Here is a 56,424-nt window from a genome sequence, read left to right on the forward strand (position 1 = left end):
CCGGCGAGCCGCGTAGCGCCACGGTGGCGGCATTGACCGACGCGGTCGTCTACGAGCTGGCCGGCGAGCAACTGCGCCCGCTGCTGCACGACCGCGCCGAACTGGCAGAGAGGCTTTCGGAGCTGATGGCGGAACGGGCGGAACACAATGCCGAGAAACGCGCGACCGCGTTGCGCCCGATGCCGATGCCGCCGGTCCCCCACCGGCGGGACCTGCTGGACCGGCTGCGGGACTTCTTCGGACTTCCGGCGCCATGATCCGCACCGGTCCGATCCCCGCTGAACGGAATCGCCGGACGTGGCCGGCTTCACAGTGATTCCGGGCCTGATGTAAGCCGGTTTACATCGTCGGAGCAAGGGTTTGGGTAGGTTTGTGTCATCGCGAAGGACGCGATCGGCACTGAAGCCGAACCCCACCGCAAACCCGATGAAAAGGAGTTCAGTCCATGATCCGCATCACCACCGCCCCCGCTCTGGTCGCCCTGTCCATCGTCATCGGTTCCCTTTCCGCCGGCCCGGCCCTGGCCCAGCAGCGCGGCGGCGTCGAGATCGGCGGCAACGCCACCGTCATCGGTTTGGCGAACAACGCGGTCAACGCCGCCACCGGCTTCCTGGCGAAGGCGGACCAGAACATCGGCTCGGTCAAGGGCGACGTGAACGTCAAGGGCAACGCCACCGTCATCGGCCTCGCCAACAACGCGGTGAACGCCTCGACCGGCTTCCTGTCCAGCGCCTGCCAGACGGTCGGCGGGATCAGCTCCGAAAGCGACTGCTGAGGATGCGGCACGGCCCCGCGGCGCAGGGACCGCCGCGGGGCGGGATCAGGCCTCCGCCTCGTCCTCGTCGTAGAAGTCGGCAAGCTCGCGCAGGCCGTCGAGATCGCGGATCGTGATCGATCCCGCCGAGACAGTGATCAGCCCGTCGCGCTGCCATTCGTTCAGGTGCTTGTTGGTGCTTTCCCGGGTGATGCCGACAAGGGTCCCCAATTGCTGCTGGGAGAGTTTGACGTCGATCCGGGTTCCTCCGCCCCGCTCCTCCACCCCGAAAGCCGTCGCCAGGCGGACGAGGCAGCGGGCGAGCCGGATCGGCACTTCCAGGAACAGGGTGTCCTCCAGCTGGGTGCTGGTTCGGCGCAGCCGGTCGCACAGGACGTTGAACATGCGCAGGCAGACGGTGGGATGGCTCTCCAGCCACGGCAGGAAGTGGCGCCGCTCCAGCACCAGCAGGCTGGTATCCTCGATCGCCACCGCCTCGGCCGTCCTGTGCTTGCCGTCGAGCAAGGCGATCTCGCCGAAATACTCGCCCTTCCGGACGATGTTCAGCGTCACCTCCTTGCCTTCGGCCGAGTAGCTGCAGATCCGAACGCGGCCCGACAGCACGGCCATCATGCTGGAACCGGGATCGCCCTGGCGGAAGATGATGGCCCGCGGCCGGTGCTGCGCGACGGTGGCATAGGCCGCCAGCTGCGACAGTTCGCCGGGATCGACATGCTTCAGCAAGGAGTGCTCCGCCAGGACGGCAAGCTTCTCCTCCAGTCCCATAGTGGCCATCGGCGATGCTCTCCAGACTATGTCTCGTCATGGACCGGGGCACACCAAGGATTGTACCCATCCATGATTTGGGGAACATTATGGTCACGCCGGTCCGGGACTGTCCACTTCTCCCTGGATGGTGGAAAGCTAAACGAAATAGCGATTGCCCCCTCCAGTCTTTCAGATAGAGACTAATCCCTCTCAAGTCTTCGGACAGCATCGATCAGGAAAGGAGTCCCGCCATGCCCAAGATCCGCCTTCGCCGCCGTGGGCCGGCCCGCCGTGGCTGGGCCGGGCGCGCCGGGTGGCTGGCGGGCGGGTGCCTGATGCTCGCGGGATGCCTGTCGGACCCGGCGATCGCCCCCGTCGTGGTGGAGCCGAAGACGCCGACCACAAAGACGATCAGCAGCTTCACCAGCAGCCTGCAATGCATGGACACCCTGCTGTGGCAGCACGGCAAGAGCGACATCTACATCATGACCTCCGGCATTCCCGACGCCACCGGAAAGGTCGCGGCGGGCACCAAGGAGATGCTGATCACCGCGATCTCGCGCATGTCGGCCCGCAGCAACGCGTTCCGCTTCGTCGATTTCGAGCCCAACCCGAACAGCGACGTCACGGCCCTGTCCGCCCTGATCGGCGTCCAGCCCGACTTCGTGGTGCCCAGCTATTATATCCGGGGCGCCATCACCCAGCTGGACGAGAACGTGCTGAGCGAGCTGCAGGGCGGCTCCGTGTCCCTGCCCTTCCTCGACATCGGGGCATCGCGCGACCGGATCGTCTCGGTCGTTTCGGTGGACCTGAACGTCGGCGAGGTGGTGACCCGCCAGATCCTGCCGGGCATGTCGGCCAGCAACTCGATCGCCGTGGTGCGGTCAGGCATCAGCGGCGATGCCGGCGGACGGATCGACAAGGCCGGCTTCGCTTTCAACGTGGCCTTCAACAAGTCGGAAGGCTTCCACCAGGCCGTCCGGACGCTGGTCGACCTGAGCGTGGTCGAGACGCTGGGCAAGCTGACCCGGGTGCCCTATTGGCAGTGCCTTGGCCTCGACCAGACCAACCCGACTTTCCGGGCCCAGGCCCGCGAATGGTTCGACACCACCCCGCCCGACGAGCAGGTCCGCTTCGCGCAGCAGATCCTGTCCAGCGGCGGCTATTACGAGGGACCGATCACCGGCATCTACGACATCGAGACCAAGGAGGCGGCCGCGCGCTACCAGACCGACAACGACCTGATCGCCACCGGCAGGATCGATTTCGACCTGTACTACTCAATGCTGGGCAAGCCCGGAGTGACCGCCCGCGCGCCCGGACGCACCGGCGCCATCGCCAATGCCGGCGGTCCCGGTATTCCGCTGATCCCGACGGATGCGAGCGGCGAACGACGCCTGGACCTGTTCCTCAACACGGATCGCGGCCCGGCGCCCCAATTCAAGCAGGGAGAGGCCCTGGTGGTGAGGGCGCAGGCGACCACCGACGCGTTCCTCTATTGCTATTACCAGGACAGCGACGGGACGGTGGCGCGGGTCTTTCCCAACCGCTTCCAGCCCGACGCTTTCGTGACGGCGAACCAGCAGGTCGAGATCCCGCCCGGTTACGAGAAGCCTTTCAACATCCGCCTGGATAGCGTCGGCGAAAGCGAGGCGGTCGCGTGCTTCGCCTCGGCCCGGGAGGTCGGCCTGTCCCTGCCCGACGCGATGAAGATAGAGGATCTGAGGCCGATTCCGCAGGCGACCCTTCAGAGTGTCGCCCAGGCTTTCGACGAAATCCCCGGCGGGAACATTCGGACCAAGCGCCTGAACCTGCGTGTCGTCCCGGCCAACACGGTCGACTTCTGAACGGTCGCGGCCCTATGCCACCGCCAAGCTGGACGGCGGGGCCGACCGCAGCTCCGACAAGTGGACGCGGCCGGACAATGTGTCCAGCACGCCGTCGGCGAGCGCCAGGGCCGCCCGGGTTTCCGACCGGGCATCGACGCCGAACAGGTTGATCAGCCCCGGGATGCCATGCTCCGCCTGCCCTTGGATGCGGAAATCGTCCGGCCGCGGGTCTTCCGTATCCTGGTCATCGTTATCGCGGCCGACCAAGTCCCGCGGCTCGGACAGGACGTCCATCCAGCTTTCGCCCAGAAAGCCGGAGAAGAACAGCGCCGCCGACTTGGCCCCGCGGCAGCCCGGCACCACGAGCCGGTCGAAAGGCGCCGTGCCTTCCAGCTTGTACCGTTTCGACCCCGGTCCGGACAGTTCGGGCGGAACATGGTTCCGCATGCCCTCGACCCGGGCGGCGATCTGGACCGCCTCGTAATCCTCGGTCGCATTGATCAAGCTGTCGCAGCGAACCGTCTCCAGCTCGCCCGGCATCCCGCCGAGATCCACCTCGAATCCACGCCTCATGGGATAGGCCGCGACCAGCCGGCAATCCTCGGTGACGAAGGCGCCGGCGTTCTCCGCCTCGATCCGCAGGGCAAGGCGAAGTGCGTCGCCATCGACGATGCCCGCATCGGGAGCAAACAGCCCGCCGATGCATCTCAATCCCCGCTCGTGGGCGGTGACATCGGCCACCGACAGCAACTCCACCGAGGGATCGCGCTGTTTCATGTCTTCAAGCAGCGCCATCTCGACGTCATCGCGCGCGATCAGCAGCTGCCCCGTGCGCCGGAACGGGACTTCCTGGCGAGCACAGTAGGATACCAGCGCCTTCGCGCCGAGGGCGGAGAAGCGGGCGCGGAGGGTCCGGGGGCGATCCACGACCGGGGCCTCGACCGGCTCCGGCCAGCCGCCGGCAGCCAGGGCATGCCCGCCGTCATCCTGCTGGCGGTCGCGCCGGGCAATCAGCATCACCTCCCGCCCGTCGAGGGCAAGACGCCGGGCAACGGCGGCCCCCAAGGTTCCGCTCCCGATCACGACACATTCTATCCTGTCGGCAGACATAAAAAACCTCTCGCCTTGAATAACCCTCGCGTATGCCGAAAGACGCTGTCAGCGGCAGTTGCTGCGGACAAATCGCGGCGAAGTTCTTTTCGCTTCTCGAAATCTACGTCTCTAACACCGTGGCCCAATGTGAGGGCTTTCGTTAATAACTTTAAGTCGCCTTTTGTTCATAGAACGATATGGCATCAAAGTATTGACCGCGAGCATGCCGCACCTTCGTTCGGCCGATACCGGGCCTTCCGGGTCGATCCATCGTCGGATGCCCGGAAAGGCCTGCGGGAACAGGTTGGAGAGTAGCCAGATGGCCCGGAACAAGATGGCCCGGAACAAGATGGAGGGTGGCGTGTTTCGCTCCTCGCCGTCGGAACCGGAAGTCGCGGTGCCGGAGGCATCCGGAGCCATGGCGGCATCCATTTCGGAATCAGGGACGGTACAGGCGGTTGCTCCCATTCCGCCTGGTGCGGATCATCAGAACGGAGCATGCTCGTGAACGGAAAAAAGGTTCGCCTCGCGATCGTCGGCGTCGGCAACTGTGCCTCATCGCTTGTGCAGGGCCTGGAATACTACAAGAACGCCGCCGAAGACGATCAGGTGCCCGGCCTGATGCACGTCACGCTGGGCGGCTACCATATCCGCGACATCGAGGTGGTGGCCGCCTTCGACGTGTCCGACGCCAAGGTCGGGCGCGACCTGGCCGAAGCGATCAACGCCCCGCCGAACAACACCGTCCGGTTCGCGGAGGTGCCCAAGTCCGGCGTTACGGTCGAGCGCGGGCCGACCCTGGACGGTCTCGGCAAGTACCTGGGTCAGGTCGTCACGGAGTCGGAGCGGCCGGTCGTCGACGTAGCGGAGGTGCTGCGCCGCAGCGGCGCCGAGATCCTGGTCTCCTACCTGCCGGTCGGGTCCGAGCGCGCGACCGAGTTCTATGCGGAGCAGGCGCTGGAAGCTGGCTGCGCGCTGGTCAACTGCATCCCCTCCTTCATCGCGTCGCATGACGCGTGGCGCCGGCGGTTCGAGGAGAAGCGCCTGCCGATCATCGGCGACGACATCAAGTCCCAAGTCGGCGCCACCATCGTCCACCGCGTGCTGACAAACCTCTTCCGCGAGCGTGGGGTCCGCCTGGACCGTACCTACCAGCTCAATTTCGGCGGCAACGCCGATTTCGAGAACATGCTGGAGCGCGAGCGGTTGGAATCGAAGAAGATCTCAAAGACGAACGCGGTGACCAGCCAGCTCGACGTGCCGCTGTCCAACGAGAACGCCCATGTCGGTCCGAGTGACTACGTGCCGTGGCTGGCCGACCGCAAATGGTGCTACATCCGGATGGAAGGCACGACCTTCGGCAATGTCCCGCTGAACTGCGAGCTGAAGCTTGAAGTCTGGGATTCCCCCAACTCGGCCGGCGTGGTGATCGACGCCGTGCGCTGCGCCAAGCTGGCGCTGGACCGCGGCATCGGCGGGGCGCTGATCGGCCCGAGCAGCTATTTCATGAAGACGCCGCCGCAGCAATTCACCGATGCCGAGGCCCGCACGCGCACCCTGCGCTTCATCGACGGCGAAGCCTGACGGCACGTGGGCCAGGACGTTCCGACCATCCACCTCGTGCGGCACGGCGAGCATGACCTTCCCCCGGGTTTGCTCGCCGGCCGCACGCCCGGCATTGCGCTGTCGGGGCGCGGAATCGACCAGGCCCGGCGCACGGCGGAGCGGCTGGCCCATGCCGGCGGCATCGCCGCGGTCTATTCCAGCCCGCTGGAGCGTACCACCCGGACGGCCGGCATCATCGCCGATCGCCTGGGGCTTGCCGCCGGGATCTCCGAAGCCCTGATCGAGATCGACTTCGGCGACTGGACCGGTCGCCCGTTCGCCGAACTGGACGCACGGGAGGACTGGCGCCGCTGGAATCATTTCCGAAGCGGAACGCGCCCGCCCGGCGGCGAGACCATGGCGGAGGTGCAGGCGCGGACCCTGAGGTTCATCGAGAAGCTGGTCCACGGCGGGCTGCAAGGTTCCGCCGTGCTGGTCAGCCATTGCGACGTGATCCGGGCCGTCCTGGCCCATTGTCTCGGCATGCCGCTGGACCTTCTCCTGCGGCTGGAGGTAGCGACAGCCTCCGTCAGCACCATCGAGATCGGCCCCTGGGGGCCCCGCATCCTGCGGATCAACGAGGAACCATGATGAGCGAGCAGGACGAAATCCGGCGCCGGATCGATGATCTGGGCCAGTGGTTTCACAATATCGAGTTGAAGGGCGTGCGCACCGCGCCGAACCATTTCCTGGGTGACTATCCCAACGTCAAGTGGCAACGCTTCGCCCATGCGGTGCCGGAAGATCTGCGCGGCATGACCGTGCTGGATATCGGCTGCAACGGCGGTTTCTACTCGATCGAGATGAAGCGCCGCGGAGCCGACCGGGTGGTTGCCATCGACAGCGAGCCGATGTATCTGGGCCAAGCCCGTTTCGCGGCCGAAATGAGCGGCGTCGAGATCGAGTTCCGCGAGATGTCGGTCTATGACCTGGGCCGGCTCGGGGAACGCTTCGACCTCGTGATCTTCATGGGCGTACTCTATCACCTGCGCCATCCGCTGCTGGCGCTGGACCTGATCCATGAGCATGCGGCGCGTGACCTGCTGCTGTTCCAGTCGATGATGCGCGGCAGCCAGGAGGTCGAGCCCCTGGACGAGAATTACCCCATCACCGAGACCGGCATCTTCGGCAAGCCCGGCTACCCGAAGATGCATTTCGTCGAACGTCGCTATTCCAATGACGACAGCAACTGGTGGATCCCGAACCGGGCCTGCGTCGAGGCCATGCTGCGCGACAGCGGTTTCGACATCCAGCAGAGGGCGGAGGAGGAGGTCTATCTCTGCCGCCGCACCGAACGCCGGGCGCCCGGGGTGGCCGCCGTTTATCCAGCGAGGGGACAGCAATGATCGAAGCGGCGATGATCTGGAACGAGCCCAACAACAAGTCCCACTGGGATCCCGAGCTTGACCCGGACTGGATCGCCTTCGGCCGGATGGCGTCGCTGGCGGGCCAGGCGATCAAGGCTGAAGCCCCCGGCCTGCTGCGTGTCCTGGGCGGCATCTCGCCGATCGACCCGGTGTTCATCTCCAAGCTCCGGTCGCGCGGGGTGCTCGACCATGTGGACGTGGTGGCGGTCCACGGCTTTCCGCTGGACTGGAACCTGTGGCCGATCCACGAATGGCCCGAACGGCTGAAGGAGATCCAGGCGGTCACCGACCTGCCGGTCTGGGTCAGCGAGGTCGGCGTTTCGACGTTCGGCGCGGAGGAAGTCCAGGAATTCGGCCTTCAGCGCACCGCCGACCTGCTGATCGGCCGGGTGCCGCGCATCCATTGGTACAGCCTGTACGACCTGCCCCGCTCGTGGGAGGCGACGACCCGCCATCGCGAAGCGGAAGGGTCGTCGTATTATCGGCACTTCTACATGGGCCTGCTGCGCGAGGACGGCTCGCCGAAGCTGGCGATGAGCCACTTCAACCGCTACACGCCCGACATGGGCATCTGCCAGTGGTTCCATTACGAGGACCACCGCCTGGACGACGCCGTCCGGTGGCTGCGCGACCTGGGCGTCCGGCACCTGCGCACGGGCCTGAGCTGGGCCGACAGCTTCCGCCCGAACGCCCTGGACTGGTTCGACCGCCAGATGAAGGCGCTGGAGGAGTTCGACGTGACGGTGACCTTCTGCTTCACCCCGGAACACCGCGGGCTGGCTCCCCACCACACCAGCCCGCCCCAGGTGCCGGAGGAGTTCGCGGAATTCTGCGCCACGATGGTCCGGCGGTACGCGGCTTGAGGCGGCACCCGTAGCTCGCCTTTAGAGCTGTGCCCGATCAGGTCGATCCGGCCGGAGCAGCCGGGACGATGCGTTGGGCCATGACCCAACCTACGATCGACGGTCCGCATCACCTCCGCCCTGCATCAAACCGTAGGTTGGGCCGTGGCTCAACGCATCGCGGCGAATGGAACGTCAGGCTGCATGGACCGGAGCGGTTCAACCCGGTCGGAAACAGCTCTAGTGAATGCATGTGACTGTTTAAATGCTGTAAAGATCTTCCAGTCCGAACATTCAGTCGTCCTCAATGCTCGGCGTCGGCGCCCGGCGGCCAGCCCATGCGGGGTGTGCCGCGGGCCAGCAGATGGGAGACGCGGGGGTCGGCGGAGCCCCGGTGGAAAGCGCGGACACGGTCCAGCATCTCCCGGTCGGCCATGGTGGTGCGGCGCTGGTGGCGGAGGTCGTCCAGCCAGGAGCGGAGCAGGAACGCCTCGACCCAGCGACACGGGTTGGCGGCGTCCTGGTACAGGGTCCAGCGCACGGCACCGTCACGCCGCCGCAGCCGGCGCAGGTTTCTCATTGCGGCGGCAAAGGCCGCGGCGTCGGCGGGATCGACCTCGTACTCGACCGTCACGGCGACGGAGCCGGGGCCGGCATCCAGGCCGGGTGCCAGGGTCGGGCGCGGCAGTGCCGTGATCGGGGACATGTCTGGCGCGATGTTGGCCGGCAGGCGGAAGCGCAGCGCCAGGATCAGGCTTAGCGCCAGCGCAAGGCCGGCGGCGGTGAGCGCCTGCCCCGTGCCGATCTCCTCGGCGGCATGGCCCCAGCCCCAGCTTCCCAGCGCCAGGCCGCCGAACAGCGACATCTGGTATATCGACAGTACCCGCGCCTTGACCCAGTTGGCGGCCGAGAGCTGGACCATCACGTTGAAGCTGGACAGCGTCAACATCCAGGCCGCCCCGCCCAGCACCAGGGCCGGTATCACCGCGTAGAGGCTCGGGAAAAGCCCCAGCACCAGGGTTGCGACGGCGAAGGACACCGTCCCGATCGCGACCAGCATCTGGCCGCTGGTTCGTCGGCGCAGCACGCCGATGTTCAGCGCGCCGATGATGGCGCCGACGCCCAGGCTGCCGAGCAGGATACCGTAGGTGAACGGCCCTCCTCCGAGATCCTCGCGCGCGACCAGAGGCAGCAGCGCCCAGGCGGCCCCGGCCGTGGCGGTGAAGGCGAAGCAGCGTAGCATCACCGTCAGCACGGTGGGCGAGCCTCCGACATAGCGCAAGCCGCTGGCCATCGCGGGCAACAGGCCCTCGCGCGGCAGCTCGTCCCCCGGACGCTTCGGGCGCCACGCCAGCAGCACCCCGATGATGAAGATGTTGGAAACCGCGTTGAGGATGAATGACGCCTGGACGCCCAGCGTCGCCACCACCAGCCCGCCGATCGCCGGCCCGACCGATCGGGCGATGTTGAAGCCGATGCTGTTCAGCGCCACGGCGGCCGGCAGCTCCGACCGGGGCACCAGGTCGCCTACCGAAGCCTGATAGGCAGGCTGGCGCAACGCCGATCCGGTGTCCATCAAGAACACCAGGGCGAGCAGCAGCCACGGCGTCACGGCCCCCGCGCCTTCCAGCACGGCGATCAGGGTGGCTCCCGACAGGACGATGACCTGGCCGGTCATGAACACCAGCCGCCTGTCCCACAGGTCGGCCAGCGCGCCGCCGAAAAGCGAGAACATCAGCACCGGCAAGGCGGTCGCCGACTGGACCAGCGCCACCATGGCGGCGCTGTCCGCGATCGATGTCATCAGCCAGGCGGCGCCGACCGACTGGATCCAGACGCCGAGGTTGGACATCAGGGTGGCGAACCAGATCGCCCTGAACATCGGATAGCGGAATGGCGCCAGCGCCGAAGGCAGTTTCGGCACGCTCACGGCGGCCGCGGTCGTCTTGGTGTCTTCTTCTCGTGCCGGCATGAATCAGCGTAGTCGGATTGGCGGGAGGAGGAGGAGCACCCGTTTCAACAGGTAAGGGAGAGAACCGGCCCACGGGCGAGCGAGCCCGGAGCAGAACAAAAGACATATGACCGGCGGCGGTATTGCCCTTTACGGACCGGTCATACCGGTCTACTGTCTCCCTGTCACAACGCAGTCGGTTGGCAATCATGTCATTCGAAATCGAAAGGAGATTCCTGGTCTGTCAGGATATCGATCGGCTCTGCCGGGACGGGGACAGAATAATCCAGGGATATTTTACTTTCGACCGGGAGTCACGTATCCGTATCCGCATCCGGAATGACCGCGCTTTCCTGACCATAAAGGGTCCGCGACAGGGAATGACCCGGTCCGAGTTCGAAACCAATATTCCATTGCCTATCGCGGCGGCCATGCTGTCGCGACTGCCGCCTGAATCGCTGATCGAAAAGGTCAGGTACACGTTGCCTTACGCCGGCTTGGCGTGGGAGATCGACGTGTTCGGCGGCCTGAATGCCGGGCTGGTCGTAGCCGAAGTGGAGCTTTCCCACCCGGAGCAGGAAATCACCCTGCCCCACTGGGTCGGCCGCGAGATCACCTACGACGCACGTTATGGAAACTCCAGCCTTTCCGTCGAACCCGTTTCCAGTTGGACGCAAGCTGCCTGAGCCTCCTGCGCAGGTACTTTCAAACGGCTTTGCGCACCAGGAACGGTTCCTCGACGGCGGATAGCCTGTCAGCGCTCTTGGGAAGCTTCTCGGCGATCCCGAGCGCCGTTTCGCGCCGCCGCATCTCTTCCCAGATATCGTCAGGGGTGATCCCCATGTCCGCCCACAGGACCGCCAAATTGTAGATCAGGTCGGCGCTCTCCGCGACCACGCCGTCATGGTTGTCCTGGACGGCTTCGATCACGATCTCGACCGCTTCCTCCCCGACTTTCTGAGCCATCTTCGCCCGGCCGGCCTGGTGGAGCTTGGCCGTGCGCGACTTCTTCGGGTCGAGTTCCCGATGCTCAAGGATGGATTGGTATAGACGTCTCAATGAGTCGTGCATGATGTATGTACCATTGGCCGGCAGGGCGAGATTGCGGCTCACTATGCCTGAGTCGCTCCCATCCTGGAATTATAATGACAGATCTTACAGGTGGTAAGCTGACGCAGTCTTGTCAGCAGCTTTCTATCCCTCTTTCGGACAGAATGCTTCGGCCAAAGTAACGATCAGGCGAAATCCCGGAAACCGTCGGCCTTGGCCCGATCGTAGCCCTGGCTGGCGCGCAGGAGCTGGCGCGTATAGTCCTGCGCGGCCTCGCCGCGCCGCAGGTCGGCAACGGACATCTCCTCCACCACGCGGCCCCGGTTCATCACGGCCAGCCGGTCGCACATGTATGCGACCACCGCAAGATTGTGGCTGACCAGGATGTAGGTCAGGGCGCGCTCGGCCCGGAGCCGCTTCAACAGGTTGAGGATTTCTGCCTGGACGGAGACGTCCAGGGCCGACGTCGGCTCGTCCAGCAGCAGCACGCGCGGCTCCAGGATCAGGGCGCGCGCGATGGCGACCCGCTGGCGCTGCCCGCCCGAAAGCTGGTGGGGAAAGCGGAAGCGGAAACCGGAGCCGAGCCCCACTTCGCCCAGGACGCGCTCGATGCGCCGGTCGGCATCGCCCAGCCCGTGGATCGCGACGGGTTCCGCCAGGATGCGGTCGATGGTGTGGCGCGGGTGGAGCGAGCCATAGGGGTCCTGGAAGACCATCTGGCAGCGCTTGAAGAAGGCCTTGTCCCGGCGTTGCCGCTGCGGTTGCTCGTCGACCGACACGATCCCCGTCCAGTCCGGGTTCAGCCCGCTGACCGCGCGCAAAACGGTTGATTTGCCCGATCCGGACTCGCCGACCAGACCGAAGCTTTCGCCCTCGCCGACCCGGAAGGTGACGCCCTGGACCGCGTGGATGGCGCTTTCGCCGTGGCCGAAGGTGACGTTCAGATCCTCGACCTCGATCATCGGCCGCTCCCGGTTCCGTTGCCCGTTCGGTTGTCCGCCCAGGCGGGATCGCGGGTCAGGACCGGCAGTTCGGACCGCGTCTCGTCCAGCCTGGGCAGGCTGTCCAGCAGGCCGCGGGTGTAGGGGTGCTTCGCGTCGTGCAGTTCGTCGGCCCGGCAGGTCTCGACCACCCGGCCGGCATACATGATCAGGATCCGATCGCAGAACGATGCGACGAGGTTGAGGTCGTGGCTGATGAAGATCAGCCCCATCCCCCGCCTGCCGCACAGTTCGTCCATGATCGCCAGTACCTGCATCTGGACCGTCACGTCCAGGGCCGACGTCGGCTCGTCCGCGATCAGCAGGTCGGGGTCTGGGATCAGCATCATCGCGATCATGATGCGCTGGCCCATCCCGCCGGAGACCTCGTGCGGGTACAGGCCGAATACCCGCTCAGGGTCGCGGATGCGGACGGAGTCCAGCATTTCCAGCGCGCGGCGCCTGGCTTCGCGCCGGCCGGCGCCGCTGTGGACCTGGTAGGCCTCCGCGATCTGGCGGCCCACCGTCATCACCGGGTTGAGCGAGAACTTGGGGTCCTGCATGACCATGGAGATGCGACGGCCCCGGATGCCGCGCAGCGTGCGCTCGGACGCGGTGCGCAGGTCGGTGCCGTCGAACTCGATCCGGTCGGCGGTCACCTCGCCCGGCGGCGGCACCAGCCGCAGGACGGCTCGACCCGTCATGGACTTGCCCGAGCCGGACTCGCCGACGATGCCCAGCTTCTCCCGGCCGACGGTGAAGGAGACGCCGCGGACGGCCTCGGTGAAGCCGTCGCGCGCCGGGAAGCGGACGCGCAGATTCTCGACGGTGAGGAGTGGGGGTGTCAGGGAAGTCATCCGTTCTTGGGGTCCAGCACGTCGCGCAGCCCGTCGCCCAGCAGGTTGAAGCCCAGGCTGACGACGAAGATCGCGAGTCCCGGCAAGGTGGCGACCCACCACTGTTCCAGAAGGTACTGCCGTCCGGTCGAGATCATGGCGCCCCATTCCGGCAGCGGCGGCTGGGCGCCCAGCCCCAGGAAGCCCAGCCCAGCGGCGGTCAGGATGATCCCGGCCATGTCGAGCGTCACCCGGACGATCAGGGAGGAGGTGCAGAGCGGGATCACGTGCCCCGCGATGATCCGCACGGGCGAGGCGCCCTGAAGGCGGACCGCGCTGATGAAGTCGCTGTGGCGGATCGTCATGGTCTCGGCCCTGGCGATGCGTGCATAGGGCGGCCAGGAGGTGATCGCGATGGCGATCACCGCGTTCTCGATCCCGGGTCCCAGCGCCGCGACGAAGGCCAGCGCCAGGATCAGCTTGGGGAAGGCCAGGAAGATGTCGGTGACCCGCATCAGCACGATGTCGGTCCAGCCTCCCAGATAGCCGGACACGGTGCCGATCAGCAGCCCGACCACCGGGGCGGTGACAGCCACCAGGAGCACGATGTAGAGCGTCAGCCGCGAGCCGTGAACGACGCGCGAGAAGATATCCCGGCCGAACTGGTCGGTGCCGAACCAGTGGTCGGCGCCGGGCGGCTGCAGCCGGTTCGCGAGGTCCTGGTCGTAGGGCGACTGGGTCGCGATCAGCGGCGCGAACAGGGCGACGAGGATCAGGGCCGCGATGATGAAGAAGCCTACCATCGCCAGCCGGTTCCGCGAGAAGGCCAGCCAGCCGGCATAAAGCCGGCCCAGCCGGGCCTGCCCGCGCGAGCGCGGCGTGTCGGTCAGCAGCCAGTCGCGCAGGCTCCCCTTCGTCGGCGCGGCGGTCATCGCCTGGCCCTCGGGTCGAGCAGCCGGTACAGCAGGTCCGACAGCAGGTTCAATCCGATGAAGACGGCCCCCACCACCAGCGTGCCGCCCAGCACGGCGTTCATGTCGGCGCTCAAGAGGCTGTTGGTGATGTATTGGCCGAGGCCCGGCCAGGCGAACACCGTCTCGGTCAGGACGGACCCTTCCAGCAGGGTTGCGTAGGACAGCGCCACCACCGTGATGAGCGGCACGGCGATGTTGCCCAGCGCATGGCGCCAGATCACGCGGGTTTCCGACAGGCCCTTGACCCGGGCGGTCGTGATGTACTCCTGCCGGAGCTGGTCGAGCATGAAGCTGCGGGTCATGCGGCTGATATAGGCGATGCTGAAATAGCCCAGGATCGAGGCCGGAAGGACGAGATGGGACAGCGCGTTCCAGAAGATCTCGGTCTCGCCGGCCAGCAGCGCGTCCACGGTCAGGATGCCGGTCACCGGATCGACCAGCCCGTCGTAGAACACGTCGATCCGGCCAGGCCCCGGCGCCCAGTCAAGCTTGGCGTAGAACAGCAGCAGCCCGACCAGCCCCAGCCAGAACACCGGCACCGAATAGCCCACCAGCCCCAGCACGCGCACGAGATGGTCGGGCCAGCGGCCGCGATGGACGGCGGCCATCACGCCGGCGGGAATGCCCAGCACCACGCCGAAGATGACGGCCGCGGTGGCCAGTTCCAGGGTGGCGGGGAAGACCCGGGCTACATCCTCCAGCACCGGACGCGAGGTCAGCACCGAGGTGCCGAGGTCGCCGCGCGCCACGTCGGCGACGTACAGGCCGAACTGCTGCCATAACGGCAGGTCCAGGCCCAGTTCCTGCCGCATCCGCTCGTAGGTCTCGGCGTTGGCGCGGTCGCCGACGGCGGCCAGCACCGGGTCGATCGGCACGACGCGGCCGATCAGGAAGGTGACGAGGAGCAGTCCGAGCAGCGTGAGCGTCACCGAGACCAGCAGCCCGGCGATCCGCCGCAGCGGCCCCGCCGGGCTCCGGCGTCGACGGGCGGCGGTGTCGCCGCCCGCTTTGATGATATCGGTCAAAGCACGCTACTTCTTGGTCGCGAGCCGGTACAGGTTGGTGTCGAAGCTGGGTCCCCAGACGAGCCCTTCCACGTTGGCGCGAACCGCCGGGACTTCGACCTGCTGGAACATCACGACGAAGGGGCCGTCCTCCATCACCGTCTTCTGCAGTTCCCGGTATGTGGCCGCGCGCTTGCCGGCGTCCCGCTCCAGCACGGCCGATGCGGTCTTCTTCGTAAGCTCGGGAATGTCCCAGGCATTCCGCCAGGCGAGCGTCTTGGACGTGCCGTCGTCCGCGTTGTTCGGGTTGGACGCGAAGGTCTCGGCGTTGGTGTGCGGGTCCTGGTAGTCGGGACCCCACTGGCCGATATAAATGTCCTGGTTACGCGCCCGGTACTTGGTCAGCGCCTGCTTGCCGTCCATGGGCAGCAGCTCGATCTTCACGCCGGCCGCGGCGGCGCTGGCCTGGATGGTCTGCGCGATGTCCATGGTCGGCGAGGTGTTGCGCACGTCCATGGTGACGGTGAATCCGTTGGGATAGCCGGCGGCGGCCAGCAGTTCGCGCGCCTTCGCCGGGTCGTACTTGAACGGCTTGTCCTCCACGGCGCCCAGGAAGCCCTTGGGCAGGAACGCCTGATGGATGGTGCCCAGGCCGTTCATGATGCTGCCGCGCATGGCGTCGTAATCGACCAGGTAGCGCATCGCCTTGCGGACCTCGGGCTTGGCGAGGATCTCGTTCTTCTGGTTGAGGCTGATATACCAGAGCGTGCCCTTGGGCGCCTCGACCAGCCGGACGTCCTTGGACGCGCGGAGCGGTTCGAACTGCTCGGGCTTGAGGTTGCGCGCGACGTCCACGTCGCCCTTCTCCAGCAGGAGCCGCTGGGTGGCGGGCTCGGGGATGTGGCGGATGATCACCCGCTTCATGGCGGGACCGCCCTGCCAGTAATCCGGGTAGGCGTCCAGCATCAGCATCTCGCTGGCCTTCCACTGGCGCAGCTTGAACGGGCCGGAGCCGGCGGAATTGGTCTTCAGCCAGCTGGTCCCGAAATCGCCGTCCTTCTCGTTTTGCTGGACCAGCTTGGCATCGACGATCGAGGCGACGCCGGCGGTCAGGCAGTACAGGACGAAGGTCGGGGCATAGGCCTGGTCGGTCTCCATCACCAGCGTGCGGGCGTCGGTGGCCCGGACCTTCTGGTCCACGTTGTCCTTGGTAAAGCCGAACTGGGTCAGGATGAAGGCCGGCGACTTGTTCAGCTTGACCGCGCGGCGCAACGAATAGGCCGCATCCTCGGCGGTCAGGGCATTGCCGGAGTGGAACTTGACGCCGTCGCGGATCTTGAAGGTATAGGTCATTCCGTCGTCCGAGACCTCCCAGCTTTCCGCCAGCCCGGGCAGGATCTTGCTGACGTCGTTCACGTCGTAGGAGATCAGCCGCTCATAGACCTGGGCGCCGTACTCGGCGCCCGACAGTTCGAAGATCTCGGCCGGATCGAGGCTGATGATGTCGTCGAACTGCCAGGCCATGACCAGCGCATCCTTCGGCGTGTCCGCCAGGGCCGGCGCTGCGGTCCCGACGCCGGTTCCCACGACCGCGAGCGCCACGAAGGCGGCTCCCATCAGACTCCGGGCGAACTTGTCCATGAAACGGCCTCTCTCCTGTCCTGGCATCTTGTTGATTCATTTGCCCTGTCCGCTCCCGGCGGAAGGCAGCGATGCATCTGCGAAGGATTGACCGTCCGGTCAGGTCCTGTCAAGCGACGCGCCCGGAGAAGCGGCGCGTAGGAATTGCTGACCTCCGGCTTTTGGGGGTCGCGCCGGCCGCGTCCACGGGGCAGGATGCGCCCGCCTTGCCCCTCCTGGAAAGCACCCCATCCATCATGCTGCCGATCGTCCGTTCCATCTCCTCCCTGCTGACCGCCGTGGCCCTGCTGATGCTGGGCAGCGGGATGCTCAGCACGCTGGTCGGCGTCCGGCTGACGGCGACCGGGGTCGGGCCGGTCGCGATCGGGTTCGTGATGGCGGCCTATTACGCCGGGCTGACGGCGGGGTCGCTGTTCGGCTACCGGGTCATCGCCAAGGTCGGGCATATCCGGGCCTTCGCGGCGTTCGCGTCGGTGTTCTCCGCCGCGACCCTCGGGCATGCGCTCTATCTCAGCCTGCCGCTGTGGGCGGTGCTGAGGCTGGCCGAGGGCTTCTGCATGGCCGGCCTGTTCATGTGCATCGAGAGCTGGCTGAACGACCGGGCGACCAGCCGGACGCGCGGGCAGATGCTGTCGCTCTACATGATCACGCTGTACGGCGCCATGGCGGTCGGGCAGCAGCTGCTCAACCTGGACGACCCGACGGGCATGCTGCGGTTCATCGCGATCTCGATGCTGACCTCGCTGGCGCTGGTGCCGGTGGCGCTGACCCGCAAGGCGCCTCCCCTGCTGCCCGACATCGCCTCGTTCGGCATTCGGCGGCTGTACGAGGCGTCGCCGCTGGGGATCTTCGGGACCTTCGTCAGCGGGATCGTGACCGGCGCCATCTACGGCTTGGCCCCGGTCTACGGCACCCAGCAAGGCTTCGGGACCGCCGGCACCGCGCTGTTCATGACCGTGATCATCCTGGGCGGCGTGGCGCTGCAATGGCCGCTGGGCAAGCTGTCCGACGTGTTCGACCGCCGCTCCGTGATCATCGCCCTGTCGGCGGCCACGGCGGCGGCCAGCGTGGGCATGATCACGGCGTCGGAAATGGGCGGCGACCTGATGCTGATGCTGGTTGCGGCCCTGTTCGGCGGGCTGTCCTTCACGCTGTATCCCGTCTGCGTCGCCCATACCAACGACCATATCGACAAGGCGGAGCTCGTGCAGGCCAGCGGCGGCCTGATCCTGTCCTATTCGGTCGGGGCCACGCTGGGGCCGCTGGCCGGCTCCGCGGTCATGTCGGTGCTGGGCGGGCCGGGCCTGTTCGCCTTCACGGGTGCCGGCGCCGCGGCGGCCGTGGTGTTCGGCCTCTACCGGACCGTCAAGCGCGCCGCTCCGCCGTCGGAGGCGCAGGGGCCGTTCCGCAGCCTGCCGCGGACCACGCCGGTGGCGGCACCCCTGGACCCGCGCGGCGAGGACGAACCGCAGTTCTCCCTGGACCTGCCGGAGAGCCCGCCGGGCGGGCGGCATGCCGCGGAATGAGGCAGTCCCGGCCTCCGCAGGCACGCTTGCCATTGGTTCCGCGGCCGACTGGAGATATGGTGTAGGCAAATCGGTTGACCATCCAGTCGGGGCAATCCGGCCCCGGCGCAGAGCAATGATTGGAGTATGATTCATGGCGGGCAGCGCGCTCACCTTCTTCAAGGGACAGTGGCTCGAAGGCAATCCGGGGATCATCGGTCCGATGAGCCACTGCATGTGGCTGTCTTCGGTGGTGTTCGACGGCGCCCGCGCGTTCGAGGGCGTGGCGCCCGACCTGGACCGCCACTGCGAGCGGCTGATCGCCTCAGGCCACGCCCTGGGACTGGCGCCCATGCTGACGGCCGGCGAGATCCAGGAACTGGCGATCGACGGCATCGGCCGCTTCCAGCCCGGCACCGCGCTCTATATCCGCCCGATGTTCTTCGCCGAGGAAGGGTGGGTGATGCCCGACCCGGCGAGCACGGCCTTCGCGCTGACCATCCATGAGTCGCCGATGCCCCCGGTGGCCGGGTTCACCGCCTGCCTGTCGACCAAGCGGCGCCCCCTGCCCGGCACCGCCCCGACCGACGCCAAGGCCTCCGCCCTCTACCCCAACGCCGGCCTGGCGCTTCGCGAGGCGCAGGGCCGCGGCTTCGACAACGCGATCCTGCTGGACCCGCTGGGCAACGTGGCGGAGTTCGCGACCGCCAACCTGTTCATCGCCAAGGACGGGGCCGCCCACACGCCGGTGTGCAACGGCACCTTCCTGAACGGCATCACGCGCCAGCGGGTGGCGCAGTTGCTGCGCGAGGCCGGCGTCCCGGTGTACGAGCGCACGATCACCTGGGCCGAGCTGATGGACGCGGACGAGGTGTTCTCCACCGGCAACTATTCGAAGGTCGTCCCGGTCACCCGGGTCGAGGACAGGCACTTCGAACCCGGGCCGGTGTTCAAGCGCGCCCGCGGCCTCTACTGGGACTTCGCGCACCGGTGATCGGCATCGACACGATCCCCTTGGTGCGCGACGGCCGGGACGGCGACGCGGAACAGCTGATCCGGCTGATGGGCGACGTGTTCGCCGAGTATCCCGGCTGCGTTCTCGACGTCGACGGGGAAGAGCCCGACCTGCGCGCCATCGCGACGGCCTATGCCGGGTACGGCGGTCGGTTCTGGGTCGCCGAGGCCCCTTCGGACGGCCGCATCGTCGGCATGGTCGGCGGCCGTCCGCTGGGCTTGGCCGGCGGACATTGGGAACTGAAGAAGCTCTATGTCGATCGGAGTGCCCGGGGTACCGGCCTGGGCACCCGCCTGGTTCGGCTGGTGGAAGCGGAGGCCGCGCGCCGCGGCGCGCCCGTGCTGGAACTGTGGAGCGACACCCGCTTCCATGACGCCCATCGCCTCTACGAGCGCCTGGGATACCGGCGCGGGACGGAGCTGCGCGAGCTGCACGACCTCAGCGACAGCGTCGAGTATCATTTTTCCAAGCCGGTCGCCGTGAGCAAGGAAACCCGGTCGCTGGTCCGCATCCTGGAGCACCACGGGATCACCGTGGTGCTGGACGTCGGCGCCAATGTGGGCCAGTACGCGACGCGGCTTCGGCACGGCGGCTATGACGGCAGGATCGTCTCGTTCGAGCCGCTGCCGGAGGCGAGGACCGCCCTCGCCCGGGCCGCCGCCGGAGACCCCTCGTGGCAGGTCGCGCCGCAGGCGGCACTCGGCGCCATGGAGGGAGCGGTCACGCTCAATGTCTCGGCAGAGTCGGACATGAGCTCGACCCTGCCGTTCCGACCGGAGATGGGCGAACTGCTCGACAGTGCCGCCTATACCGGGTCGGTCACGGTGCCGATCACGCGGCTCGACGAAGTTTTCGACACGTATGTGGCGCCCGGCGACCGCTGCTTCCTGAAGATCGATACCCAGGGCAGCGAATCGGCCGTCCTGGAGGGTGCGGCCGACCGGCTGGACCGGATATCCTGCATCCAGCTGGAGCTGTCGATCGTTCCGGTCTACCAGGGGGAACCGGGTTTTCTCGACATGATCGACAGGCTGGCCCGGCTTGGATTCCAGCCGGCGCTCTTCATTCCCGGCTATTTCAACCGGCGCACGGCACGAATGATCTCCATGGACGGAGTGTTTGTGAGTTTATCCCGGTAATTTTCATTTAAGCATCTGTAAATGACTCGTCGGCCATACCTGTAGGCACGACCCAGGACGCTCCGACGGCGCGTTCGACACGGTTCGGACAGCAGCGTTTCTGAGTTTTCTGAAAGTCACTTCATGACCACGATCCTGATCATCGACGACAGCCAACTTGCCCGCAACATGGTATCGGGCATGGTACGCGGCGCACGGCCGGAATGGCAGATCGTCACGGCCAAGAATGCGGACGACGCCCTGGAGAAGGTCGCCGAGGTCAAGCCCGACGTCGCGATCGTGGACTTCAACATGCCCGGCATGGACGGGTTGAACCTGTCCTGCGAGCTGCATAGCCGGTTTCCAGATCTGGACATCAGCATCCTGACCGCGAACGTCCAGGACAGCATCCGCCGCAAGGTGACCGACAAGGGGTTCCGCTTCGTCGAGAAGCCGATCACGCCGGACAAGATGCGCGACCTCCTGGCCTCGATCCCGTGAGCACCGTCATGCAGCTGACGGAAGCGGAAAGCGACGCGATCATCGAATTGTTCAATCTCGGCATGGGCAGGGCCGCCGGCGCGCTCGGCCAGATGGTCGATGCCGAGGTGGCTCTCTCCGTTCCAAGCCTGGACATCGTCCGCCGCACCGATGCCCCCGACCAGCTCGGCTGCCCCGCCGGGCAACGGATCTGCGCGGTCCGGCAGACGTTCGCCGGGCCGTTCGACGGCCAGGCCATGCTGATCTTCCCGGAAGGCAGCAGCCTGGAACTGGTCCGCCGCCTGCTGCCCGACAGCCCGCCGCTGGGCGACATGACCGACCTGGAGGAGGAAGCGCTGACCGAGGTCGGCAACGTCATCCTCAATCACTGCCTCGCCAGCTTCGCCAACCTGCTGCACTCGGAAATAAGGACCGAGATCCCGGTCTATCAGATCGGCCGGCCAGAAGAGATCATCGGGACGGCGGCCGGCACGACTGTCAGCTCCTATGTCCTGATCATCCGCGTGGATTTCGGCCTGTTCGCGAAGCGGATCGAGGGACACGTCCTGTTCCTGCAGGACATCGCTTCGATCCAGGCATTCCAGGCCGCCATCCGCGCCTTCGTGGCCAGCATGGACGCCTGAGGGTCGGAATCGAAGGCGCCATGTCGATCCCCCCGGGCTTGTCCGACCTGATCGTCCACAACAGCGATATCGGCCTCCTCGTCATCGACCGGGACGAGCGCGTGGTGGTCTGGAACCGGTGGCTGGCCGTCCATTCCGGAATTCCCGAAGCGACGGCGCTCGGCGCGCCGCTGACCGGACTGTGGCCGACGATCGTGGAGTCCCGTGCGCACCAAGCGATCCGGGAGGCGCTCGAACATGGCCGGGCCGGCTTCATTTCCCACGCCTTCAACCCCATGCCCTTCCCGCTCCATGGGCTGGCCGGCGACCGCTTCGGCGACCCGATCGACCAGCTGGTCCTGGTGCGGGCGCTGGATTCCGACGACGGCGAGCGGCGCTGCCTGATCCAGATAGAGAACATCTCCAGCGCGGTCCGCCGCGAGAAACACCTGCGCGGCCAGATCCGCGAGCTTCAGGAGACCAAGTCCCGTCTGGAGCAGCAGGGCCGCGACCTGGAGGAGATGGCCCGGCGGCTGCGCACGGCGCGCGACGATGCGGAACGCGCCAACCGCGCCAAATCGGAGTTCCTGGCCAACATGAGCCATGAACTGCGCACGCCGCTGAACGCCATCATCGGCTTCTCGGAAATGCTGGAGTCCGGCTATGGCGGCTCGCTCAGCGAGCGGCAGGCCAGCTACACGCGGGACATCCACGAGAGCGGACAGCACCTGCTGCAGATCATCAACAACGTGCTCGACATGTCGAAGGTCGAGGCCGGCCAGTACCAGCTTTTCGAAACCGCGGTGGACATCCGCGAGGTCGCCCGCACCGCGCTGTCGATCGTCGGCGGGCAGGCCCGCGACCGCGGCCTGTCGCTGGAGATGGACGTGGCCGCCGATCTGCCTATGGTGATGGCCGACGAGCGTACCCTGCGGCAGGTACTGCTGAACCTGCTGTCGAACGCCGTGAAGTTCACCCATCCCGGCGGCCGGATCACGCTGCGGGGCGGAATGAACGCCGAGGGCGACATCGAGGTGCATGTCGGCGACACGGGCATCGGCATCCCGCCGGATGCCCTGGACCTGGTGATGGAGCCGTTCCAGCAGGCCAACGGCAGCTTCAGCCGGGAATATGAAGGGACGGGGCTGGGACTGACCATCAGCAAGAACTTCATCGAGCTTCACAGCGGCCGGCTGACGATCGCCAGCGAGGTCGGCGTCGGCACGGTGGTGACCGTGCTGCTGCCGAAGTTCAGGGTGCTGAGCGACGCGGGGGAGTGAATGCCTGTGGCGGCGCAATGCCGAAGGCGCCCGCGTCTACTGGATGTTCACCACGGAGCGGACGCGCGAGAAAATGGGTCGTGCATATCCAAACCCGGACAAATCCCTCGCCCAAGCCGCTTGGACTCATCAAAACCTTGTGCCGCGCCACTATTATTCCGACCGAGACATTTGGTTCAAAGCGTTGGGCCGCGGCCCAACGCATCGCGAAACATGAAGTGAGGGATTCATTCGTTCCGGCCTTGGCCTTGCTGGGGTGCTGATTGAACTCCCTGCTTGTAATGATCCGGCCCATGGCTCAGCCACCCTTCGCCGATGGTGCTATGACACTTCATCATAGCCCGTCGTTAAAAGGTCTATGCACGGCTCCGGCCGGAAGCGGACGTCGGCGCCGATCAACTTCGCCTCCCCCCTGAACGGAAACGCGGTTTCCCCTGTTAAGGGTGGTAACCGCAACCAAGTGGAGGTCAGTTTGCTCCCCCCGCAGCCACTCCCGCCGCAGCCGCTCCCGCCAGGTGGCTCGCCGCTTCCCAACGAGGATCTGCCCAATCCGGGTCCCGCCGAAGTGCCGCCGGCTCCGCAGCCGGATTTGCCGCCGAGCCAAGTCCCTCCTTCGATGGGTTGAACCACCATGGCAGAAAAGAAAGTGAATTCGGTCGAGGCCAAGCAAGCGACGAAGGAGGGGGTTGGACGCTATGTCCTCACCATCTCCTTCGCGCTCGCGGCGATCGCGCTGGTGATCGCCTACTTCGTCGTCATCTGAAGAGAACCATAGGGGTGGGTCGCAGGCCCACCCTTACACGTTCATGTCGCGGGTGAACGGCAGGTTCCGGATGCGCCGTCCCGTGGCGGCGAACACGGCGTTGGCAACCGCAGGGCCGATCGGCGGCACACCCGGCTCGCCGACACCGGTAGGTGCCGCGGCCGATGGCACGATGTGGACCTCCACGGCCGGCATCTCCTCGATGCGGAGCACCCGGTAGTCGTGGAAGTTGGACTGCTCCACCCTGCCCTTGGCCAGCGTCACCTCCCCATACATCACGCCGCCCAGACCGAAGCCGATGCCCCCTTCCATCTGAGCCCGGATCACGTCGGGATTGATGGCGAGGCCGCAATCCACCGCGCAGACCACCCGGTCCACCTTGACCGAACCGTCCGGCTGCAGGGTGACTTCGGCCACCTGGGCGACATAGGTCGAGAAGGATTCATGGACCGCGACGCCGCGCGCCTTGCCCTGCGGCAGCGGCGTGCCCCATCCGGCCTTCTCCGCCGCCAAGTTCAGCACGCCCAGATGACGGGGATGCCTGGCCAGCAGCGCGCGGCGGAACTCGACGGGGTCTTTGCCGGCGGCGCTCGCCAGCTCGTCGATGAAGACCTCGGTGGAATAGGCCGTGTGGGTGCTGCCGACGGCCCGCCACCACAGAACCGGCACGCCGACCTCCGTCGTGTGCAGGTCCACCAGCATGTTGGGGATGTCGTAGGGCAGGTTCGAGGCGCCCTCGACCGAAGTCCCGTCCACGCCGTCCTTGATCAGCACCGGGGCGAAGGGCGTGCCGCCGATGATGGACTGGCCGACGATCCGGTGCTGCCAGGCGACGGGTTTTCCGCTCGCGTCCAGGCCGGCGGTCAGGGTGTGGTAGTACATGGGCCGGTACCGGCCGCCGCGGATATCGTCCTCCCGCGTCCAGACCAGCTTGACCGGCGTTCCCCGGTCCAGCGCCTTGGCGACATGGACCGCCTCGACGATGTAGTCCGAGGCGGCGTTGGCCCGGCGCCCGAAGCTGCCGCCGGCCACCAGCGTGTTGATCCTGACCTGCTCGGGCTTGAGCCCGGCCGCCGCCGCGGCGTTGCCCTGGTCGATGGTCTGGAACTGATCGCCCGCCCAGATCTCGCAGCCCGACGCATCCAGCCGGACGACGCAGTCAAGCGGCTCCATCGGGGCATGGGCCAGGTAGGGGAACTCGAAGGAGGCCGTCACCGTCTTCGCGGCGCCCGCGAGCGCCTTGGCGGCATCGCCTTCGACCCGGGCCGGAGCGCCCGGCTTCCCTGCCAGCGCCTTGTACTCCGCCATCAGTTCGGCCGTGCCGCGGATCTCGGCCCCGGACTCGTCCCACTCGATCGCCAGGGCCTCGCGGCCCTTGCCAGCGGCCCAGAAGTTGGTGGCGACCACTGCCACGCCTGAAGGGACCCGCACGACCTTCACCACGCCGGGAATCGCCAGCGCCTTCGCGTCGTCCACGGACTTGACGGTGGCGCCGAACACCGGCGGGCGGGCGATCACGGCGGTCACCATGCCGGGCAGAACCACGTCCAGCGCGAATTGCGCCGTCCCGTTCGACTTCGACCGGGTATCGACGCGGGGTACCGAGGTGCCGATCAGGGTGAAACTGGACGGGTCCTTCAGCGGCATATCGGCCGGTACCGGCAAGCCCGTCGCCTTGGCCGCCAGTTCGCCGAAGGTCGCCGACCTGCCGGAAGACGCGTGGGAGACGACGCCCTTCTCCACCGTGATCCCCGCGCGGTTCACCTTCCACTCCCGCGCGGCCGCCTCGACCAGCAGGGCCCGGGCGGTGGCGCCGGCCTTGCGAAGCTGTTCGTAGGAGTTGGCGATGGACGAACTGCCGCCGGTGCCCTGGACCGGGCCGAACGCCAGGTTGTTGTAGAGCGAGGCATCGGCCGGCGCCCCTTCGACACGGACCTGCGACCAGTCGGCATCGAGTTCCTCGGCGACGAGGGTGGCGAGACCGGTATAGACGCCCTGCCCCATCTCCAGATGCTTGGATAGCACGGTGACGGTGTTGTCGGTGCCGATGCGCACGAAAGCGTTGGGAACGAAGCCTCCGCCGGCTGCGGCCGCGGAAGCCACCTTCGGTCCGGCACTCCAATGGAAGCCGATGGTCAGGCCGGCCGCCGCGGCGGCGCTGCCCTGGAGAAATCGGCGCCGGCTCGGCTTCGGGTCCATCGCGAAATTCTTGAGCATGGATCAGCCCTCCATCATGCCGGAAGCGTCATGGATCGCGGCGCGGATGCGCACATAGGTCGCGCAGCGACAGACATTGCCGCTCATCGCCGCGTTGATGTCGTCGTCGCTCGGCTTGGGCGTCTGCTCCAGCAGGGCCACCGCCGACATGATCTGGCCGGACTGGCAATAGCCGCATTGCGGCACCTCGACCCGTTCCCAGGCGGCCTGGACGGCCGTCGCCGCCTTGCCCGAAATGCCTTCGATGGTGGTGACCGACTGGCCGCCGACATCGCCGACCGCCATGGAGCATGACCGGGTCGGCTGGCCTTCAACATGCACCGTGCAGGCGCCGCACTGGGCCATGCCGCAGCCGAACTTGGTTCCCGTAAGTCCGGCGAATTCCCGGATCGCCCACAGCAGCGGCATCTCCGGATCGACGTCCAAGGTGACCGGCTTGCCATTCAAAGTAAACGAAACCGCCATCACTCTCTCCCTGAACCGCGTTTCGTGCGACACACTTCACGAATCGATGCGTGCCCGGCAGTGCGCACCGTCACAAGACTAAGGGATTGTCATGACGTTTGGGTGACGGTTCCGCCTCACTCCCCGGCGCGGCGGCGGCTGTGGCTGAAGCTGAGGAAATCCGCGCTTTCGTGGGGCGGGCACAGCAGGTCCTTGATCGGAATGTTCAGCAGGTCCTTCTCCGCCTCGTCCGCCGCCTCCAGCAGCTTGGCGCACCGCTCCTGCCAGGGCGCGTCCAGGGCACCGACGCCGCGGACCGTTCCTCGCAGACCGATGCCCAACCCCTTCAGCAGGTCGTGCAGGGTCGATGAGCTGAGGTCGCGGGTGGTCACCCAGGCGCCCTGGCTGGTCCGGGCTACCCAGTGGCTCTGCCTGAGCTGCTCGAGCATGCCGTCGATCACGGCGCCGCCGACCGGCACCCGGCCGATCAGGGTGCGGCGACGCATGCCGACCCCCAGATGGCTGGCGCGCAGCAGTTCGGCCAGCACGGCCAGAGCGACCGCGACCCGCTGCGCCGGCAGCAGCCCCTCGGGACCGATCTTGGTGATCTTCCCGGCCCGCCATTCCGGCAGCGCCGCCGCGACCTCCGCGCCGATCAGAACGGTGGACCAGGCGATGTAGAGCCAGAGCAGGAAGATCGGAATGCTCGACAGGGCGCCGTAGATGGTGCGGTAGGCCGGGAACTGGGTGATGTACCAGCCGAACAGGCCCTTGGAGACTTCCAGCAGGACCGCCGCGATGAAGGCGCCCAGGACGGCGTCCTGCCAGCGCACCGCGCGGTTGGGGATCAGCAGGTAGATCAGCGTGAACCCGATCCATTCGAACAGTCCCGGCAGCATCAGCCGCCAGGTCCGGATGATCTCCGCCTCGGTGTTGAACCGGAAGGTCGCCAGCAGGTAGCTGGAGAAAGACAGGCTGGCGCCGAACAGCAGCGGGGTCAGCGTCAGGATCGCCCAGAAGGCCAGCAGGCGGGTGATCAGCGAGCGCGGCTCCGAAACCCGCCAGATCGCGCTGAAGGAGCCCTCGATCGTCCAGAACAGCATCACGGACGTGATCGCCAGGCCGACGATGCCGAAGGCGGTGAGTTGTCCGGCATTGCCCGCGAACTGGATGATCGTATCCTGGATGGCGTCGCCGACTTCCGGCACCAGGTTGCGCAGGATCAGGCTCTGCGCCTGCTGCTGAAGCATCTCGTAAGCCGGAAAGGCCCGGAAGATCGCGAAGCCGATGGTCATCAGCGGCACGACGGCCAGCAGCGACGTATAGGTCAGCGCCGCCGAGGTGGTCAGGCAGTCGTCCTCGAAATAGCGCTTGAACAGATACTGCATGAAGCTGGCGAAGTCGCGCAGCCTTACCGGCAACGCCTTGACCTTTTCCGAGGTCCGGCCGAGTTGGAACTGCATCACCGACGCTCCCGCAGCCGGCGGAACGGGGGCGGGACGGCTGCCGTCATGTGCGGAGCGCATTTTCCGTCCGGTCCGCCCGGGCCCATCCCACCTTTGACCGGCATTTTCTTTGGTGTACGATGCCGCCCGCTCTCAAGCGCCGACAGCAAAAACACGAGGCCTCGATGTCTACTTCCTCCCAACTCATGGCCGGCAAGCGTGGCCTGGTCATGGGCGTGGCCAACGAACGGTCGATCGCCTGGGGTATCGCCAGCGCGCTCGCCGCGCACGGCGCCGAACTCGCGTTCACCTATCAGGGTGACGCCCTGGGCAAGCGCGTCAAGCCTCTGGCCGAATCGGTAAAGTCCCCGATCGTGGTGCCGTGCGACGTGACCGACGAAGCGAGCCTCGACGCCACCTTCAAGGCCATTCAGGACCAGTGGGGCAAGCTCGACTTTCTGGTTCATGCGATCGCCTTCTCGGATAAGAACGAACTGGACGGCAAGTATCTCAACACCTCGCGCTCCAACTTCGCGCGTACGATGGATATTTCCTGTTATTCGTTCACCGCGTGCTGCCAGCGCGCCGTTCCCCTGATGACCGACGGCGGCAGCCTGCTGACCCTGTCCTACTACGGGGCCGAACGGGTCATGCCGCACTACAATGTCATGGGCGTGGCCAAGGCGGCGCTGGAAGCGAGCGTACGGTATCTCGCCGTCGATCTAGGCGGCCACAACATTCGTGTCAACGCGATCTCCGCCGGACCGATCAAGACCCTGGCGGCCAGCGGCATCGGCGATTTCCGCTATATCCTGAAGTGGAACGAGCTGAACGCCCCGCTGAAGCGCAACGTCACCATCTCGGAAGTGGGCGGCTCGGCGCTCTACCTGCTGAGCGACCTTGGATCCGGCGTCACCGGCGAAGTCCATCACGTGGATGCGGGCTACCATACGGTGGGCATGGTCGCCGTCGACTCGGCGGCGGAGACGGCGCAGCTCCTCCAGGGCCTGACGGGAACCTCCGCCACGGCCAAGGGCTGAGACGATGGCGGGAAACAGCTTCGGCACGGCTTTCCGGTTCACCACCTGGGGCGAGAGCCACGGGATCGCCATCGGGGCCGTCGTGGACGGGGTGCCGCCGAGGCTGCCCCTCGGCGAGGCCGACATCCAGCATTTCCTGGACCGGCGCAAGCCGGGACAAAGCCGGTTCACCACGCAGCGGCGAGAGCCTGACACGGTACGCATCCTGTCCGGCGTGTTCGAGGGATTGACCACCGGCACGCCCGTGTCGCTGATGATCGAGAACCAGGACCAGCGGTCCAAGGACTACGGCGACATCGCCCGCAAGTTCCGGCCCGGCCATGCCGACTACACGTACCAGGAAAAGTACGGCATCCGCGACTATCGCGGCGGCGGCCGGTCGTCGGCGCGGGAGACGGCCTGCCGCGTCGCCGCCGGGGCCATCGCGCGCAAGGCGCTGGGCGACGGCGTCACGATCCGGGGGGCGCTGGTCCAGGTCGGCCCGCACCGGATCGACCGCGAGCGCTGGGATTGGAGCCAGGTGGACGCCAACCCGTTCTTCTGCCCCGATGCCGAAGCGGCGGCCCGGTGGGAGACTTACCTGGACGAGGTCCGAAAGAGCGGATCCAGCGTCGGAGCGGTCATCGAGGTCGTCGCGTCCGGCGTGCCGGCCGGCTGGGGCGACCCGCTGTACGACAAGCTGGACAGCGATCTCGCCCGCGCCATGATGACCATCAACGCGGTCAAGGGGGTCGAGATCGGCGACGGTTTCGGTGCCGCCGAACTGTCCGGGGAGGCAAATGCCGACGAGATGCGCCGCAAGCCGGACGGCTCGGTCCAGTTCCTGTCCAATCATGCGGGCGGCATCCTGGGCGGCATCTCGACCGGGCAGGACGTCGTCGTGCGTTTCGCCGTCAAGCCGACCAGTTCTATCCTGACGCCCCGGAGGACGATCGACCTGGATGGCAATGAGACCGAGATCCTGACCAAGGGACGGCACGACCCTTGCGTCGGCATAAGGGCTGTGCCCGTCGGCGAGGCGATGATGGCCTGCGTCCTGGCCGACCACATGATGCGTCACCGCGCACAGTGCGGGGGGTGAACGGACGAACCGGGAACGGTGCCCGGTTCACGGCATTCTTTTCAAGTTCGCATTGTGCCGATTCGATCCTCCGCTTGTTTCAGTCTGATGTGAACAGAACTGTTCAGGATGGTGATGCGCAACATGCCTGCCGAGACGGAAATCGAGACCGGGACGGGCGATCGCGCGAAGGAACTGGAGGATGTGAATCTAAACCATTTCCTTCAGGCCTTTTTCGACCAGGTTCCGGCAATCCTCTATATCAAGGATGAAGCCGGGCGCTACGTGAAGATCAATCCGCACTGCGAGCAGATCTTCCACGTCAGTGACGCGGACGCGCGGGGGCAGACGGACGATAAGTTCTTTCCGCCGGAAATATGCGCGCAGTTCAAAGCCAATGACCGCATCATTCTCGAAAGCGGCGAACCGCAGACCTTCGAGGAGACTGCGGTCATCGGTGACGAGGTCCACACGTATCTCGCCCGCAAATTCCGCGTGAGCGATGAACGAAACGGCAAGCATTACGTCTGCGGAATATCGACCGACGTCACGTCGCTGAAGAACTCGGAGAACAAGCTCGCCGCCGCCACCGCGGAGGCGGAGCGCGCCAGCCGGGCCAAGTCGCAGTTCCTGGCCGCGATCAGCCACGACATGCGCCAGCCGATCCAGGCGGCGTCGCTGTTCCTGGGCGTGCTGGACGGCCGGATCACGGACCCGAAGGCACGCGAGGTACTGGAGCGGGTGCGGTCTTCGATCAACGCCGTCCACGGCATGCTGGGAGACCTGCTCGACCTGTCGCGCCTTGACGCGGAACTCATCGAACCGACGCCCAGGCCCGTCCCGATCGGCGAGATCCTGTCGCGCCTGCACGCCGAGTTCGCGCCGCAGGCGGATCTGAAGGGCATCACCCTGCGGACCGTGAGGTGCGCCACCAACGTCTCCACCGACCCGGACCTTCTGATCCGCATCCTTCGCAACCTGCTGGCCAACGCCGTCGCACATACCGCATCGGGCCGCATCTTGCTCGGCTGCCGCCGCAGCGGCGAAGCACTGCGGGTGGAGATCGCGGATACCGGCGCCGGCATCCCCGAGGGGCAGCGTCACAGGATTTTCGAAGAATTCTACCAGATCGGCAACTCGGAGCGGGACCGTAGCCGTGGGTTCGGGCTCGGCCTCGCGATCGTCAGTCGGATCGCCAGGATGCTGGGCCACCCCGTGGCCCTGCGTTCCGCCGTCGGCAAGGGGTCGGTCTTTTCGGTGACGATCCCCATCGCGGCGCCCGTGCCCTTATCGGGTCCGGAGCTCCGATCCCGCGATGGTGCGGACGAAGGAAGCATCGCCTGCCGTCCCGTGCTCCTGATCGAGGACGATCCCGCCGTCATGGGTGCCTTGGAAATGCTCCTCGAGGAATGGGGGCTGCCGGTCGTGACCGCCCAGACAATCGAGGAACTGGCCGACAGCCTCGGCCGGCTGGAAACGGCGCCTGCGTTGATCATCGCCGACTACCGCCTGCCGGGCGGCAGCACGGGCGCAGACGCCGTGGCTTTGGCGCGCTCCCATGTGTCGCCGGACCTGCCGGCCATCATCATGACGGGCGACACCGCGCCGGAGCGGCTGCGTGAGGCCCGCGCCAACGGAAGCCATCTGCTGCACAAGCCCGTCCAGGCCGATCAGCTCCGCCATGCGGTCGGGACGATCCTGGGACGGCAAGGCGCCTCGGAGAGTCCGCTAGAGGCCGAGGGCCGGGAACAGGGCTTCGCCCGCCTGGACAACGCCGGCCAGGATCGCCGCGGAAACGAACACCGTCGCGACGCTCAGGCCGAACCCGGCCATCAGCATCACGCCGTCGCGCTCGGCAAGCCCCAGTGAGATCACGCACAGCGCGATCGCCGGGAACCAGCCCAGCAGCGGAATGGGCGTCATCAGGACGACGCACAGGGCCACGCACAGCGTACCGATCAGACGTTCGCCGAGAGGCGAGGTCAGCCACGGCATGCGCGGCCTGAGCACCCCTTCGAGCCGCCGCATCAGCGGGATGAGCTTGTCGAGCATGCGCGCCGCCTGATCCCGCTTGATGCTGCCCCTGAGCAGCCCGCGCGGCAGCCAGACCGACTGCCGCCCGATCATCAGCTGGACTGAGAGCAGCACCAGCGGAAGGTCGAACACGATCGCCATTCCGATCGGGAGCGGCAGCAGCGTCGGCAAGGCCATCGCCAGCATGAATCCACCGAACGCGCGGTGACGCAGGGCGTCCACGAGGTCGGCGAGGCTGACGCGGTCGACCGGAAGGTTCTCCCGGAACTCGGTCAGGAGATCGGTGATGCGTCGTGTGTCGCAGGCCGTTTCAGCATCGATAACGGCAGTCATGGGAAAGCAACCATCAACAAAAGGGAGCTCGCAGGCTGGAGCGTGGATGACGTACGGCTCGGATGCCGCCCGACGCCGTACCGGACTTGAATCCGTACCGCCTACATAGGACAGTGTACGGGCCGCACAATAGACGGGTCAAAGCAGATCCGCCATTACCCAGGAGGAAACACAGAGATGCCACAGCCGGATCACGCGATGGCCTTGCCCGTACCCGAAGCGGACACCCTGGACGACGATCTGAAGGCGTACTTCGCCAAGTGCGAGGACAAGCTCGGATTGGTGCCGAACGTGCTGCGGGCCTACAGCGCGCGGCCGGAAAAGCTGCGTACATTCATCAAGCTTTACAACGAGTTGATGCTGGGCGGCAGCGGGCTGGACAAGCTGGAGCGCGAAATGATCGCGGTCGTCGTGTCCTCCGCGAACCGTTGCTACTATTGCCTGGCCGCCCACGGGCAGGCGGTACGCAGGCTGTCGGGCGACCCCCAGCTGGGTGAGATGCTGGTGATGAATTATCGGGTGGCGCCGCTGCCGCCGCGCCACCGCGCCATGCTGGATTTCGCCTGGAAGCTGACCGTGACGCCCCATCTGATGGGCGAGGAGGACCGGCAGGCGTTGCGCGACGCCGGCTTCGCCGAGGCCGATATCTTCGACATCGCCGACGTCGCCGGCTTCTACAACATGTCCAACCGGGTCGCATCGGCAGTTGATATGATGCCCAACCCCGAGTACCACGGGATGGACCGGTAAGCCGTCCAGCGATCGGGCAGCAGCAGGCATGGGGTCAACTCGGGAGACACGATGTTCCGCTTCATCAAGGGCCTTTTCGCGCTGATCGGCCTGATCACCGTGCTGCTGGCCGTCGGCGGGGGCTATCTCGCCTATCGTGCCCTGGAGCGGGAAGATCCCGTTCCCGAGAGCATCGTACTCGACCTTGACCTGGACCAGCCGCTGGCGGAGTACGTGCCCGACGACCCGCTTGCGGGTGCGCTGTTCGCGCGTACGGAAAGCCTGCGCGACATGGTTGACGTGCTCGACCGCGCGCGGAGCGACCCCAGGGTAAAGGGAGTCGTGGCGCGGCTCGGCGGAGACCGGATCGGTACGGGCAAAGTCCAGGAACTGCGGGCCGCGATCCAGCGGTTCCGCGACAGCGGCCGCTTCGCGTTCGCGTTCGCCGAAACGTTCGGGGAATTGGGGCCGGGGGACCGTGCGTACTATCTGGCCAGCGCGTTCGACCGGATCTGGCTTCAGCCCGTCGGGATGGTCGGATTGACCGGCATCGGCGCCACGGTCCCGTTCGCCCGCGAAGCGCTGGACGAGCTGCGGGTCGAGCCCGAGTTGCGGCATCGGGAAGAATACAAGAGCTTCATGAACACCTTCACCGAGCAGGGCTTCACCGAACCTCACCGGGAGATGATGGAGGCCTTGGTCGGCGACCTGCATGAGCAGCTCGTCTCCGGCATCGCCAAGGGTCGGGGCGTGGATCCAGCCAGCCTGCGCCAGCTGATCGACCGGGGGCCGTTCCTGGACCGGGAAGCCCTGGAAGCGAAGTTGGTGGACCAGCTGGGATATTTCGACCAGGTCAGGGACGCCGCGCTGGAACGCGCCGGGACCGGGGCCGAGCTGGTCGAGGGTGGCGATTATCTGGACGTCGCCGGACGCCCCCATGAGGCGGGACCGACGATCGCGCTGATCTACGGTACCGGTTCCATCCAGCGGGGGGAGAGCGGGGTCGATCCGCTGATGGGCGGCGCGTCGATGGGATCGGACGACGTGGCGGGGGCTTTCGAGGAAGCGGCCGATGATCCCAGGGTGCGCGCGATCCTGTTCCGGATCGACAGCGGCGGCGGTTCCGCCGTCGCGTCCGAGACGATCCGCCGGGCGCTGGTCAAGGCGCGGGAAGCGGGCAAGCCCGTGATCGTGTCGATGGGCGAAGCCGCCGCGTCGGGCGGCTATTGGATCGCGATGAACGCCGACAGGATCGTCGCCCAGCCCGGCACGCTGACCGGGTCGATCGGCGTCGTCGCCGGCAAGCTGGTGACGGCTGGCCTTTGGGACAGGCTGGGCATCGACTGGGAGCAAGTGACCCGCGGTCGCAACGCCACCATGTGGTCACCGCTGTCACCCTACAGCGAAAGCGAGTCCCAGCGGCTCGATACGATCCTGGACGACATCTACGGCGCTTTCGTGCGGAACGTCGCCGAGGCGCGCGAGCTACCGGCCGCTGCCGTGCGGGACATCGCCAAGGGCCGCGTCTGGACGGGCTCCCAGGCCAAGGCGCTGGGCTTGGTGGACGATCTGGGGGACATGGACGCGGCGCTGGGATTCGCCCGGGAAGCGGTCGGCCTCGCCCGCGACGCCGAGGTGACGCTGCGGCTTTTCCCCGAGCCGGAATCGCCCTGGCGGCAGGCGCTCGACCTGGTCTCCGGACGGTCGGAGGCGGCCGCGACGTCGGCGGTGCTGACGCGGCTTCAGCCGCTGCTTCAGGAACTCGCTCCGCTGGTCCGCGATCCGGCGGCGGAGACCCTGTCCATGCCGCCGACCGGCCTGCGCCGCTAACCCGACCCCAGGGGCGCGAGCCGGCACAGGAATGTCGGCTCGGGTGGGCGGACGCTCGACTCCACCTTGGCGCAGCTGTCGTCTTGGATGGCGAAGCCGAAGGACCGGAACGCCGCCTCCACTCCCTGCCCGCGCCGGTCACGGCGGAACATGCCGAAAACCGCCCCTTCGTGCCCAGAGACGATCGCCGCGGCCTGCCGGGTGAAGGGGTTCCCCACCCGGTAGACATAGTCGAAGCCGTCCAGCCGGATGAAGCGGTTGGACGGATGGAATGCCGGGATGAAATGCGCATCGGCGCTGCGCCCCGCCATCAGGATCACGGCATCCCGCAGGCCGCGGTACTGCGCGGGAACGGATGCTCCGACGAACGGATCATCGTTCCAGTCCTTGCGGGCGAAGTCCGCCTTGCTGGTGGTCAGCACCAGGGCAAGGCTGCATGCCACGGCGGCATACGTGCCGGCCCGGGCACCGAACAGCGCCACCAGCATCACGCAAAGCAGCAAGGGCACCAGCATCTCCAGCGGCACCGCGTAGCGGTAGATCGAGAACAGGACGAGCCAGCCGGCATAGCCGACCAGCGCCGTCCACAGCAGCATCCGGACGTTGTTGCCGGTGAAGATGCCGCCGTTCAGCCGCCAGCGGACCATTCGGGTGGTCAGGGTGGCGACGAGCAGGGCGATCGCCGCGGTGAAGGCGGCCAGCAGCCGGAAGTCGCGCCAGGGCGCCTCGGAGATCCTGTCGCCGTCGAAGCTGAAGATGACGGGATAGACAAGATATTCCAGCACATCCGCCGGGAGATACCGCAGGTCCCGGCCGTCCCCCGCGTCGGCGAAGGGCGATCCGAACAGGCGATTGAAGAACGGGAAGAAGGGATTGCCGAACTCGGCCTGCATCCGCGCCATCCAGAAGCCGGCCGACAGCAACAGGCCAACGCCCGCCCCGGCCCCGGCCGCGATGCAGGCCGTCATCCGGTCACGAACCCGGCCGGCGGTCGCCAGGGGAGCCGCGACGATCGCAAGCACGAAGGGCGCCAAAGTCAGCTTCAAACCCAAGCCGAGCCCGACCACCAGCCCGGCACAGGCCGGACGCAGCAGCTTAGGCATTTGCGGGACGCCTGCGGCGGGCTTGGCCAGCAGGATCAGGAGCGCCCCCAGGAAAAACAGGCTGGCGATCAGGTCATGGTGCCAGGATCCGAGCGTGCCCATGGCCGCCGCCGTTCCGAAGCCGGCGACCGCCAGGAAGCCCGGAAGCAGGTTGGGCATCCCGACGAATCCCCTCACCCGAGCCCCAAGCACGAGGCGGGCGCAGTGGAACACCAGGATCACGTTGACGCCGTGGATGGCGCCGAGGATGAAGCCGACGGCGCGCGCCGGCAGGTTTTCCACGCCGGCATAGAAAGCGATGTCCAGGACGGGGTTGAGGAAGGTATGGAAGACCGCGGGCAGGACATCGTAGCCCAGGCGGTCGTTCAGGAAGGCATAGCCGTTGTAATAATGGTAGTGGAGCAGGTCCCAGGCCATGCTCTTGCCCATGTACAGGGACAGGAGCCCGGAGCCCACGGGCGTCAGCCAGACGAACACCGGAATGGCGGCATTGATGAAGTACCGGAGGAGTGACAGGCCATCGCTCTTGCCGCGGTTCGTTCCGCATGTAGTCGTTTGTGCCGTCATGGAGGTTTCCGGCTTTCTTGCGCTTGGTTCGGTAGCGCGTCATTTACCGGCAAGGAATCAGCGGCCGGCCGTGTTCAATTTGTGACGCGCCCCTCTCAAGCGGGCTTACCCGTCAGCCTTCCCGGGCACCCCCGATGAGGAATTCCCGGTTGCCTTCCGGTCCCAGTATCGGGCTTTCGGCGATGCCCAGGACGCGCCATCCGGGTAGGCCGGACAGCCAGGCGGAGATGGTATCGCAAACCTCCCGGTGGAGTTCGGGATCGCGAACCACTCCCCCCTTGCCCACCCGGCCCTTGCCCACTTCGAACTGGGGCTTGATCAGCGCCACCAGCTTGGCACCGGGCCGCGTCAGTCTCAATGGCGCAGGCAGTACGGTCATCAGGCTGATGAAACTGGCGTCACAGACCACCAGGTCGATCGATTCGGGAATTTCCGCTGCAGAGAGGTTACGTGCGTTGGTCCGCTCCAGTACCGCCACGCGCGGGTCCTGCCGCAGCTTCCAGGCAAGCTGCCCATGCCCGACATCGACCGCGTAGACCTTGGCAGCTCCGCGGGAGAGCAGGACGTCGGTGAAGCCGCCGGTCGAGGCGCCGACATCCAGGCAGACCAACCCTTCGGCATCGATGCCGAAATGGTCCAGCCCCTCGACCAGCTTCAGCCCGCCCCGCGACACCCAGGGATGGTCCTGCCCCTTGAGGGAAATCGGGGCGTCGGTGGCCAGCATGTGGCCGGCTTTGTCGATACGCAGCGTATCTGAATAGACGAGGCCCGCCATGATCAGGGCCTGCGCCTTGGAACGGCTTTCGACGAGGCCGCGTTCGACGAGCAGGCTGTCCACGCGCGAGCGCGTCATGCGGTTCTTCCCTTGTTGATGGGGTTCCATCTTAGGGGTCCCGAGGGACCGGTCAATCACCGGATCGCCATGGCGGCCTTTCGCGCTGTCACGCCATGGCATTCAATCAAGATAGCTGATGCTTTTCAACCCGATGCCGATGAGCCGTCCGTCGGACGACAGCCCGACCTGCTGCGGAGACCGTGGGTTGGCTATATCAAACCCGATCCTGATCGGCTCCCCCGCCGCGGCAACGCTGGCGGGGATGTCGATCTTCATCCTGATGTCCTGCGAACCGAGCTGCATCTCTCCGACGCGTTCCCCGGCAAGTCGAACCGTCACGGCGACCGCTTCGGACCCGGTGGGCTGAAAGCCACTGGCTTGGATCTCTATGGCGAATGGCTGCCTTGAGTCGAGCGGCGGGATAGCGATCTCCGCCGTAGACCCATTGCTCCAGGTTCCCCATGCCTCGGACGCGAACCAGCCGTCCAGCAGGAGCAGCGCGCCATCTCCCGCCGTCGTGAATTCGAACCGTCGCCCCGCCTCGACCGGAGCGTTGGACGTCGTCCGAACACAATGCTGGTCGACCACCACGGTGTTGCTGTTGGACAGATCCGCGACACGGCAGTTCGGCCGGTCATAGAGGGCGTTCCCGGGATTGGTGATGACGCGCGAAGCATCCGCTGCTTCCCCGACCGGACGCCCGACCAGAAGCTTAAGCACGGTGTCGCCCCGGGGATGACGAAGATCCCCGATGCTGATGAGGTAGTTCAAGGCCGGCGGCACTCCGCCGTGGATGAACAGCGTTTTCTCGGATCCGGCGTCGCCGGAATGATAGGCGAGATAGTGAGCTGCAAATCGCTGGTAAGGAACCACTTTGGCGATTTCCGAGACCTGCGGGGGCATTATCGACATCAGCACGGCGACCGGCAGCAGAGCCGGCACGAGGCCTCGGGCGAACCGCTCTGTGACTGATGCTGCGACCGCTTTCCCGGTTAAGACCAGTTCCGATATGGCGAAGCTGACCGGCAACATCATGAGCACCGCGATCTCGAACAGAAGCATGCTGTGAACGCCGAACATATGCTTCTTGACGGCGTACAGCGATCCGGACCCGGTCACCGCGAGGGCGCCCGCCTGCATCAGCATAAGGCCGGCGGTCGCGGCCCCCATGCAACCGATCATGCCGAGGGTGAAACGGGTACGGGATGCCTTGAATGCCCCTTCGGCACGCCAGCCCGCCGCCACCAGCACCAGCGAGATGAACATCAGAAGCAGCGCGATGCCGGCGAGGTACTGGAGTTGACTGGGATACAGGAAACTCAGGGCGCCGTCGTTGGCCGCGATCTTCCTCATCGCGGCAAAGCTCGGATGCTTGAGCACCACTACGGCCGCGATGGCGGTGCTCGCCAGGGCGGTCCAGGGCAACTTCCCCCGCGCGCGGATAGCCTGGATCATTTCTATCGCGGTCAGGAGACCGAAGAAAGCCACCAGCTTCAACGCCGGCAGAAGATGGACCCATGCCACGAAATAGACGAACAGCGGGACGAAGGCGTCGCCCCACCGCCCTGACCCGCGCCGGTGAAGGCTGAAAAGGGTCCAGGCGCCGACATAGAACCCGGCCTCGCCGACGACCTGAGCGAAGAAGAAATTGCCGATGATCTCGTCGCCATGCACCGACCCGAACCCGAAGCGGGAGACGAGGTGAACGAGGATGCCCCCTGCGATCAGCGCCGGTATCAGCCCGAGTTCCTTCAGGAAGAGACCGGCAACTCCCCATATGACCGTCAGCGCGACGATCGTCAGGATCGACATCCCGGCCAAGCCGCCATCGAGCAAACCGCCGATCACGGCCGCCAGCCAGTGCGACAGGTTGGGATAGAAATTCATCTCGTCCAGGTTTGGCAGAAATTCCGGGCCGACCCGCCAGTCGCGCATGATCGTCGCCACCAGCGCATAATGATGAGCGACATCGACGGAAAGGCTGTACAAAGCCGGGGCGTATAGGATGGATAATCCGGCACAGGAGATGGCCAGGAAAAGGATCGTCCATCCCGGATAAGGCTCCGAAACTCGGCTTTCCTGACCATGCGCCGTGCCGTCAGTGCGTCCGGTCACCGCAGCATCGGACGTCGCGGAAAATAACTTCATGTTCCAGTCCTGTATTCTCGTATCCTAATCCGATCGGCCCTATGTGCCTGACCGAGCTTGGATCGCCGTTTCTGAATGGTCGGGCCTTGTTGATCACTCGGCACCGGCCAGTTCAGGCCGGCCGACGGTCAGCGGATGGCGGTCGGTGGAAAGGCCAGGATTCCTGAGGCATATCATCAGGAAGGACGCCGCGATGGACAACCATGGCGACTGCATGGAGACCGGTAAGCCTCGATCGGAGAGTGGTGCGCACGACCGCCGGCACTGCGGTCAGACAGGTTCGAGTAACTGTCCTTTTCGCCCGGACAGGGCTAAGGCTCGGCACCGGGATGCCGGTCGCGCATGGTGGTCGCGACAAGGGCATAATGTTGCGGCGGATCGAGCGGCAACCCGAGGAAATCGGCGACGAGGCGCAGGCAGGCGCCGAGGTCGACCAGGAGTACCAGCGGCACCGCCCGACCGCGCAGGGGTGCCGAGACGGCGCCCGCGGACGGGTCGGACGTGGACCGTGACGTCGGCGCGGCATCACGGGCAACCGTCTGCGGGTGGGTGCGGTCATGCAGCGACTTTCTTCTCTGAACAAGCCAGGACCGCTTCGCCTGCCCGATGGGCCCAGCACCCATCGGCCGTCACACAGGATCCGGCTCGATCACGCCGGGACGGCAGCCCCCAGCCAGCGCAGCATCAGCTCGGACGCCTTGTGGCCCTCGCGCACCGCGTAATTGGTCCCGCGATCTTCCGGATAGACCTGCGCCATGGTCGAGACGAACAGATTGGGCAGCGGGGACTCCATGGCCGGCATCAGGCTGGAATAATTGCGCTCCACTACCGGCTGCGCGTGCTCGGCGCGCCAGACGTGGGAGTCCTTGATCCAGGAGCGGTCGAACTTCGGAAACATCCGCTGGATGTGCGGCAGGGCATACTCCATCGCCTCCTCGGGCGACATGCCATAGAGCGGATCGTCGGTCTGCAGGTATCGCGAAAGATAGACGATGTGCCGTCCGGCGTAGGAGGCCGGCGGCTCGAAGTTGGTGTGCTCGATGATGCCGACGAAGGGGAAGGTCGGATCGTTGACGTTGAGCCAATAGGTGTCCGACAGGCTGCGATCCAGTTGCAGGACGATGCAAACGTTAGCGAGGTACCGGATACGCCGTAGCTTGGCAAGGTAATCGGCTGGAAGCTGACCTTCGAAAATGTCGGCGGTGATCGACAGCGGAGCGGTCGAGAGCACCGTGGTAGCGGGGATCGTCCCCGCCGAGGTGACGACGCCGGTAACCCGTCCCTGCTCGACCGTCAGTCCGGTGGCTTTGGTTCCCAGCAGGACGCGCCCGCCGGCCCTCCTTATGTAGTCACCCGCCGCATCCGCCAGGGCCGCGAAGCCACCCGTGTAGTAGGCAAGGATCTCCTGACCCTTGGAGCCACGGCTGCCGCCCCGCAGCACCAGCTTTTTCCAGAACCACACGGCGGAGATCTCGTCCGCGACCGAGCCGAACTTGCCGACCATCAGCGGTTCCCAGACCACCCGGTAGACTTCCTCGCCGCACAGCTTGGTCAGCCACTGCTTGACGGTCAAACCTTCGAGTTCGCGCCAGTCCTTGACCGCGCGCACCTGGAAAACCAAAAGGCCGAGCCTTATGCGGTTGATCGGGCTCAGCGGCGTGAACTTCAAGACGTCCAACGGGCTGCTGAGGCGGAAAAAGTTCTTCGCATAGTACATGCCGGTCCTGGTCGGGCGCAGGACGATCCTGTCTTCCTTCCCCAATTCCTTGATCATGTCCATGATGTGCTGATCACTGGCAAACCAGTGATGATAAAACTTCTCCAGGTTCTGCCCGGCCACCTCGAAACCGCCGGCAAGACCGCCGAGACTGGTGTCGGCTTCGATCACGGTGACCGGCCGACCTCGCTTCGCGAGGTCCATCGCGGCGGCCAGTCCCGTGAACCCGCCACCGATGATGACGGCGCCGGACTGGAGAGGGGTTTGATCGGGCATTTCTTTGACCTTGGTTCTGAGCGTCGGTTTCTGGCAGTCTTGAGCGGCAGCGCGGATCGGGCCGGCGGTCATCCCGACGGGCGGACCGCCCGCTGGCGCAACCGGGAAAATCCGCCGGCCGCCAGGAACGCGGTGCCGACGAGAGTCGTCGTAACCCACAGGATGAGGTGGACGGCCACGGCGAAAGCGCCCGCCACCGCGGCGCCGGTGCCGAACGCCTTGAGCGCCTCTATGGCGAAATAGTGGAACGTCCCGACATATCCCGGCGAACTGGGAATCATGGTCGACAAAGTGGCTGCCGTCATGGTGAACAGACCGACCGTTGGAGGGTGATCCAGGCCGACGGCCAGCAGCGTCGCGACGAAGACGCCGCCCTCGAACAGCCAGGACAGCACCGTGACCAGCATGAGCAGAAACACCCTGCCGCCGGATCGCAAGCGGATGAAACTGTCGAGGATGTTCCGTGCGATCCCCGCCAGGACTGTAACGATGCGGTTGCCGCGCAACGCGCCGCTGCCGGCGACCAGATCGACAAGCCGCCGGGCATGAAGCGGAACCAGGAAAACCACCCCGAGCGCCACGACGACCGCGACGGCAAACCAGCCGGCCAGGGTGACCAGGGTTTGCGGCACGGCCGAGGACGGCACCAAGGTGAGCGTCAGGAAGAACAGGCACAGCAGCACGCACAGATCCAGGATCCGTTCAACCAGCAGCGTGCCCGCAACGAAGCTGGGTTGCAGGCCGAGCCGGTCGCGGAACGCGAAGATCCGGACGACATCACCGGCACGCAGCGGCATCGTGTTGTTGACCGCGATGCTGATCATGAAAGGTCCGGCACAGCCGAACAGCGACACGTCCGATGCCTGGGCCCGGAGCATGATATGCCAGCGGACGATTCTAAGCAGGTAGCCGGCTGCCAGCGACAACACCGCGGCGATCAGCCAGGCAGGATCCAGCGACGCCAGGGTATCCAGCACCTGTGCGGGAGAAAGCTGCCGCGCGACAAGAAAAACGAAAACGGCGGTGATGGCAAACCCCACCAGCGTCCGCACCCAGCCGGCACGGCCGCCCCGCCCGGATCCGCTCTCCTGGGATCCGGCCCCGTCCCGCTCCGGCCAAGGGTTTGCGGGTTTGCTCACGATGTCACGTCCACACTTTCCAGGGAGCTTTCCCGCCGGCCCACAACTCCTCTAGCGACCGCTTGTCGCGCAGCGTATCGACCGGCTGCCAGAAGCCGCGGTGCCGGCGCGCCACCAAGTCCCCCTGGTTCGCCAGCGCTTCCAGCGGCTCGCGTTCCCAACTCGTCGCGTCTCCTTCGATGAGGTCGATCACCGACGGCTCCAGGACGAAGTAGCCGCCGTTGATCCAGCCGACCTCATCCTGCGGTTTCTCGCGGAATGCACCGACATGGCCGTCATCGTCCATCTCCAGCGCTCCGAAGCGCCCGGGCGGTTGCACCGCCGTAACGGTCGCCGCCTTGCCGTGCCGCTTGTGGAACGCGACCAGTTCCTTGATGTCCACGTCCGACACGCCGTCGCCATAGGTCAGCATGAAAGTCTCGTCGCCGAGATACTCCCGGACACGCTTGAGGCGACCGCCGGTCATGGTGTCGATGCCGGTGTCGATCAGAGAAACGCGCCAAGGTTCGGTCTGATTGTTGTAGTGCGTCCGCGTGCCGTTCACGAAATCATAGGTCACGTCCGACGTATGCAGCGCATAGTTCGAAAAGTATTCTTTAACGTAGTAGGACATGTAGCCCAAGCAAATCACGAAATCGTTGAAGCCGTGGTGGCTATACGTCTTCATGATGTGCCAGAGCAGCGGTTTGCCGCCGATATCGATCATGGGCTTGGGGCGCGTCGCGGTTTCCTCGGCCAGCCGGGTACCGAAGCCACCGGCGAGAATGACGGTCTTCATGGATGGATCAATCCTGCATCTGGTCTCGCCCGCCAAGCCGGCAGCGGGCTTGTCACTGTTGCTCTTCGGCGGACATGTGGGCGTACTCCGGGTGCCCGGCGTCTGATTCGGCGGTCAGAAGGGGACGATCCATGGAATCGATCCGGCTTTCTATGATGGTCAGCGGAGCCCGCTTGACGTTCTTGTAGATCCGCCCGAGATACTCGCCGATGATGCCCAGCAGCAGGCTGTTCATCCCGATCGAGAACAGCAGAAGGATGCTCGTGCTCGCCAAGCCCTCCGGCCAGTCGCCGCGGAACATCCAGCGCGCAAGCGCGTAATAGATCATGCCTATGATTGCAAGACCGAACATGATCAAGCCGGAGAAAGTCGCGATCCGCAACGGCAGGACGGAATGGTTCAGGATCCCGTCCATGCCCAGGCTGATCAAGCGCCAGAGATTGAACTTGCTTTCGCCGCGTTCGCGCGCGTAGCGATCGTAGGGAACGCCGATCTGGCGAAATCCCAATGTCGCGATGATGCCCCGGATGTAGGGTTGCTGATCCTGGATGGTGGCTAGATAGTCCAGTATGTCGCGGTCGATCAGCCTGAAATCGCCGGCGTCATGCGGCAGATGCTCCTCGCTCAGAAGGTCGATCAGGCGATAGAACAGCTTGCGGGACCGGTGGAGCATCCGGGAGTCGCCTGGACGTTTCCGGCGCACTCCGTAGACCACCTTATAGCCCTGCTCCCACAGGCGGATGAACTCCAGCATCAGCTCCGGCGGATCCTGGAGATCGCAGTCGATCTGGATCGCAGCGTCGCCGCGCGCGTTCCGGTAATTGGTCAGGATCGATTTCTGGAAACCGAAATTGCGTGAGAAGCGGAGCACTCTGACCCGCGGGTCGCGCTGGGCCATGGCGGCCAGCACCTCGAAAGTCCGGTCGGTACTGTGATTATCGGTGAATAACAGTTCGAAATCATAACGGTCCGCGACCCGCTCCATGACGGCGCAGACCCGCCGGTGGAGCGGCTCGACATTGTCCTGCTCGTTATAGACCGGGACGCAGATCGTAATGAGCTTGCGCGCGGAACTCATGGGGATCGTCTCTCCGCAAGGGCACTCACCATGGAGGCGATGCCGTCATCCAACCCAATCCCGGGGGTCCAGCCCGTCGCCTCGCGGAACCGCGTACCGTCGCCGACCAGCCACATCAGTTCGTCATGGCGGTAGGGCCGTGCGCCGAAACGCAGCAAGGCACGGGGGCGGCCCAGGGCGTCGGCCACCTTCTCGGCCACCTGTCCCACGGTCACCGGTTGCCCGGAGCAGAGATTGAAGACATCGGTCCGCCCCGGCCGGGTGATCTCCGCCGCCGCGACGAGCCCCTCGACCACATCGTCAACATGAAGGAAATCGCGCGCCTGCGCTCCGGGGGTGAGGTCGACTTCTTCGCCGCGGCCGAGGCGTCCAATCAGATATGGGATCAGGCGGTAGTCCGCCTCGCCCGGGCCATAGGTGCCGAACAGCCGCATCCAGCTGAAGCCGATGCCCAGAGTCTCCGCCATGGCGCGACCGATCATGCCGCCGGCCGCCTTAGATGCGCCGTACAGCGCGGTGGAGGTCAATGCGTCGCCCTCCCCGACCGGGCGATGTTCCGTCGGTTCGGCGTATTCGGAGCAGGAGCCGGCATAGACGATGCCGGCGACGCTCCACCGCTTGGCGATTGCGGTCAAGGCGACGGTACCAGCGACATTGGTCCAGGCCATCGCCGAAGCATCCCGCTGCTCCGGGCGGACCCCGTAGGCGGCAAGATGGAACAGGGTGTCGAACGGACCCTCGACGGGAACGGCGTGAAGCCCCGCCTCATCTAGCGCGGCAATCTCCAGTGCATGTGCACCGGCGGGCGTTGGTCCGCCCCCCCGCACGAGGCAGGTCACCTCATGCCCGTCTCGGACCAGCCGTCCGACAAGGGCACGCCCGATGAAGCCGGTCCCTCCGGTGACCAGGATGCGGCGGCCGCTCATGTCGTGGGTTCCGGCCGGGAAGGCGAGTCCCGATATGACGCGATCTGCTCGGCAAGCAGAGCTCCAGCACCGGTCGGATCGGCGGCGTAGCGCCGGTACCAATCCGTAGTGAGGTTTATCGTGGTGTCCAGGTCCAGGACCGGTGACCAGCCCAGCAGGCTGACCGCCTTGGAGTGGTCAAGCCTCAGGTAATTGGCCTCGGCGAGCGGCGACTGCTCGATCCTGATCTCCGCCTTGCTGCCGGTCCAGCCGGCCAGCATTTTGCGGGTCAGCGTCTCGACCGTCACCTCGTTCCCCTTGTCGGGACCGAAGTTCCAGCCCGAAGCGAAGGCATCACCTTCCAGGTGAAGGCGCTGGCCGAGCACCATGTAGCCGCGGATCAGTTCCAGCACATGCTGCCAGGGACGCACCGCGCCGGGATTGCGCAGGACCACGGTCTCGTCGGCGGCGATCGACCGGACGATGTCCGGAACCAATCGATCCTCCGACCAGTCCCCGCCGCCGATCACGTTGCCACCGCGCGCCGTGGCGACCTTGACACGCCCCTCCATCGCGAAGATGGAACTGCGGTAGCTGTCGACGACCAGCTCCGCGCACGCCTTGCTGTTGCTGTATGGATCCTTGCCGCCCAGCCGGTCGGTCTCGCGATAGGGCCAGACCCATTCCTCGTTGGCGTAGCACTTGTCGGTGGTGACCGCGACCACCGTCCGAACACTATCGCACTGGCGCGCCGCCTCGAGCACATGGACGGTCCCCATCACGTTGGAGCCGTAGGTCGTCAGCGGGTCGCGGTAAGAGCGGCGGACCAGAGGCTGGGCCGCCAGATGGAATACGATCTCCGGCTTCGCCTCGTCAAAGACCCGGCGGACCAGGGCGAAGTCTCGGATGTCGCCTATGTGGGAAGTCATGCCAGAGGCGATGGCGGCATCCTCGAACAGGCTCGGACGCCCCTCTTCCGGAGCGAGGGAGAGACCGGTCACCTCTGCGCCGCACAACTTCAGCCATGCGGCCATCCAGCTTCCCTTGAAACCGGTATGGCCGGTGACCAGAACACGCTTGCCAGAATAGAAATCACGGAATCCATGCATCAAAAGCCGCCTCAACCTTAATTATAAAGCAATCAAGCGTTATTCAATCATCACCACGGCTATCGAAGGCAATACCTCTTTGGGCGGCGTAAGCCTTAAAATCTTTGAGCGGCGTAAGCCGTACACAAGGGGAGTGTTTGATGCAAGCATCGATAAACGCACATCCTGCGACTTGAAGACCTAGGCGTGGTCACCCGTCGCAGCCACACAGGATAACTATTTGAACCTTTATGGAAATTTCTGCTCGGACGTCATTTGCCACCGCCGGAACATGGCAGCATCCCATGCCCCGGCGCCACTGCCCGCCGTAACCCGTTGTCAGGCCCGTACGGCGCCGTGGCCGGGCAAGGCGGCCCCGTCCACTCCCATCGCCTTCAGGGCCGTCGCGACGATATGCCGGGCGGCAAGGCCGGCTTCCTCGTACTGCTTCACGGGCGTGTCATGGTCCAGGAACTGGTCGGGCAACACCATACACCGGATCTTCAGCCCGTGGTCGAGCAGCCCGGCGCCGGCCAGGAAGTGCAGGACGAAGCTGCCGAAACCGCCGACCGAACCCTCCTCGATGGTGATCACGACCTCATGCGAAGCGGCGACCCGCCGGATCAGATCCTCGTCCAGCGGCTTGGCGAAGCGGGCATCCACGACCGTCGTGGACAGGCCGTGCGCAGCCAAGTCCTGGGCAGCGGCCACGCATTCCTGGAGACGGGCGCCGAAGCTGAGCAAGGCGACCTTGCTGCCTTCCTGGACCACCCGCCCCTTGCCGATTTCCAGCACCCTGCCCCGCTCCGGCATGTCGCGGCCGACGCCTTCGCCGCGGGGATAGCGGAAAGCGCTGGGCCGGTCGTCGATCGCCGCGGCGGTCGCGACCATGTCCATCAGTTCGACCTCGTCCGAAGCGGCCATCAGCACCATGTTCGGCAGGCAGCCGAGGTAGGCGATATCGAATGCCCCGGCATGGGTGGCGCCGTCGGCGCCGACCAGACCGGCGCGGTCGATCGCGAAGCGGACCGGCAGGGACTGCAGCGCCACGTCATGGACGACCTGGTCATAGCCGCGCTGCAGGAAGGTCGAATAGATCGCGGCGAAGGGCTTGTACCCCTCGGTCGCCAATCCGGCGCAGAAAGTGACCGCGTGCTGCTCGGCGATGCCGACGTCGAACAGGCGGTCCGGGAAGCGCTTGTCGAACAGGTCGAGGCCCGTGCCGGACGGCATAGCGGCGGTCACCGCGATGATCTTGTCGTCGGCTTCGGCTTCCTTGATCAGCGCCTGGGCGAAGACACGGGTATATGTGGGCGCGTTGGACTTGGCCTTGGCCTGGGCGCCGGTCACCACGTCGAACTTGGAAACGGCGTGGAGCTTGTCGGCCGATGCCTCCGCCGGTGCGAAGCCCTTGCCCTTCTGGGTCACCACATGGACCAGGACCGGCCCCGTGTCCTCGGTGTCGCGCAGGTTCTGCAGCACCGGAAGCAGGTGGTCCAGGTTATGGCCGTCGATCGGGCCGACATAGTAGAAGCCCATCTCCTCGAACAGGGTGCCGCCGGTCACCATGCCGCGGGCGTACTCTTCCGCCCGCCGCGCGGCCTGCTTGAGCGGCCGGGGGAAATGCTCCGCGATATCCTTGGCGAGGTGGCGCAGGCTCAGGTACGGCTTGGACGAGATCAGCCGCGACAGGTAGGCGCTCATGGCGCCGACCGGCGGGGCGATCGACATGTCGTTGTCGTTGAGGATGACGATCAGGCGTGACTTGTCGTCGCTTCCGGCGTTGTTCATCGCCTCATAGGCCATGCCGGCGCTCATGGCGCCGTCGCCGATCACGCAGATCACATGGTTGCGCTTGCCTGACAGCCGGTTCGCGACCGCCATGCCGTACCCGGCCGAGATCGAAGTAGAGCTGTGGGCGGTGCCGAACGGGTCGTACTCGCTCTCCGACCGCTTGGTGAAGCCCGACAGGCCTCCCCCTTGACGCAGCGTGCGGATACGGTCGCGCCGCCCGGTGAGGATCTTGTGCGGATAGGCCTGGTGTCCGACATCCCAGATCAGCCGGTCATCCGGCGTGTCGAAGATATGGTGGAGGGCCACCGTCAGTTCGACCACGCCCAGGCCGGCGCCGAGATGGCCGCCGGTCACCGAAACCGCGTCGATCGTCTCCGTCCGCAGTTCGTCCGCCAGTTGCCGCAGCTGATCGGGCTTGAGCTTTCGGATCTGGGCCGGAACGGTGCAGCGATCGAGCATCGGGGTCTTGCTGGGTGCGGTCAATACAACCTCCTCTGGTCAGGCGCGCCGCTCAATGACGCCGCTCAACGACATAGGTTGCGACAGATTTCAGGATATCCGCCCTGCCGTCGAAAACTTCGAGATGACGGGCGGCCTGGTCGGCCAGCAGGCGCGCTTGGTCGCGCGCGCGCTCGACGCCCAGGATCGAGACAAAGGTCGCCTTGCCGGCCGCCGCGTCCTGGCGCGCCGGCTTGCCCGTAACGGACGGGTCGCCGTCGATGTCGAGCAGATCGTCGGCGATCTGGAAGGCAAGGCCCAGGTCATGGGCATAATTATGCAGGGCCTGCATCTGGGGCGGCGACGCACGCCCCAGGATGGCGCCGGCGCAGCACGAGAAGGCGATCATCTCGCCCGTCTTGAGCCGCTGAAGCCGGGTCGTGGCTCCCATGTCGAACTGCGTCGTCTCCGCGATCAGATCGAGCATCTGGCCGCCGACCATGCCGTGCATGCCGGCCGCCTTGGCCAGCGCCGCGACCAGCGAGCAGCGGACCTTGGGATCCTCGTGCGTCGCCGGATCCGCCAGCACCTCGAACGCGAGGGTCAGCAGGGCGTCGCCGGCCAGGATGGCGGTCGCATCGTCGAAACGCTTGTGGACGGTCGGCCGGCCGCGCCGCAGGTCCGAATTGTCCATCGCCGGCAGGTCGTCGTGAACCAGCGAATAGCAGTGGACGAATTCCACGGCCGCCGCCACGCGCACCGCGCAGTCGCGGGCGACGCCGAACAGGCCGGCGCTGGTCATGACCAGGAAGGGCCGCAGCCGCTTGCCGCCGCCCAGGCACGCGTAGCGCATCGCCTCGAACAGCTTGGCCTCGGTGGTGTCGGACATCGGCAGGAGATGGTCGATTTCCTGTTCGACCAGTTCGGCCGCTTCGCCCATGGCGGAGGAGAGCTCGTTCACCACTATTCGATCCGCGCGGGTTCTGCGCCGATCGAGCCGTCGGCGGCGACGGTGATCCGGTCGACCTTCGCCTGGGCCTCGCGAAGCTTGGCTTCGCAGTGGCGGCGTAATGCCGTGCCGCGCTCATAGGACGATATCGCGTCGTCGAGCTTGGCGCGGCCCTCCTCGAGCTGGCGTACGATACGCTCCAGCTCGCCCAAGGCGTCTTCGAAACTCAGCGCTGCGACATCGGGGGGTATTGCGGGGTCAGCCATCATCCTACCGTCACCAGGGTACCTTGGCGACTTTAGGGCGGTCGCCGGCCTGTCCGCAAGTCCGGCTTGGCTGCCGGACCGCGAAGGCGGACCGATCCCCCTGACGTGGAGGCCCGGCGGATCAAGCCGCCATCAGTTCCTGTACGTGCGCGGCGCAACTTGAGGCAAGGGCGCGAATGTCGTACCCCCCTTCCAGGGTAGATACGATGCGTGCACCGCAATATTCGCGCGCGAACTCGCCGAGCTTGCGGGTCACCCAGACATAGTCGTCATCGACAAGGTGCAGGCTGGCCAGCGGATCCCGGGTGTGCGCGTCGAAACCGGCCGAGATCATGATCAGCTCCGGCTGGAAATGCTCCAGCGCCGGGAAGATCCGGGTCGTCATGGCGTGGCGGAACTCCGGGCTGCCCGCCATCTCCGGCAGCGGCACGTTCACGATGTTGTCGGCTACGCCGCGCTCCTCCAAGAGCCCGGTGTTCGGGTACAGGTGGGCCTGGTGCGTCGAGGCGTAGAACAGGCCCGGATCGTTCTGGAAGATGTCCTGGGTGCCGTTGCCGTGGTGGACGTCGAAATCGATCACGGCGACCCGGCTGATGCCGTGGACCTTGCGCGCATGCTCGGCGCCGACCGCGACGTTGTTGAACAGGCAGAAGCCCATCGCCCGGGCCGTTTCGGCATGGTGGCCCGGCGGCCGGGTGGCGCAGAAGGCGTTGCGCGCCTCACCGCTCATCACCGCGTCGACCGCGGCGCATACGGCGCCGGCGGCACGGAGCGCCGCCTCCCCCGAGCTGGGGCACAGCACGGTGTCGTTGTCCAGCTCCACATGGCCCTCGGCCGGGATCGCTGCCAGCACTCGCTCGATGTAGGAGATCGGATGGACCCGGGCGAGTTGCTCGATCTCGGCGCGCGGCGCGATGCGGCGGTCGAGGAAATGGAAAGCCTCGCCTTCCAGCGCCGCCAGGACGGCTTTCAGGCGCTCGGGGCATTCCGGATGCCCGATGCCGGTGTCATGGTCGATGCAGGAGGGATGGCTGAAAAGGGAGGTATACATTGGTCTTCTTCTTTTTCTGAGCGTTTCCCCGCGTGACGGGCATGGTCCCAGATCGCTACCCGGTTTGCATCGGGAAACTTCCGAATCCAGCCTCACGGCATACCGCGCTTCCCCCCTCGGCGGGGCGGCACCTCCGGGCGGCGAAGGCACGGCTCTCTCCAGTATCCGCGAACGGCGGACTTTCCGCCGCAACTATTCCTGGGAAAAGGCAGCGCCATCTTGCCGCGCCCGGTCAGCCGGCCTTCCGTATCCTGAAGGTATAGACGGCGCCGTCCTGGTCGACCGACAGGAGTTCGTGGCCGGTCGCCTCGCAGAAAGCCGGGAAATCCTTCGTGGCGGCGGGGTCGGTCGCCTCGATCACCAGGACGTCATCGGGAGCCAGGTGCTTCATCGCCTTCCGGGCGCGCAGCACGGGCAGCGGGCATGTCAGGTCCTTCGCGTCGAGGGTGTGATCTGCCATTGCGGTATTCCTTGAATGCTGATGGAGAAAGCTGATAGGAGCGGACCGGCTTACGCTCCACGGGAGCCCGGCGGCAAGCCCGGCCGCGCCGCATCCGGTCGCTTGACGGGGGACGGTGAATTGGCTTTACGGAGCAGGCCGGATCGCCGATATGTAAGCTTGGCCTTAGAATTATCAGTCTACCTTCGCCCTTTCCCATGCCGGTTCCGGGGCGACCGGCGGCAGTGAGAGAACCGCGTCAGTATGACCATAGAGGATCTTCAGGAAAGCGCCCGCGAAGCGAGCAAACTGCTGAAGGCGATGAGCAACGAACGCCGACTGCTGATCCTCTGCCACCTCGCCCTGGGGGAAAAGTCGGTCGGCGAGCTGGAGGCGCTGGTGGACCTGAGCCAGTCCGCCCTTTCCCAGCATCTGGCGCGGCTGCGCCGGGACAAATTGGTGCGCACCCGACGGTCCGCGCAGACGATCTACTATTCCCTCCAGGGTGGCGAAGCGGCGGCCGTGATGAAGGTTCTCCACGATCTTTACTGCGCGCAGCAGCAGGAACAGGCGGATACACCGGCGACCGAGGACAGCGCCGCCATCGCCTGAGTCAACCACCAGGCCCCCGCCCTTCCCCGGACCTCATCATCCAGCGCATCCCCACGCCGGCCAGGGCCAGCCAACCGGCCATGAAAGCGAGCCCCCCGACCGGCGCCACGGCACCCAGCAGGCTGGGCCCCTGCACCGCAAGGAGATAGAGCGCCCCGCAGAACAGCAGGGTGCCGATCAGGAAGCACCACCCCGCCGCTGCGAGCAGCCAGCCTCCCCGGCCCGGCCCCCCGAAGCGGGCCAGCGCCGCGACCCCGCCCAGCGCCAGGGCGTGCCACATCTGGTACTGTCCGGCGATCCGGAACAGCTCGATCGAACGGGCGTCGGACAGCCCGTGCGAGGCATAGGCGCCGGTCGCCACCGCGATGCCGGCGCTCAGCGCCGCCAGCACGAGCCAAAATCCGGTGATGCGTCGCGACATGAATCGGTTCTCCTGCTTTCCGCCGCCTGACGCCCTCGTCTCCGCCGAACCGCTCGGCGCGGACGGGTATGGCCCGACGTTTGCTATGACCATATGGGTGAGCAGCGGCGACCAGCTATATCCTTTGGTTTATGCAAGCTGCTTCGCATTTTGCAATTCGAGACGCCGAGCCGAGGGACCATGCCTCATCTTTCGCGCATTACGCCAGTCCTCAAGCAAAGCATCGACGACCGGTCCGGGAAGTTCAGGGGCGCGCGCCGTCCGCCGAATTCCGGGCCGCAGGGAAGCGATGGGGCGCTGGGCGCATTCATGGCGTCCGCATTCGACGGAATGGCCCTGCTCAAGGCGGTCCGCGACCCGAACGGCCGCATCAGCGACTTCCGCTGGATGCTGATCAACGAGGAAGGCGGACGCCTGATGGCGCGCCCCTCTGCGGACCTGATCGGCCGCCGGCTGACGGCGACGCTGCCCGACCTGGTTCCGGGCGGCCTGCTCGACCGGCTGGCCGCCGTCGCGGCCTCGGGGGAATGCGCGCGCTTCGAGGCCCCCTCCTGCGACGCCGACGGCGGGTGGTTGGAGTATTCCGCCGTTTCGGCCGACGGCGGCGTCGCCTTGAGTTTTCGCCCGGCGCGATCCTGGCGCGGCGGTGTGTCGGCCGAGGATGCACGGAACGCCGACCGCGCCAAGGCCACGTTCCTGTCGCTGATGAGCCATGAGATCCGGACGCCGCTCAACGGCGTGGTCTGCGCGCTCGACCTGCTCGCGGAAGGCGTCGCGCGGGAGGACCGGGACGCCTTCATGGAGACGGCCCGCAACTCCGGCAGGGATCTGGCCCGGGTCATCGACGAGATCCTGGATTTCGCGAAGCTGGACAGCGAACCGGTCGAACTGATGGATTGCCCGTTCCGTCTTTCGGACCTGGTCGCCATGGAGGTCGACGCGGTGATCCGGTCGGCCGAAGCCAAGGGACTGACCATCGCCTGCCGTATCGACGCGGCGTTGACCCGGACCGTGCGGGGCGACCGCCAGAAACTGGCCAGGATCCTGCGGAACCTGCTGTCGAACGCGATCAAGTTCACCGAAGCCGGAGGACTGACCGTGGCGCTGGAGAGCGCCGATGCCTCCGCCGACGATCTCGCGGGTGGGCGAAGCGGTGGTCTCGTGCCGTTCGTGCTGTCGGTCACCGATTCCGGCATCGGGATCGACCCCGCTTACCGGGAAAGCCTATTCGAAGCCTTTACCCAGGAAGACTGGTCGATCAAGAGGCGCTACGGCGGCTGCGGCCTGGGACTCGCGGTCGCGAGCCGGCTCGCGGCCGCAATGGGAGGCCGCTTGACGGTGCTCAGCGACCCGGGGCACGGCAGCAGCTTCCGCCTGCACCTGACGATGCGGGCCGCCGACGGCCCGCAACCGTCGCCGGACTGCACGTCGAACAAGATTCGGCCCCATACGCCGACGCGCCAAGCCTCGCTACCCGGTCCGGCTCGCGGGGATTCGCGGCCGCGGGTGCTGCTGGCCGACGCCAGCGAGGCCAGCCGGATGGTGACCGGATTGATGCTGATGCGCGCGGGCTTCCTGGTGCATACCGTGACCACCGGTCGGAGCGCGGTCGAAACGGCGCGTAAAACGCGGTTCGACGCCGTCCTGCTGGACATAACGATGCCCGATATGGGCGGCCTGTCCATGGCTTCGGCGATCGTGGCCCCCGGGGAAGTCAATGCGGGAGTACCGATGATCGGCATGATGGCGCATGCCGATGCGGCGGACGCCGGCCGCTGGCGCGCCGCCGGCCTCGCGAGCCTGCTCGTCAAGCCGTTTCAGAAGCGGGACCTGCTCGGAGTGCTTGAAAGCTGCATCGGCGTCTCGGCCATTGCGGCCGAATGAAACCGCCTGCGGGATGGATCAGCCGAACAGGGCGTCGATTTCCGCCTGGCTGATCGCCTTGCCCTGGAGCTGCGGCCCGTTCAGCAGCTTGGCCTCCTCCGCCACCGGCACCTCGACCGAGGTCGGCAGGTTGGCGAATGCCTCGGCACCCCAGGTCTGGATCATGTTGACGACCCGCTCCTCGATGAAGTCGAGCGTCCGTACGACCTTGCCAATCCGCTGGCCGGTAATGTCCTGGAAGTTGCACGCCTCGAAGATGCTCACGACGGCGTCCATGATGCCGTCGAGGTCGGCCTTGCCCTCGGGATCGTCGGTCCTGGCCTTGAGCTTGACCGCCGTGCGCTCGATCAGTTCGGCCGCGCTCAGCACCCCGTTGGTCGCGTGTTCGGTCGCGCTGACGATGGCGGCCAACTCCTCGCCGGCCACCACAAGCCTATCCTGCTCCGCCTTGGGATGGCGGAGCGCCGCGATCTCGATGTGGGTCGCCTGGATGCGCTGCTGGAGGTCGGCGACGTCTGGTCCGGGTCCGGGGAAGGACGGTGGTCCGGACGCGGGGGCCGGCTCCGTGACCGGCTGAAGCGCCGCCAGTTCGTCGAGCCGCCGCTCGATCCGGTCGATCGCCGCCATCAGTTCCGCGGGCGTGGCCGTCGGAACGGGAGGGGGAGCCGCAGGCTCCGGCTTCGCGAGGGCTTCCAGGTCGGATGGCGCCCCGTGCCGGAAAGGCAGGCCTCGGCGTTGCAGTTCTGCGGTGAATGGCTTGGCCGACATGCCGTCGATCTCTGCGAAGCTGGTACGGGACAACAGCGGCAGAGTATCGACGTATACACTTTATCGAAGGTTAACAGGTCCCATGCGAATTGTCGCATTTCGGTTGAAACGGGGAATTCGGCGATCGGCGCGCGCGACCGCCGCGCCCCCAGGCACCGGCATCAGAACCGGCCGCGGTCGTGGGGAGCGCCATAGTCCAGCGCCGGCCCCTTCGGCACGATGCCGGTCGGGTTGATGGTCTTGTGGCTGCCGTAATAGTGCCGCTTGATATGGTCGAAGCTGACCGTCCCGGCGACTCCGTCCACCTGGTAGAGCTCGCGCAGGTAGTTGGACAGGTTCGGGTAATCCTCGATCCGGCGCAGGTTGCACTTGAAATGGCCGACATACACCGCATCGAATCGGACCAGGGTGGTGAACAGCCGCCAATCCGCCTCGGTCTGGCGGTCGCCGGCGAGATAGCGCTGGCGGCTCAGCCTCTCCTCCAGCGTGTCGAGCGCCTCGAACAGTTGGTCGAAGGCCCGCTCATAGACAGCTTGGTCCGTCGCGAAACCGGCCTTGTAGACGCCGTTGTTGACCCGGTCGTAGACATAGGCGTTGATCTCGTCGATCTCGCCGCGCAGGTCGGCCGGGTAATAGTCGACCGAGGAGTCGCCGAAAGCGTCGAACTCGGTATTGAGCATGCGGATGATCTCGGCCGATTCGTTGTTGACGATCGTCCGCTTCTGCTTGTCCCACAGCACGGGCACGGTCACCCGGCCGTTCATGTCGGGCTTGACCTCGGTATAGACCTCGTAGAGGAAGCGCTTGCCGTTGACCGCGTCGGCGCCGGGCGCCAGCTCCCAGCCGTTCTCCAGCATCAGCGGCTCGACCACGGAGACCGAGATCACTTCGTCAAGCTTCTTCAGCTTGCGGAAGATCAGGGTCCGGTGCGCCCACGGACAGGCCAGCGAGACATAGAGGTGATAGCGCCCCGGTTCGGCCTTGAAGCCCGACGAGCCGTCGGCCGTGACCTGGTTCCGGAACGCGCTTTCCTGCCGCTTGAAGGCGCCGCCCGTCGATTTCGTGTCATACCACTGGTCGTGCCAGCGCCCGTCGATCAGCAAACCCATGGTCGTTCCCTTCAGCGTTGCGTTGCAATCCCTTGCCGTGCCTCCGATAGAACCGGAGGCACGGGTCTTCAACATCGGCCACGCAGCTTTGGTGCGGGATCAGCCGTGCAGCTTCGCCGCGATCTCCGCGACATGGCGGCCTTGGAAGCGGGCGCCGTCGAGTTCCACGGCGCTGGGCTGGCGCGAGCCGTCGCCGCCGGCGATCGTCGTGGCGCCGTAGGGCGAGCCGCCGGCGATCTCGTCCAGGGTCGTCTGGCCGGCGAAGCTGTAGGGGAGGCCCACGATCACCATGCCTTGGTGGAGCAGCGTGGTGTGGAAGGAGAGGATGGTGCTCTCCTGTCCGCCGTGCTGGGTCGCCGTCGAGGCGAAGACGCTGCCGACCTTGCCGATCAGCTTTCCCTGCGCCCACAGGCCGCCGGTCTGGTCGAGGAAATTGCGCATCTGGGACGC

The 56,424-nt window shown here is 66.2% G+C and carries 53 protein-coding genes and 1 pseudogene (2 of these 54 only partly in view); 22 read left to right on the top strand and 32 right to left on the bottom strand.

Going from position 1 to position 56,424, the window contains the following annotated elements:
• Positions 1-257: the 3' portion of a mechanosensitive ion channel family protein gene (locus tag JL100_RS17300; protein ID WP_202678679.1), read on the top strand. 1,213 nt of this gene lie to the left of the window's left edge; 257 of the gene's 1,470 nt are visible here — the last part of the coding sequence; the start codon falls outside the window, past its left edge; the stop codon is at positions 255-257.
• A 188-nt stretch (positions 258-445) separates the two neighbouring features.
• Complete coding sequence (locus JL100_RS17305) at positions 446-775, top strand: hypothetical protein (protein WP_202678680.1); 330 nt, start codon at positions 446-448, stop codon at positions 773-775.
• 45 nt (positions 776-820) lie between these two features.
• Here the strand turns inward: JL100_RS17305 and JL100_RS17310 are convergent, their stop codons facing one another.
• Entirely contained in the window at positions 821-1,549 is a 729-nt protein-coding gene (locus JL100_RS17310) for a Crp/Fnr family transcriptional regulator (protein WP_202678681.1), read from the bottom strand.
• 224 nt (positions 1,550-1,773) lie between these two features.
• On the opposite strand from JL100_RS17310, the gene JL100_RS17315 reads away from it, so the two are divergent.
• Positions 1,774-3,369, top strand: coding sequence for a DUF4384 domain-containing protein (locus JL100_RS17315; RefSeq protein ID WP_202678682.1), 1,596 nt, complete (start codon positions 1,774-1,776; stop codon positions 3,367-3,369).
• A 12-nt stretch (positions 3,370-3,381) separates the two neighbouring features.
• Here the strand turns inward: JL100_RS17315 and JL100_RS17320 are convergent, their stop codons facing one another.
• The gene (locus JL100_RS17320; RefSeq protein ID WP_202678683.1) at positions 3,382-4,416 is read right to left on the bottom strand and encodes an FAD-dependent oxidoreductase; all 1,035 of its coding nucleotides are present in this window, start codon (positions 4,414-4,416) and stop codon (positions 3,382-3,384) included.
• Between the two features lie 531 nt (positions 4,417-4,947).
• Between JL100_RS17320 and JL100_RS17325 the strand changes: the two genes are divergently transcribed.
• From JL100_RS17325 to JL100_RS17340, 4 genes are read left to right on the top strand one after another with little or no spacing between them, the layout of a single operon-like run.
• Positions 4,948-6,027 carry an inositol-3-phosphate synthase gene (locus JL100_RS17325; protein WP_456115301.1) on the top strand — a complete coding sequence of 360 codons (1,080 nt, stop codon included), beginning with the start codon at positions 4,948-4,950 and terminating at the stop codon, positions 6,025-6,027.
• Between the two features lie 6 nt (positions 6,028-6,033).
• On the top strand, positions 6,034-6,639 hold the full coding sequence (locus JL100_RS17330; RefSeq protein ID WP_202678685.1) for a histidine phosphatase family protein: 606 nt from the start codon (positions 6,034-6,036) through the stop codon (positions 6,637-6,639).
• Complete coding sequence (locus JL100_RS17335) at positions 6,639-7,394, top strand: TIGR04290 family methyltransferase (RefSeq protein ID WP_228420764.1); 756 nt, start codon at positions 6,639-6,641, stop codon at positions 7,392-7,394. The genes JL100_RS17330 and JL100_RS17335 overlap by 1 nt, the downstream gene beginning before the upstream one ends.
• Positions 7,391-8,278, top strand: a complete 888-nt coding sequence (locus JL100_RS17340) for a glycoside hydrolase 5 family protein (protein WP_202678687.1) — start codon at positions 7,391-7,393, stop codon at positions 8,276-8,278. Before JL100_RS17335 ends, JL100_RS17340 begins: the two co-directional genes overlap by 4 nt.
• A 283-nt stretch (positions 8,279-8,561) precedes the next feature.
• Here the strand turns inward: JL100_RS17340 and JL100_RS17345 are convergent, their stop codons facing one another.
• Entirely contained in the window at positions 8,562-10,229 is a 1,668-nt protein-coding gene (locus tag JL100_RS17345) for an MFS transporter (RefSeq protein WP_202678688.1), read from the bottom strand.
• Between the two features lie 188 nt (positions 10,230-10,417).
• Here JL100_RS17345 and JL100_RS17350 point away from each other — a divergent pair, with 188 nt between their 5' ends.
• Positions 10,418-10,894 carry a CYTH domain-containing protein gene (locus JL100_RS17350; RefSeq protein WP_202678689.1) on the top strand — a complete coding sequence of 159 codons (477 nt, stop codon included), beginning with the start codon at positions 10,418-10,420 and terminating at the stop codon, positions 10,892-10,894.
• 19 nt (positions 10,895-10,913) lie between these two features.
• Here JL100_RS17350 and hisE read toward each other — a convergent pair whose 3' ends face one another.
• The 6 genes from hisE to JL100_RS17380 form a co-directional block, all read right to left on the bottom strand.
• The gene (gene hisE, locus JL100_RS17355) at positions 10,914-11,279 is read right to left on the bottom strand and encodes a phosphoribosyl-ATP diphosphatase (protein WP_202678690.1); all 366 of its coding nucleotides are present in this window, start codon (positions 11,277-11,279) and stop codon (positions 10,914-10,916) included.
• 164 nt (positions 11,280-11,443) lie between these two features.
• Positions 11,444-12,220: an ABC transporter ATP-binding protein gene (locus JL100_RS17360; RefSeq protein WP_202678691.1), complete on the bottom strand. Its 777-nt coding sequence runs from the start codon at positions 12,218-12,220 to the stop codon at positions 11,444-11,446.
• Positions 12,217-13,095: an ABC transporter ATP-binding protein gene (locus JL100_RS17365; protein WP_202678692.1), complete on the bottom strand. Its 879-nt coding sequence runs from the start codon at positions 13,093-13,095 to the stop codon at positions 12,217-12,219. The genes JL100_RS17360 and JL100_RS17365 overlap by 4 nt, the downstream gene beginning before the upstream one ends.
• Complete coding sequence (gene nikC, locus JL100_RS17370; protein ID WP_202678693.1) at positions 13,092-14,006, bottom strand: nickel transporter permease; 915 nt, start codon at positions 14,004-14,006, stop codon at positions 13,092-13,094. The genes JL100_RS17365 and nikC overlap by 4 nt, the downstream gene beginning before the upstream one ends.
• The gene (locus JL100_RS17375; protein ID WP_407697023.1) at positions 14,003-15,064 is read right to left on the bottom strand and encodes an ABC transporter permease; all 1,062 of its coding nucleotides are present in this window, start codon (positions 15,062-15,064) and stop codon (positions 14,003-14,005) included. The genes nikC and JL100_RS17375 overlap by 4 nt, the downstream gene beginning before the upstream one ends.
• 15 nt (positions 15,065-15,079) lie before the next feature.
• Positions 15,080-16,693 carry an ABC transporter substrate-binding protein gene (locus JL100_RS17380; protein ID WP_202678695.1) on the bottom strand — a complete coding sequence of 538 codons (1,614 nt, stop codon included), beginning with the start codon at positions 16,691-16,693 and terminating at the stop codon, positions 15,080-15,082.
• 236 nt (positions 16,694-16,929) lie between these two features.
• Between JL100_RS17380 and JL100_RS17385 the strand changes: the two genes are divergently transcribed.
• The 7 genes from JL100_RS17385 to JL100_RS36555 all read left to right on the top strand — a co-directional run bounded on the left by JL100_RS17385 (position 16,930) and on the right by JL100_RS36555 (position 23,477).
• Positions 16,930-18,219, top strand: a complete 1,290-nt coding sequence (locus tag JL100_RS17385) for an MFS transporter (protein WP_202679363.1) — start codon at positions 16,930-16,932, stop codon at positions 18,217-18,219.
• A 133-nt stretch (positions 18,220-18,352) separates the two neighbouring features.
• A complete protein-coding gene (locus JL100_RS17390) occupies positions 18,353-19,192 on the top strand; it encodes a branched-chain amino acid aminotransferase (RefSeq protein WP_202678696.1) in 840 nt (279 codons plus the stop codon).
• On the top strand, positions 19,189-20,352 hold the full coding sequence (locus tag JL100_RS17395) for a bifunctional GNAT family N-acetyltransferase/class I SAM-dependent methyltransferase (RefSeq protein WP_202678697.1): 1,164 nt from the start codon (positions 19,189-19,191) through the stop codon (positions 20,350-20,352). The genes JL100_RS17390 and JL100_RS17395 overlap by 4 nt, the downstream gene beginning before the upstream one ends.
• 123 nt (positions 20,353-20,475) lie before the next feature.
• On the top strand, positions 20,476-20,832 hold the full coding sequence (locus tag JL100_RS17400) for a response regulator (RefSeq protein WP_202678698.1): 357 nt from the start codon (positions 20,476-20,478) through the stop codon (positions 20,830-20,832).
• An 8-nt stretch (positions 20,833-20,840) separates the two neighbouring features.
• Complete coding sequence (locus JL100_RS17405; RefSeq protein WP_202678699.1) at positions 20,841-21,455, top strand: chemotaxis protein; 615 nt, start codon at positions 20,841-20,843, stop codon at positions 21,453-21,455.
• A 20-nt stretch (positions 21,456-21,475) separates the two neighbouring features.
• Positions 21,476-22,714, top strand: a complete 1,239-nt coding sequence (locus tag JL100_RS17410; RefSeq protein WP_202678700.1) for an ATP-binding protein — start codon at positions 21,476-21,478, stop codon at positions 22,712-22,714.
• Positions 22,715-23,345: 631 nt separating this feature from the next.
• Positions 23,346-23,477 carry a hypothetical protein gene (locus JL100_RS36555; protein ID WP_267133586.1) on the top strand — a complete coding sequence of 44 codons (132 nt, stop codon included), beginning with the start codon at positions 23,346-23,348 and terminating at the stop codon, positions 23,475-23,477.
• Positions 23,478-23,510: 33 nt separating this feature from the next.
• Here JL100_RS36555 and JL100_RS17415 read toward each other — a convergent pair whose 3' ends face one another.
• From JL100_RS17415 to JL100_RS17425, 3 genes are all read right to left on the bottom strand, one after another.
• Positions 23,511-25,694, bottom strand: coding sequence for a xanthine dehydrogenase family protein molybdopterin-binding subunit (locus JL100_RS17415; RefSeq protein WP_228420765.1), 2,184 nt, complete (start codon positions 25,692-25,694; stop codon positions 23,511-23,513).
• Positions 25,695-25,697: 3 nt separating this feature from the next.
• Positions 25,698-26,159, bottom strand: coding sequence for a (2Fe-2S)-binding protein (locus tag JL100_RS17420; protein ID WP_202678701.1), 462 nt, complete (start codon positions 26,157-26,159; stop codon positions 25,698-25,700).
• A 116-nt stretch (positions 26,160-26,275) separates the two neighbouring features.
• The gene (locus JL100_RS17425) at positions 26,276-27,601 is read right to left on the bottom strand and encodes a YihY family inner membrane protein (protein WP_202678702.1); all 1,326 of its coding nucleotides are present in this window, start codon (positions 27,599-27,601) and stop codon (positions 26,276-26,278) included.
• Between the two features lie 167 nt (positions 27,602-27,768).
• Here JL100_RS17425 and fabI point away from each other — a divergent pair, with 167 nt between their 5' ends.
• The 3 genes and pseudogenes from fabI to JL100_RS17440 form a co-directional block, all read left to right on the top strand.
• Positions 27,769-28,623, top strand: coding sequence for an enoyl-ACP reductase FabI (fabI, locus tag JL100_RS17430; RefSeq protein WP_202678704.1), 855 nt, complete (start codon positions 27,769-27,771; stop codon positions 28,621-28,623).
• Between the two features lie 4 nt (positions 28,624-28,627).
• Entirely contained in the window at positions 28,628-29,704 is a 1,077-nt protein-coding gene (gene aroC, locus JL100_RS17435; protein WP_202678708.1) for a chorismate synthase, read from the top strand.
• A 123-nt stretch (positions 29,705-29,827) separates the two neighbouring features.
• Positions 29,828-31,312 (top strand): annotated as a pseudogene (locus tag JL100_RS17440) (hybrid sensor histidine kinase/response regulator); the annotation flags it as partial.
• 99 nt (positions 31,313-31,411) lie between these two features.
• Here JL100_RS17440 and JL100_RS17445 read toward each other — a convergent pair.
• Positions 31,412-32,050 carry an exopolysaccharide biosynthesis protein gene (locus JL100_RS17445; RefSeq protein ID WP_228420766.1) on the bottom strand — a complete coding sequence of 213 codons (639 nt, stop codon included), beginning with the start codon at positions 32,048-32,050 and terminating at the stop codon, positions 31,412-31,414.
• A gap of 177 nt (positions 32,051-32,227) precedes the next feature.
• Between JL100_RS17445 and JL100_RS17450 the strand changes: the two genes are divergently transcribed.
• Both JL100_RS17450 and sppA read left to right on the top strand, forming a co-directional pair.
• The gene (locus tag JL100_RS17450; protein WP_202678710.1) at positions 32,228-32,800 is read left to right on the top strand and encodes a peroxidase-related enzyme; all 573 of its coding nucleotides are present in this window, start codon (positions 32,228-32,230) and stop codon (positions 32,798-32,800) included.
• A gap of 51 nt (positions 32,801-32,851) precedes the next feature.
• Positions 32,852-34,609 carry a signal peptide peptidase SppA gene (gene sppA / locus JL100_RS17455; protein ID WP_202678711.1) on the top strand — a complete coding sequence of 586 codons (1,758 nt, stop codon included), beginning with the start codon at positions 32,852-32,854 and terminating at the stop codon, positions 34,607-34,609.
• Here sppA and JL100_RS17460 read toward each other — a convergent pair.
• The 15 genes from JL100_RS17460 to JL100_RS17530 all read right to left on the bottom strand — a co-directional run bounded on the left by JL100_RS17460 (position 34,606) and on the right by JL100_RS17530 (position 51,201).
• Entirely contained in the window at positions 34,606-36,279 is a 1,674-nt protein-coding gene (locus tag JL100_RS17460) for a hypothetical protein (protein WP_202678712.1), read from the bottom strand. The two genes, sppA and JL100_RS17460, sit on opposite strands and share 4 nt — an antisense overlap.
• Before the next feature lie 112 nt (positions 36,280-36,391).
• Positions 36,392-37,132, bottom strand: a complete 741-nt coding sequence (locus tag JL100_RS17465) for a TlyA family RNA methyltransferase (protein WP_202678713.1) — start codon at positions 37,130-37,132, stop codon at positions 36,392-36,394.
• Between the two features lie 102 nt (positions 37,133-37,234).
• Positions 37,235-39,262, bottom strand: coding sequence for a DUF7024 domain-containing protein (locus JL100_RS17470; protein ID WP_202678715.1), 2,028 nt, complete (start codon positions 39,260-39,262; stop codon positions 37,235-37,237).
• A 311-nt stretch (positions 39,263-39,573) separates the two neighbouring features.
• A complete protein-coding gene (locus JL100_RS17475) occupies positions 39,574-39,885 on the bottom strand; it encodes a hypothetical protein (protein WP_202678716.1) in 312 nt (103 codons plus the stop codon).
• A gap of 26 nt (positions 39,886-39,911) precedes the next feature.
• Complete coding sequence (locus JL100_RS17480) at positions 39,912-41,327, bottom strand: NAD(P)/FAD-dependent oxidoreductase (protein ID WP_202678718.1); 1,416 nt, start codon at positions 41,325-41,327, stop codon at positions 39,912-39,914.
• Positions 41,324-42,307, bottom strand: a complete 984-nt coding sequence (locus JL100_RS17485; protein ID WP_202678719.1) for a lysylphosphatidylglycerol synthase transmembrane domain-containing protein — start codon at positions 42,305-42,307, stop codon at positions 41,324-41,326. Before JL100_RS17485 ends, JL100_RS17480 begins: the two co-directional genes overlap by 4 nt.
• A 91-nt stretch (positions 42,308-42,398) precedes the next feature.
• On the bottom strand, positions 42,399-43,172 hold the full coding sequence (rfbF, locus tag JL100_RS17490) for a glucose-1-phosphate cytidylyltransferase (protein WP_202678721.1): 774 nt from the start codon (positions 43,170-43,172) through the stop codon (positions 42,399-42,401).
• 52 nt (positions 43,173-43,224) lie between these two features.
• Positions 43,225-44,250: a glycosyltransferase family 2 protein gene (locus tag JL100_RS17495; protein ID WP_202678724.1), complete on the bottom strand. Its 1,026-nt coding sequence runs from the start codon at positions 44,248-44,250 to the stop codon at positions 43,225-43,227.
• On the bottom strand, positions 44,247-45,176 hold the full coding sequence (locus JL100_RS17500) for an NAD-dependent epimerase/dehydratase family protein (protein WP_202678725.1): 930 nt from the start codon (positions 45,174-45,176) through the stop codon (positions 44,247-44,249). Before JL100_RS17500 ends, JL100_RS17495 begins: the two co-directional genes overlap by 4 nt.
• The gene (gene rfbG / locus JL100_RS17505; protein WP_407696867.1) at positions 45,173-46,189 is read right to left on the bottom strand and encodes a CDP-glucose 4,6-dehydratase; all 1,017 of its coding nucleotides are present in this window, start codon (positions 46,187-46,189) and stop codon (positions 45,173-45,175) included. Before rfbG ends, JL100_RS17500 begins: the two co-directional genes overlap by 4 nt.
• Positions 46,190-46,582: 393 nt before the next feature.
• Positions 46,583-48,520, bottom strand: coding sequence for a 1-deoxy-D-xylulose-5-phosphate synthase (dxs, locus tag JL100_RS17510; protein ID WP_202678736.1), 1,938 nt, complete (start codon positions 48,518-48,520; stop codon positions 46,583-46,585).
• Positions 48,521-48,548: 28 nt separating this feature from the next.
• A complete protein-coding gene (locus JL100_RS17515; protein WP_202679365.1) occupies positions 48,549-49,415 on the bottom strand; it encodes a polyprenyl synthetase family protein in 867 nt (288 codons plus the stop codon).
• A gap of 23 nt (positions 49,416-49,438) precedes the next feature.
• Positions 49,439-49,690, bottom strand: a complete 252-nt coding sequence (locus JL100_RS17520; protein WP_158048179.1) for an exodeoxyribonuclease VII small subunit — start codon at positions 49,688-49,690, stop codon at positions 49,439-49,441.
• A gap of 121 nt (positions 49,691-49,811) precedes the next feature.
• On the bottom strand, positions 49,812-50,741 hold the full coding sequence (locus tag JL100_RS17525) for a histone deacetylase family protein (RefSeq protein WP_202678738.1): 930 nt from the start codon (positions 50,739-50,741) through the stop codon (positions 49,812-49,814).
• Between the two features lie 232 nt (positions 50,742-50,973).
• On the bottom strand, positions 50,974-51,201 hold the full coding sequence (locus tag JL100_RS17530) for a sulfurtransferase TusA family protein (protein WP_202678740.1): 228 nt from the start codon (positions 51,199-51,201) through the stop codon (positions 50,974-50,976).
• Positions 51,202-51,444: 243 nt separating this feature from the next.
• On the opposite strand from JL100_RS17530, the gene JL100_RS17535 reads away from it, so the two are divergent.
• The gene (locus JL100_RS17535) at positions 51,445-51,792 is read left to right on the top strand and encodes an ArsR/SmtB family transcription factor (RefSeq protein ID WP_202678742.1); all 348 of its coding nucleotides are present in this window, start codon (positions 51,445-51,447) and stop codon (positions 51,790-51,792) included.
• A 1-nt stretch (position 51,793) separates the two neighbouring features.
• Here the strand turns inward: JL100_RS17535 and JL100_RS17540 are convergent, their stop codons facing one another.
• Positions 51,794-52,213 carry a DUF423 domain-containing protein gene (locus JL100_RS17540; RefSeq protein ID WP_202678744.1) on the bottom strand — a complete coding sequence of 140 codons (420 nt, stop codon included), beginning with the start codon at positions 52,211-52,213 and terminating at the stop codon, positions 51,794-51,796.
• A 309-nt stretch (positions 52,214-52,522) separates the two neighbouring features.
• Here JL100_RS17540 and JL100_RS17545 point away from each other — a divergent pair, with 309 nt between their 5' ends.
• Entirely contained in the window at positions 52,523-54,097 is a 1,575-nt protein-coding gene (locus JL100_RS17545; RefSeq protein WP_202678752.1) for an ATP-binding protein, read from the top strand.
• Positions 54,098-54,115: 18 nt separating this feature from the next.
• Here the strand turns inward: JL100_RS17545 and JL100_RS17550 are convergent, their stop codons facing one another.
• The 3 genes from JL100_RS17550 to wrbA form a co-directional block, all read right to left on the bottom strand.
• Complete coding sequence (locus JL100_RS17550) at positions 54,116-54,865, bottom strand: protein phosphatase CheZ (RefSeq protein ID WP_202678754.1); 750 nt, start codon at positions 54,863-54,865, stop codon at positions 54,116-54,118.
• 161 nt (positions 54,866-55,026) lie between these two features.
• Positions 55,027-55,974 (bottom strand): glutathione S-transferase family protein, encoded by a 948-nt coding sequence (locus JL100_RS17555; RefSeq protein ID WP_202678756.1) that lies wholly within the window; start codon positions 55,972-55,974, stop codon positions 55,027-55,029.
• A gap of 99 nt (positions 55,975-56,073) precedes the next feature.
• A protein-coding gene (wrbA, locus tag JL100_RS17560; protein WP_202678758.1) for an NAD(P)H:quinone oxidoreductase crosses the window boundary here: on the bottom strand, positions 56,074-56,424 show its 3' portion. 252 nt of this gene lie beyond the right edge of the window; the window shows 351 of its 603 coding nt (coding positions 253-603); its start codon lies beyond the right edge, outside the window; its stop codon occupies positions 56,074-56,076.

It is taken from the genome of Skermanella mucosa, assembly GCF_016765655.2.
Classification (GTDB): domain Bacteria; phylum Pseudomonadota; class Alphaproteobacteria; order Azospirillales; family Azospirillaceae; genus Skermanella; species Skermanella mucosa.

Excerpts from the sequence above, each read along its gene's own strand:
- JL100_RS17305 (WP_202678680.1), top strand. The coding sequence starts at position 446 with ATGATCCGCATCACCACCGCCCCCGCTCTGGTCGCCCTGTCCATCGTC.
- JL100_RS17310 (WP_202678681.1), bottom strand. The coding sequence starts at position 1,549 with ATGGCCACTATGGGACTGGAGGAGAAGCTTGCCGTCCTGGCGGAGCAC.
- JL100_RS17315 (WP_202678682.1), top strand. The coding sequence starts at position 1,774 with ATGCCCAAGATCCGCCTTCGCCGCCGTGGGCCGGCCCGCCGTGGCTGG.
- JL100_RS17335 (WP_228420764.1), top strand. The coding sequence starts at position 6,639 with ATGAGCGAGCAGGACGAAATCCGGCGCCGGATCGATGATCTGGGCCAG.
- JL100_RS17340 (WP_202678687.1), top strand. The coding sequence starts at position 7,391 with ATGATCGAAGCGGCGATGATCTGGAACGAGCCCAACAACAAGTCCCAC.
- JL100_RS17345 (WP_202678688.1), bottom strand. The coding sequence starts at position 10,229 with ATGCCGGCACGAGAAGAAGACACCAAGACGACCGCGGCCGCCGTGAGC.
- JL100_RS17350 (WP_202678689.1), top strand. The coding sequence starts at position 10,418 with ATGTCATTCGAAATCGAAAGGAGATTCCTGGTCTGTCAGGATATCGAT.
- hisE (WP_202678690.1), bottom strand. The coding sequence starts at position 11,279 with ATGCACGACTCATTGAGACGTCTATACCAATCCATCCTTGAGCATCGG.
- JL100_RS17360 (WP_202678691.1), bottom strand. The coding sequence starts at position 12,220 with ATGATCGAGGTCGAGGATCTGAACGTCACCTTCGGCCACGGCGAAAGC.
- JL100_RS17365 (WP_202678692.1), bottom strand. The coding sequence starts at position 13,095 with ATGACTTCCCTGACACCCCCACTCCTCACCGTCGAGAATCTGCGCGTC.
- nikC (WP_202678693.1), bottom strand. The coding sequence starts at position 14,006 with ATGACCGCCGCGCCGACGAAGGGGAGCCTGCGCGACTGGCTGCTGACC.
- JL100_RS17380 (WP_202678695.1), bottom strand. The coding sequence starts at position 16,693 with ATGGACAAGTTCGCCCGGAGTCTGATGGGAGCCGCCTTCGTGGCGCTC.
- JL100_RS17385 (WP_202679363.1), top strand. The coding sequence starts at position 16,930 with ATGCTGCCGATCGTCCGTTCCATCTCCTCCCTGCTGACCGCCGTGGCC.
- JL100_RS17390 (WP_202678696.1), top strand. The coding sequence starts at position 18,353 with ATGGCGGGCAGCGCGCTCACCTTCTTCAAGGGACAGTGGCTCGAAGGC.
- JL100_RS17400 (WP_202678698.1), top strand. The coding sequence starts at position 20,476 with ATGACCACGATCCTGATCATCGACGACAGCCAACTTGCCCGCAACATG.
- JL100_RS17405 (WP_202678699.1), top strand. The coding sequence starts at position 20,841 with ATGCAGCTGACGGAAGCGGAAAGCGACGCGATCATCGAATTGTTCAAT.
- JL100_RS17410 (WP_202678700.1), top strand. The coding sequence starts at position 21,476 with ATGTCGATCCCCCCGGGCTTGTCCGACCTGATCGTCCACAACAGCGAT.
- JL100_RS36555 (WP_267133586.1), top strand. The coding sequence starts at position 23,346 with ATGGCAGAAAAGAAAGTGAATTCGGTCGAGGCCAAGCAAGCGACGAAG.
- JL100_RS17415 (WP_228420765.1), bottom strand. The coding sequence starts at position 25,694 with ATGCTCAAGAATTTCGCGATGGACCCGAAGCCGAGCCGGCGCCGATTT.
- JL100_RS17420 (WP_202678701.1), bottom strand. The coding sequence starts at position 26,159 with ATGGCGGTTTCGTTTACTTTGAATGGCAAGCCGGTCACCTTGGACGTC.
- JL100_RS17425 (WP_202678702.1), bottom strand. The coding sequence starts at position 27,601 with ATGCAGTTCCAACTCGGCCGGACCTCGGAAAAGGTCAAGGCGTTGCCG.
- fabI (WP_202678704.1), top strand. The coding sequence starts at position 27,769 with ATGTCTACTTCCTCCCAACTCATGGCCGGCAAGCGTGGCCTGGTCATG.
- aroC (WP_202678708.1), top strand. The coding sequence starts at position 28,628 with ATGGCGGGAAACAGCTTCGGCACGGCTTTCCGGTTCACCACCTGGGGC.
- JL100_RS17445 (WP_228420766.1), bottom strand. The coding sequence starts at position 32,050 with ATGACTGCCGTTATCGATGCTGAAACGGCCTGCGACACACGACGCATC.
- JL100_RS17450 (WP_202678710.1), top strand. The coding sequence starts at position 32,228 with ATGCCACAGCCGGATCACGCGATGGCCTTGCCCGTACCCGAAGCGGAC.
- sppA (WP_202678711.1), top strand. The coding sequence starts at position 32,852 with ATGTTCCGCTTCATCAAGGGCCTTTTCGCGCTGATCGGCCTGATCACC.
- JL100_RS17460 (WP_202678712.1), bottom strand. The coding sequence starts at position 36,279 with ATGACGGCACAAACGACTACATGCGGAACGAACCGCGGCAAGAGCGAT.
- JL100_RS17465 (WP_202678713.1), bottom strand. The coding sequence starts at position 37,132 with ATGACGCGCTCGCGCGTGGACAGCCTGCTCGTCGAACGCGGCCTCGTC.
- JL100_RS17470 (WP_202678715.1), bottom strand. The coding sequence starts at position 39,262 with ATGAAGTTATTTTCCGCGACGTCCGATGCTGCGGTGACCGGACGCACT.
- JL100_RS17475 (WP_202678716.1), bottom strand. The coding sequence starts at position 39,885 with ATGGGTGCTGGGCCCATCGGGCAGGCGAAGCGGTCCTGGCTTGTTCAG.
- JL100_RS17480 (WP_202678718.1), bottom strand. The coding sequence starts at position 41,327 with ATGACCGCCGGCCCGATCCGCGCTGCCGCTCAAGACTGCCAGAAACCG.
- rfbF (WP_202678721.1), bottom strand. The coding sequence starts at position 43,172 with ATGAAGACCGTCATTCTCGCCGGTGGCTTCGGTACCCGGCTGGCCGAG.
- JL100_RS17495 (WP_202678724.1), bottom strand. The coding sequence starts at position 44,250 with ATGAGTTCCGCGCGCAAGCTCATTACGATCTGCGTCCCGGTCTATAAC.
- JL100_RS17500 (WP_202678725.1), bottom strand. The coding sequence starts at position 45,176 with ATGAGCGGCCGCCGCATCCTGGTCACCGGAGGGACCGGCTTCATCGGG.
- rfbG (WP_407696867.1), bottom strand. The coding sequence starts at position 46,189 with ATGGCCGCATGGCTGAAGTTGTGCGGCGCAGAGGTGACCGGTCTCTCC.
- JL100_RS17515 (WP_202679365.1), bottom strand. The coding sequence starts at position 49,415 with ATGGGCGAAGCGGCCGAACTGGTCGAACAGGAAATCGACCATCTCCTG.
- JL100_RS17520 (WP_158048179.1), bottom strand. The coding sequence starts at position 49,690 with ATGGCTGACCCCGCAATACCCCCCGATGTCGCAGCGCTGAGTTTCGAA.
- JL100_RS17525 (WP_202678738.1), bottom strand. The coding sequence starts at position 50,741 with ATGTATACCTCCCTTTTCAGCCATCCCTCCTGCATCGACCATGACACC.
- JL100_RS17530 (WP_202678740.1), bottom strand. The coding sequence starts at position 51,201 with ATGGCAGATCACACCCTCGACGCGAAGGACCTGACATGCCCGCTGCCC.
- JL100_RS17535 (WP_202678742.1), top strand. The coding sequence starts at position 51,445 with ATGACCATAGAGGATCTTCAGGAAAGCGCCCGCGAAGCGAGCAAACTG.
- JL100_RS17540 (WP_202678744.1), bottom strand. The coding sequence starts at position 52,213 with ATGTCGCGACGCATCACCGGATTTTGGCTCGTGCTGGCGGCGCTGAGC.
- JL100_RS17545 (WP_202678752.1), top strand. The coding sequence starts at position 52,523 with ATGGCGTCCGCATTCGACGGAATGGCCCTGCTCAAGGCGGTCCGCGAC.
- JL100_RS17550 (WP_202678754.1), bottom strand. The coding sequence starts at position 54,865 with ATGTCGGCCAAGCCATTCACCGCAGAACTGCAACGCCGAGGCCTGCCT.
- JL100_RS17555 (WP_202678756.1), bottom strand. The coding sequence starts at position 55,974 with ATGGGTTTGCTGATCGACGGGCGCTGGCACGACCAGTGGTATGACACG.